The organism is Agrobacterium sp. BT-220-3, assembly GCF_025910175.1.
In the GTDB taxonomy this organism is placed as follows: domain Bacteria; phylum Pseudomonadota; class Alphaproteobacteria; order Rhizobiales; family Rhizobiaceae; genus Agrobacterium; species Agrobacterium oryzihabitans.
Map to the genome: position 1 here is coordinate 113215 of NZ_JAPAIX010000004.1, position 57671 is coordinate 170885.

The 57671-nt window shown below is 59.3% G+C and carries 49 protein-coding genes (2 of these 49 only partly in view); 24 read left to right on the forward strand and 25 right to left on the reverse strand.

The annotated features are described in order from the left end of the window. From proB to OK142_RS13845, 9 genes are all read left to right on the forward strand, one after another. Nucleotides 1-502, forward strand: partial view of a glutamate 5-kinase gene (gene proB, locus OK142_RS13805; protein ID WP_498683367.1) — the end only. 668 nt of this gene lie to the left of the window's left edge; only the last 502 of its 1170 coding nucleotides appear in the window; the start codon falls outside the window, past its left edge; it ends in the stop codon at nt 500-502. After that, nucleotides 495-1781, forward strand: a complete 1287-nt coding sequence (locus OK142_RS13810; RefSeq protein ID WP_498683368.1) for a glutamate-5-semialdehyde dehydrogenase — start codon at nt 495-497, stop codon at nt 1779-1781. Before proB ends, OK142_RS13810 begins: the two co-directional genes overlap by 8 nt. A 3-nt stretch (nt 1782-1784) precedes the next feature. Beyond that, a complete protein-coding gene (locus OK142_RS13815; RefSeq protein WP_003492670.1) occupies nt 1785-2408 on the forward strand; it encodes a nicotinate-nucleotide adenylyltransferase in 624 nt (207 codons plus the stop codon). 81 nt (nt 2409-2489) lie between these two features. Then, the gene (gene rsfS / locus OK142_RS13820; RefSeq protein ID WP_003492666.1) at nt 2490-2966 is read left to right on the forward strand and encodes a ribosome silencing factor; all 477 of its coding nucleotides are present in this window, start codon (nt 2490-2492) and stop codon (nt 2964-2966) included. Between the two features lie 154 nt (nt 2967-3120). Beyond that, the gene (gene rlmH / locus OK142_RS13825; RefSeq protein WP_035221851.1) at nt 3121-3603 is read left to right on the forward strand and encodes a 23S rRNA (pseudouridine(1915)-N(3))-methyltransferase RlmH; all 483 of its coding nucleotides are present in this window, start codon (nt 3121-3123) and stop codon (nt 3601-3603) included. 159 nt (nt 3604-3762) lie between these two features. Next, complete coding sequence (locus tag OK142_RS13830) at nt 3763-5169, forward strand: murein hydrolase activator EnvC family protein (RefSeq protein WP_498683369.1); 1407 nt, start codon at nt 3763-3765, stop codon at nt 5167-5169. Continuing rightward, nucleotides 5159-6487, forward strand: coding sequence for a S41 family peptidase (locus tag OK142_RS13835; RefSeq protein WP_035241275.1), 1329 nt, complete (start codon nt 5159-5161; stop codon nt 6485-6487). Before OK142_RS13830 ends, OK142_RS13835 begins: the two co-directional genes overlap by 11 nt. A gap of 61 nt (nt 6488-6548) precedes the next feature. Beyond that, a complete protein-coding gene (locus OK142_RS13840; protein ID WP_498683370.1) occupies nt 6549-7745 on the forward strand; it encodes a divergent polysaccharide deacetylase family protein in 1197 nt (398 codons plus the stop codon). Nucleotides 7746-7802: 57 nt separating this feature from the next. Next, nucleotides 7803-8315, forward strand: a complete 513-nt coding sequence (locus OK142_RS13845; protein ID WP_498683371.1) for an RNA pyrophosphohydrolase — start codon at nt 7803-7805, stop codon at nt 8313-8315. 45 nt (nt 8316-8360) lie between these two features. Here the strand turns inward: OK142_RS13845 and bfr are convergent, their stop codons facing one another. The 4 genes from bfr to OK142_RS13865 form a co-directional block, all read right to left on the reverse strand. Then, nucleotides 8361-8846, reverse strand: coding sequence for a bacterioferritin (gene bfr, locus OK142_RS13850; RefSeq protein ID WP_035241272.1), 486 nt, complete (start codon nt 8844-8846; stop codon nt 8361-8363). Then, nucleotides 8812-9123: a (2Fe-2S)-binding protein gene (locus OK142_RS13855; RefSeq protein ID WP_080600126.1), complete on the reverse strand. Its 312-nt coding sequence runs from the start codon at nt 9121-9123 to the stop codon at nt 8812-8814. Before OK142_RS13855 ends, bfr begins: the two co-directional genes overlap by 35 nt. A 266-nt stretch (nt 9124-9389) precedes the next feature. Continuing rightward, the gene (gene phbB / locus OK142_RS13860; RefSeq protein ID WP_498683373.1) at nt 9390-10115 is read right to left on the reverse strand and encodes an acetoacetyl-CoA reductase; all 726 of its coding nucleotides are present in this window, start codon (nt 10113-10115) and stop codon (nt 9390-9392) included. A 170-nt stretch (nt 10116-10285) separates the two neighbouring features. Then, on the reverse strand, nt 10286-11467 hold the full coding sequence (locus OK142_RS13865; RefSeq protein ID WP_080836261.1) for an acetyl-CoA C-acetyltransferase: 1182 nt from the start codon (nt 11465-11467) through the stop codon (nt 10286-10288). Nucleotides 11468-11709: 242 nt separating this feature from the next. Between OK142_RS13865 and phaR the strand changes: the two genes are divergently transcribed. Beyond that, nucleotides 11710-12285 (forward strand): polyhydroxyalkanoate synthesis repressor PhaR, encoded by a 576-nt coding sequence (gene phaR, locus OK142_RS13870; RefSeq protein WP_003520279.1) that lies wholly within the window; start codon nt 11710-11712, stop codon nt 12283-12285. 180 nt (nt 12286-12465) lie between these two features. Here the strand turns inward: phaR and OK142_RS13875 are convergent, their stop codons facing one another. Then, nucleotides 12466-13842 (reverse strand): MFS transporter, encoded by a 1377-nt coding sequence (locus tag OK142_RS13875; protein ID WP_498683374.1) that lies wholly within the window; start codon nt 13840-13842, stop codon nt 12466-12468. A 110-nt stretch (nt 13843-13952) separates the two neighbouring features. Beyond that, nucleotides 13953-18713, reverse strand: a complete 4761-nt coding sequence (locus OK142_RS13880; RefSeq protein WP_498683377.1) for an NAD-glutamate dehydrogenase — start codon at nt 18711-18713, stop codon at nt 13953-13955. Nucleotides 18714-19254: 541 nt separating this feature from the next. On the opposite strand from OK142_RS13880, the gene OK142_RS13885 reads away from it, so the two are divergent. Continuing rightward, nucleotides 19255-19824, forward strand: a complete 570-nt coding sequence (locus tag OK142_RS13885) for a CarD family transcriptional regulator (RefSeq protein ID WP_003492641.1) — start codon at nt 19255-19257, stop codon at nt 19822-19824. Nucleotides 19825-19886: 62 nt separating this feature from the next. On the opposite strand, the gene OK142_RS13890 is transcribed toward OK142_RS13885, so the two are convergent. Beyond that, nucleotides 19887-20390, reverse strand: a complete 504-nt coding sequence (locus OK142_RS13890) for a L,D-transpeptidase family protein (protein WP_313610930.1) — start codon at nt 20388-20390, stop codon at nt 19887-19889. A gap of 285 nt (nt 20391-20675) precedes the next feature. Between OK142_RS13890 and OK142_RS13895 the strand changes: the two genes are divergently transcribed. Then, the gene (locus tag OK142_RS13895) at nt 20676-21359 is read left to right on the forward strand and encodes a response regulator transcription factor (RefSeq protein WP_003492637.1); all 684 of its coding nucleotides are present in this window, start codon (nt 20676-20678) and stop codon (nt 21357-21359) included. Nucleotides 21360-21515: 156 nt separating this feature from the next. Then, on the forward strand, nt 21516-21971 hold the full coding sequence (locus OK142_RS13900) for a cyclic nucleotide-binding domain-containing protein (protein ID WP_498683380.1): 456 nt from the start codon (nt 21516-21518) through the stop codon (nt 21969-21971). A gap of 15 nt (nt 21972-21986) precedes the next feature. Here the strand turns inward: OK142_RS13900 and OK142_RS13905 are convergent, their stop codons facing one another. The 6 genes from OK142_RS13905 to tesB form a co-directional block, all read right to left on the reverse strand. Next, nucleotides 21987-22790, reverse strand: a complete 804-nt coding sequence (locus OK142_RS13905; RefSeq protein ID WP_003492631.1) for an exodeoxyribonuclease III — start codon at nt 22788-22790, stop codon at nt 21987-21989. 218 nt (nt 22791-23008) lie between these two features. After that, nucleotides 23009-23734: an outer membrane lipoprotein carrier protein LolA gene (locus OK142_RS13910; RefSeq protein WP_164056391.1), complete on the reverse strand. Its 726-nt coding sequence runs from the start codon at nt 23732-23734 to the stop codon at nt 23009-23011. A 50-nt stretch (nt 23735-23784) separates the two neighbouring features. Continuing rightward, nucleotides 23785-26457 (reverse strand): DNA translocase FtsK, encoded by a 2673-nt coding sequence (locus OK142_RS13915; protein ID WP_498683382.1) that lies wholly within the window; start codon nt 26455-26457, stop codon nt 23785-23787. A 321-nt stretch (nt 26458-26778) separates the two neighbouring features. Continuing rightward, nucleotides 26779-28128, reverse strand: a complete 1350-nt coding sequence (locus OK142_RS13920) for an ammonium transporter (RefSeq protein WP_137038364.1) — start codon at nt 28126-28128, stop codon at nt 26779-26781. Between the two features lie 29 nt (nt 28129-28157). Further along, on the reverse strand, nt 28158-28508 hold the full coding sequence (locus OK142_RS13925; RefSeq protein ID WP_003492620.1) for a P-II family nitrogen regulator: 351 nt from the start codon (nt 28506-28508) through the stop codon (nt 28158-28160). A gap of 213 nt (nt 28509-28721) precedes the next feature. After that, on the reverse strand, nt 28722-29606 hold the full coding sequence (gene tesB / locus OK142_RS13930) for an acyl-CoA thioesterase II (protein ID WP_082183206.1): 885 nt from the start codon (nt 29604-29606) through the stop codon (nt 28722-28724). Here tesB and OK142_RS13935 point away from each other — a divergent pair. The 4 genes from OK142_RS13935 to fdxA all read left to right on the forward strand — a co-directional run bounded on the left by OK142_RS13935 (nt 29582) and on the right by fdxA (nt 35317). Further along, nucleotides 29582-30907 carry a ubiquinone biosynthesis hydroxylase gene (locus tag OK142_RS13935; RefSeq protein ID WP_498683587.1) on the forward strand — a complete coding sequence of 442 codons (1326 nt, stop codon included), beginning with the start codon at nt 29582-29584 and terminating at the stop codon, nt 30905-30907. The two genes, tesB and OK142_RS13935, sit on opposite strands and share 25 nt — an antisense overlap. A 426-nt stretch (nt 30908-31333) precedes the next feature. After that, complete coding sequence (locus OK142_RS13940) at nt 31334-34399, forward strand: helicase-related protein (RefSeq protein ID WP_498683385.1); 3066 nt, start codon at nt 31334-31336, stop codon at nt 34397-34399. Between the two features lie 4 nt (nt 34400-34403). Beyond that, a complete protein-coding gene (locus OK142_RS13945; protein WP_498683386.1) occupies nt 34404-34820 on the forward strand; it encodes an RNA-binding S4 domain-containing protein in 417 nt (138 codons plus the stop codon). 158 nt (nt 34821-34978) lie between these two features. Then, nucleotides 34979-35317 (forward strand): ferredoxin FdxA, encoded by a 339-nt coding sequence (gene fdxA / locus OK142_RS13950; protein ID WP_035222116.1) that lies wholly within the window; start codon nt 34979-34981, stop codon nt 35315-35317. Nucleotides 35318-35395: 78 nt separating this feature from the next. On the opposite strand, the gene holA is transcribed toward fdxA, so the two are convergent. The 3 genes from holA to leuS are packed head-to-tail and all read right to left on the reverse strand — an operon-like array spanning nt 35396 to nt 39613. Further along, the gene (holA, locus tag OK142_RS13955; protein WP_498683388.1) at nt 35396-36433 is read right to left on the reverse strand and encodes a DNA polymerase III subunit delta; all 1038 of its coding nucleotides are present in this window, start codon (nt 36431-36433) and stop codon (nt 35396-35398) included. An 11-nt stretch (nt 36434-36444) separates the two neighbouring features. Then, on the reverse strand, nt 36445-36990 hold the full coding sequence (gene lptE, locus OK142_RS13960; RefSeq protein ID WP_313612448.1) for an LPS assembly lipoprotein LptE: 546 nt from the start codon (nt 36988-36990) through the stop codon (nt 36445-36447). Continuing rightward, the gene (leuS, locus tag OK142_RS13965; RefSeq protein WP_498683390.1) at nt 36983-39613 is read right to left on the reverse strand and encodes a leucine--tRNA ligase; all 2631 of its coding nucleotides are present in this window, start codon (nt 39611-39613) and stop codon (nt 36983-36985) included. The genes lptE and leuS overlap by 8 nt, the downstream gene beginning before the upstream one ends. 192 nt (nt 39614-39805) lie before the next feature. On the opposite strand from leuS, the gene OK142_RS13970 reads away from it, so the two are divergent. After that, nucleotides 39806-40465 (forward strand): YggS family pyridoxal phosphate-dependent enzyme, encoded by a 660-nt coding sequence (locus OK142_RS13970; RefSeq protein ID WP_003492601.1) that lies wholly within the window; start codon nt 39806-39808, stop codon nt 40463-40465. A 59-nt stretch (nt 40466-40524) separates the two neighbouring features. On the opposite strand, the gene OK142_RS13975 is transcribed toward OK142_RS13970, so the two are convergent. Next, nucleotides 40525-41226, reverse strand: a complete 702-nt coding sequence (locus OK142_RS13975) for a DUF1013 domain-containing protein (RefSeq protein WP_035241253.1) — start codon at nt 41224-41226, stop codon at nt 40525-40527. Between the two features lie 235 nt (nt 41227-41461). On the opposite strand from OK142_RS13975, the gene acs reads away from it, so the two are divergent. Beyond that, nucleotides 41462-43417, forward strand: a complete 1956-nt coding sequence (acs, locus tag OK142_RS13980) for an acetate--CoA ligase (RefSeq protein ID WP_137038357.1) — start codon at nt 41462-41464, stop codon at nt 43415-43417. A gap of 109 nt (nt 43418-43526) precedes the next feature. Here the strand turns inward: acs and OK142_RS13985 are convergent, their stop codons facing one another. The 6 genes from OK142_RS13985 to OK142_RS14010 all read right to left on the reverse strand — a co-directional run bounded on the left by OK142_RS13985 (nt 43527) and on the right by OK142_RS14010 (nt 50057). Further along, complete coding sequence (locus OK142_RS13985; protein ID WP_003492596.1) at nt 43527-44534, reverse strand: TRAP transporter substrate-binding protein; 1008 nt, start codon at nt 44532-44534, stop codon at nt 43527-43529. Nucleotides 44535-44574: 40 nt separating this feature from the next. After that, nucleotides 44575-45852 (reverse strand): TRAP transporter large permease, encoded by a 1278-nt coding sequence (locus OK142_RS13990; RefSeq protein WP_313609052.1) that lies wholly within the window; start codon nt 45850-45852, stop codon nt 44575-44577. Nucleotides 45853-45856: 4 nt separating this feature from the next. Beyond that, the gene (locus tag OK142_RS13995; protein WP_003492593.1) at nt 45857-46387 is read right to left on the reverse strand and encodes a TRAP transporter small permease; all 531 of its coding nucleotides are present in this window, start codon (nt 46385-46387) and stop codon (nt 45857-45859) included. Between the two features lie 21 nt (nt 46388-46408). Continuing rightward, complete coding sequence (locus OK142_RS14000; protein WP_035241250.1) at nt 46409-47569, reverse strand: fumarylacetoacetate hydrolase family protein; 1161 nt, start codon at nt 47567-47569, stop codon at nt 46409-46411. A 207-nt stretch (nt 47570-47776) separates the two neighbouring features. Then, nucleotides 47777-48493 (reverse strand): FadR/GntR family transcriptional regulator, encoded by a 717-nt coding sequence (locus OK142_RS14005; RefSeq protein WP_035241247.1) that lies wholly within the window; start codon nt 48491-48493, stop codon nt 47777-47779. 118 nt (nt 48494-48611) lie between these two features. Continuing rightward, nucleotides 48612-50057: an FAD-binding oxidoreductase gene (locus OK142_RS14010; protein WP_498683395.1), complete on the reverse strand. Its 1446-nt coding sequence runs from the start codon at nt 50055-50057 to the stop codon at nt 48612-48614. Nucleotides 50058-50257: 200 nt separating this feature from the next. Between OK142_RS14010 and denD the strand changes: the two genes are divergently transcribed. The 4 genes from denD to OK142_RS14030 all read left to right on the forward strand — a co-directional run bounded on the left by denD (nt 50258) and on the right by OK142_RS14030 (nt 55026). Then, nucleotides 50258-51244 carry a D-erythronate dehydrogenase gene (gene denD / locus OK142_RS14015; RefSeq protein ID WP_003492583.1) on the forward strand — a complete coding sequence of 329 codons (987 nt, stop codon included), beginning with the start codon at nt 50258-50260 and terminating at the stop codon, nt 51242-51244. Continuing rightward, a complete protein-coding gene (locus tag OK142_RS14020) occupies nt 51241-52143 on the forward strand; it encodes an NAD(P)-dependent oxidoreductase (RefSeq protein WP_498683397.1) in 903 nt (300 codons plus the stop codon). The genes denD and OK142_RS14020 overlap by 4 nt, the downstream gene beginning before the upstream one ends. Nucleotides 52144-52152: 9 nt before the next feature. After that, on the forward strand, nt 52153-53937 hold the full coding sequence (locus tag OK142_RS14025) for an IlvD/Edd family dehydratase (protein WP_498683398.1): 1785 nt from the start codon (nt 52153-52155) through the stop codon (nt 53935-53937). 114 nt (nt 53938-54051) lie between these two features. Beyond that, nucleotides 54052-55026 (forward strand): threonine ammonia-lyase, encoded by a 975-nt coding sequence (locus tag OK142_RS14030; RefSeq protein ID WP_313609061.1) that lies wholly within the window; start codon nt 54052-54054, stop codon nt 55024-55026. 2 nt (nt 55027-55028) lie between these two features. Here the strand turns inward: OK142_RS14030 and OK142_RS14035 are convergent, their stop codons facing one another. Further along, nucleotides 55029-56132: an NAD(P)/FAD-dependent oxidoreductase gene (locus tag OK142_RS14035; protein WP_313609062.1), complete on the reverse strand. Its 1104-nt coding sequence runs from the start codon at nt 56130-56132 to the stop codon at nt 55029-55031. Nucleotides 56133-56361: 229 nt separating this feature from the next. Here OK142_RS14035 and OK142_RS14040 point away from each other — a divergent pair, with 229 nt between their 5' ends. Then, nucleotides 56362-56505: a hypothetical protein gene (locus OK142_RS14040; protein ID WP_003492573.1), complete on the forward strand. Its 144-nt coding sequence runs from the start codon at nt 56362-56364 to the stop codon at nt 56503-56505. Nucleotides 56506-56577: 72 nt separating this feature from the next. Here OK142_RS14040 and OK142_RS14045 read toward each other — a convergent pair whose 3' ends face one another. Continuing rightward, on the reverse strand, nt 56578-57671 hold the 3' portion of the coding sequence (locus OK142_RS14045) for a M20 aminoacylase family protein (RefSeq protein WP_498683402.1). It continues 88 nt past the right edge of the window; the window shows 1094 of its 1182 coding nt (coding positions 89-1182); the start codon falls outside the window, past its right edge; the stop codon is at nt 56578-56580.

The following is a 57671-nucleotide window of genomic DNA, read 5'->3' on the forward strand; positions in this document are numbered from 1 at the left end:
CAAGATCGATGCGGGCAAGATCGCGACCGCTGCCGGCTGCGGCATGATCATCGCTTCCGGCAAGACGCTCAATCCGCTGAAGGCGATCGAAAACGGTGCCCGCTCCTCGTGGTTTGCGCCATCAGGCACGCCGGTGACGGCGCGCAAGACCTGGATTGCCGGGCAGTTGCAGCCGGCCGGTGAAATCCACGTGGATGCCGGCGCGGAAAAAGCCCTCTATGCCGGTAAAAGCCTGCTTCCCGCGGGCGTGCGGGTGGTCAAGGGCAATTTCGGCCGCGGTGATGCCATCGCCATCATCGGCGTGGAGGGCCGCGAGGTCGCGCGCGGTCTTGCGGGCTACGATGCGGAAGAGGCGCGCCTCATCATCGGTCACAAGTCCAATGAGATCGAGGCGATCCTCGGTTATGTCGGGCGTGCGGCGATGATCCATCGCGACGATCTTGTGATGACCGGTGCAGCCGTCAAAGTCAAAAATGCGAAGAAGGATGAGGTCCATGCCTGAACAGGCCGTGAAGCAGAGCCATGATATCGATGCGCTGATGATGACCATCGGCGCTCAGGCAAAAGCTGCTTCGCGACCGTTGTCCATTGCAGGGACTGAGCAGAAGAACCGCGCGCTTCTCGCCATGGCCTCCGCGATAGAGGCCTCCAGAGAAACGATCCTTGCGGCCAATGGCAAAGATCTGGCAGCGGCGGATAATGCCGGCCTTGCTGCTTCCTTCATCGACAGGCTCACCCTCAACGATGCGCGGATCGCCGGCATTGCCGAAGGCATCCGCTCGGTTGCGGCGCTGCCCGATCCGGTCGGCGAAGTCATTGCCGCCTGGGATCGTCCGAACGGGCTGAAGATCGAGCGGGTGCGCACGCCGCTTGGCGTCATCGGCGTGATCTACGAAAGCCGCCCGAATGTGACGGCGGATGCCGGTGCGCTCTGCCTTAAAGCGGGCAATGCCGTGATCCTGCGCGGTGGCTCGGATTCGCAACATTCATCGCGTGCTATTCATGCCTGCCTCGTGGAGGGCCTAAAGATTGCCGGTCTTCCCGAGCATGCCATTCAACTGGTGCCGGTCACCGACCGCGCTGCCGTGGGCGCACTTCTTGGCGGCTTGAATGGCACGGTTGACGTGATTGTGCCGCGCGGCGGCAAAAGCCTCGTTGCGCGCGTGCAGTCTGAAGCGCGGGTTCCGGTCTTTGCGCATCTGGAAGGTATTTGCCATATCTATGTCGACGGCTCAGCCGATCTCGACATGGCGAAACGCATCGTCGTGAATGCCAAGATGCGCCGTACCGGCATTTGCGGGGCGGCCGAAACCCTGCTGGTGGATGGGGCTGCCGTTTCCACGCATCTGGGGCAACTCATCAAGGGCCTGATCGAGGCCGGATGTGAAGTGCGCGGCTCTCAGGCCGTTCGCGATGTGGTTGAGGGCCTGAAAGCTGCGACGGAAGAAGACTGGCGCACCGAATATCTCGATGCAATCATTTCGGTTGCTGTCGTGGACGGCATTTCCGGCGCCATCGATCATATCAGCACCTATTCGTCCAATCACACCGAGGCCGTAATCGCTGAGGATCCCGATGTGGTCGAACGTTTCTTCAACGAACTCGATTCGGCCATTCTGCTGCATAACGCCTCGACGCAATTTGCCGATGGCGGTGAATTCGGCATGGGTGCGGAAATCGGCATTGCGACCGGCAAGATGCATGCGCGGGGCCCGGTCGGGGTCGAGCAGCTCACCTCGTTCAAATACCGGGTGCATGGCACCGGCCAGACACGGACCTGATATTTGTCGACTGAGAAACGCCTCGACAGACGTTATCTCACCATGCCGCATGCGGAGCGCGGCATGGTTGTCGGGCTATTCGGCGGCTCCTTCAATCCGCCACATGCCGGCCATGCCCTTGTTGCCGAAATTGCGCTGCGCAGGCTGGGTCTTGATCAGCTCTGGTGGATGGTCACACCTGGCAATCCGCTGAAAAGCCGCTCGGAACTGGCGTCTCTGGAGGATCGCATCGCCGCCTGCGAAAGGCTGGTCAGCGATCCGCGCATCAAGGTGACGGCCTTTGAAAAATCGCTGGGCATCAGCTACACGGCCAATACGCTCGCCAAGGTGAAGGCGAGAAATCCGCATGTCCGGTTTATCTGGATCATGGGCGCCGATAATCTGAAAAGCTTCCATCGCTGGCAGAAATGGCGGGAGATTGCCGAGACCTTTCCGATTGCGGTGATAGATCGGCCGGGCTCCACGCTTTCCTACCTCTCCTCCACCATGGCGCAGGCCTTCAGTCAGGCGCGGATAGATGAGGACGATGCGGGCGTCCTGTGGAAGAAGCGCGCCCCTGCCTGGGTTTTCATCCATGGCCCGCGCTCAACGCTCAGCTCCACGGCATTGCGCAATGGTCACAAATGACACGCATGATCACAAATGATGTATGCGCCAGAAGCCGAAGCCTCCATATCTTGAAAAGTTAATGCTTTGGTGCCACCTTTATTGAGCGACGCAGAGAATCGCGTCGCCAGTACCTGTTTTGTCATTCTTGGAAAGGGAAAACCTCTGACAACAGTACACGCCAAGGGAAGAGCATTTGTTGCTATCCCGAAGGGCCAGGACAGTGGCGCCGATGCCGCCGACCACGCCCTCGAAACCGTCCTCGCGAGCCTCGAGGACTCCAAGGCCGAAGATATCGTATCTCTCAACATTGCCGGAAAATCGGCGCTTGCGGACTACATGGTTGTGGTCTCCGGGCGATCGAACAGGCATGTCTCGGCGATTTGCGAGCATCTTCTTAAAGATATGAAGGGTGAAGGGTTCGGAAACGCCCGCGTCGAAGGTCTCGAGACCGGAGACTGGGTGCTGATCGATACCGGCGATATCATCGTTCATGTGTTCCGTCCGGAAATCCGCGCCTTCTACAACATTGAAAAAATGTGGGCGACGCCGGATATGCCGGAAGAAACGCTGCATTGACACGGTGAGCCTTGTTGCGCATCGAGCTTCCCGACTATCTCGTTTGATGTCGGGCCGGTGCGTCTGGCCGGAAAGCCAACCGGCTGCATAGGAATCCGCAGTCTATGCTGTTAAGAGCGTGACCCTGTTGGGTCACGACGAATGCAGGTTTGCGATGCGGATTTCGATTTTTGCGGTGGGGCGGCTTAAATCCGGCCCGGAGAAGGATCTTGCGACCCGTTATATCGAGCGTCTCGCCAAGACCGGCCCGGCGATCGGGCTGGAGTTTTCGCGGGTGATCGAGGTTGCGGAAAGCCGGGCGTCGAATGCCGAGACACGCAAGCGCGAAGAAGCGGCGATGCTCGAAAAACATCTGGTCGACGGGGCGGTTCTCGTGCTTCTGGACGAGCGCGGCAAAGCGCTGGATAGCCCGGGTTTTGCGACATTTTTTGGTGATTTGCGCGATAGCGGCAAGCGTGACCTCGTGATCGCGATCGGCGGCGCCGATGGTCTTGATCCGGCCCTTTACGACAGGGCGGCGGCCGTTCTCAATCTCGGCAAGCTCACATGGCCGCATCAGATCGTTCGCATTTTGATCGCCGAGCAGCTTTACCGCGCCGTCACTATTCTTTCCGGTCATCCATACCATCGCGTTTGAGCAGGATCCGGACACGGAAAATTGTCTCAATTTCAACATGAAACTTCGCGAGACGGAAAGGCGTGGCGGCTCCGTCGCCAGCCTCTTTTGGGCCTCTTGGAAGATTGCGGCAAAATCCCTAGTATCGGCGCTCCTGCTTCGGCATCAAAGAAAGTTCAAATGGACAAGAGGTTTCAACGAAAACGGCACGCTGCCCTTGCGGGCGCGGTTTTCGCTGTCTTGTCGATCGGGACTTTTCCGGTCGATTTCGCTTTTTCGCGCGACGATGCCGGTGCCGTTCCAGTGGAGAATGGCGATTCATCACCTGAGGCGCTTCAGACGCTGGAAAAGCGTCGTGATCAGAACCGGCAGGATCTGGAGGAGCTGGTCGACAGCATCGGCCTTTCCGAAGACAAGACCCGCACTCTTCAGGAAAGCATCGCTTCGCTTAATCAGGATAGCGCCCGCATCCGGGAGGAGCTGATCGCATCGGCTGCCCGGCGCAAGGCGCTGGAAACCAAGATCAGCGATGGCGAGGATCGTCTGGCGAAGCTTTCGGTTCGCGAGGACGGCGTCAAGGCTTCCTTGCGGGAGAGACGCGGCGTGCTTGCCGAGGTTCTGGCCGCGCTGCAGCGCATGGGACGAAATCCGCCGCCTGCCCTTCTGGTCTCGCCGGAGGATGCGCTTGCTTCGGTGCGCAGCGCCATTCTTCTCGGCGCCGTTGTTCCAGGTATTCGCGGTGAAACTGACAAGCTGATTTCCGCTCTCAAAGAATTGACCGATCTCAGGCAGGCAATCGCTCGCGAAAAGGACGATCTTACGGGTATGATGACGGCAAGTCTGGAAGAGGAAAAACGCCTCGACCTGCTGCTGGCCGAAAACGACCGTAGAAATTCCCAGACGGCGGCGGCGCTGGAGGCGGAACGCAAGCGATCCGAGGAACTTGCAAGCAAGGCCACCAGCCTTGAAGGGCTGGTGAGTTCGCTCGAAGGCGAGATTACTTCGGTACGGGAAGCGATGGAAAAGGCGCGTGCGGAAGAGCAGCGTATTGCCCGTCTTTCCGAGGCGGAACGCGAAAAAGAGCGTGCCGCGGCCGAGGCGGGAATGCCCGATAAAAACCGTATTGCCCCCGCATATCCCTTCGCAAGTTTGAAGGGAAAGCTGGAGGTTCCGGTTGCGGGCGAGGTGCTTCGGCGCTTTGGCGATGCTGATGGTACGGGCCACTTTTCCAAGGGAATTGTCGTCGCGAGCGGACCGGAAGCCATCGTGACGGCGCCTGCAGACGGCTTTGTGGTGTTTGCCGGAGATTTTCGCAGTTACGGCCGAATGATCATCCTCAATACGGGTGATGGATATCATGTGGTGATGACGGGCATGGACAATGTAAGGACGCGGCAGGGAATGTTTGTGTTCTCCGGAGAGCCCATCGCCTCCATGGGTGCAAAAAGAGTAGCGAGTGCAGCAGCATTGGCGCTGGAAACCGACAGGCCAACGCTCTACATTGAGTTCAGGAAAGATGGTGTGCCGGTTGATTCCCAACCGTGGTGGACCGCAAAAAATACCGGAAGGGCGCACAATGATTCGTAAGGTTTCGCTTCTCCTTATCGGTGGGCTTATGGGCGCCACGGCGATGAGCGTGATTTATTCGGCGAGCATGCCGGCACAGGCGGCCGGGCCTTCGACCTATAAGGAGCTGTCGATATTCGGCGACGTGTTCGAGCGTGTGCGTGCACAATATGTGACGCCGCCGGATGACGAGAAGCTGGTGGAAAATGCCATCAACGGCATGCTGAGCTCGCTTGACCCGCATTCGAGCTTCATGAATGCCAAGGATGCCAATGACATGCGCACCCAGACCAAGGGTGAGTTCGGTGGTCTCGGCATTGAAGTGACCATGGAAAACGAGCTGGTCAAGGTCATCACGCCGATCGACGACACGCCGGCTTCCCGCGCGGGCATTCTCTCCGGCGACTTCATTTCCGAAATTGACGGTACGCCGGTTCGCGGCCTGAAGCTGGAGCAGGCGGTCGAAAAGATGCGCGGCGCGGTCAAGACGCCGATCAAGCTGACGATCATCCGTCAGGGCGCCGACAAGCCGCTCGAATTCACCGTCATGCGTGATGTCATTGCCGTTCGTGCGGTGAAGTCTCGCGTCGAGGGCGACAATGTCGGTTATCTGCGCGTCATCTCCTTCACCGAGAAGACCTATGACGATCTCGAAAAGGCGATCAAGAAGATCAAGGCGGATGTGCCGGCCGACAAGCTGAAGGGCTATGTGCTCGACCTGCGTCTCAACCCGGGTGGTCTGCTCGATCAGGCGATCAATGTCTCGGACGCTTTCCTTGAGCGTGGCGAAGTCGTTTCGACCCGTGGCCGCAACCCGGACGAGACCCGTCGCTTCAATGCGACGGCAGGCGATCTGACCGACGGCAAGCCGGTAATCGTGCTTGTCAACGGTGGTTCTGCTTCGGCCTCTGAAATCGTCGCCGGTGCGCTGCAGGATCTGCGACGCGCGACCGTGGTCGGCACCCGCTCCTTCGGCAAGGGTTCTGTCCAGACGATCATTCCGCTCGGCGAGGCCGGTGCGCTGCGCCTGACCACGGCGCTTTATTACACGCCGTCGGGCAAGTCGATCCAGGGTACGGGCATTACGCCTGACATCAAGGTTGAACAGCCGTTGCCGCCGGAATTGCAGGGCCGGGTGACCACCGAGGGTGAATCCAGCCTGACCGGCCACATCAAGGGACAAAGTGAAACGGACGAAGGTTCTGGTTCCTCCGCTTATGTTCCGCCGGAAGCCAAGGACGACATCCAGCTCAACTACGCGCTGGACCTGTTGCGCGGCAGCAAGACGGATCCGTCTTTCCCGCCGAACCCGGACAAGGCTGTGGTCAACAAGCAGTAAGATGGATGCGCCGGCCAGCCGGCGCATTTTCTCGATTGTCTAACCGTTTGGACGGATTTCATTGCCTTCGGACCTGCGAAAACCGCTTCTGGGTCGTCAGAAAAAAAGCGCCGGTATCAACCGGCGCTTTTCCGTCATTATGGTTCTGTCTGTGCTTGCTGTCCTTACACTCGGTGGGCTTTCCGTCTATACGGCCTTGTCTCCGGGCAATCTGCAGAAGACGGCGGCTGGTCCGGACACCCAACCCAAGCTCCCCGACAATAAGCCGGAACCGGCGGCGACCGATGCCGGACCCCGCGATACCGCTGGTCTCCAGCCGGAAAGCGGACGTTCCGGCGCCAATATCAATCGGGCGACGATGCCGGACGGCAATGTCGTGTCGGTCTATTCTCCCCGCCCCCGGGACAGCCACGGACCGGTGTTGATGAGCGGCCAGACCTATGGTCAGGATCCGCGCATGGCCACGCGGCCCAATGATGCGTTGCTGGAAGAGACCGCCTTTGGCCGGCTGCCGGTCGTCGGTGCCGATGGGTTGCGGCCGATGGAGCAGTATGCCCGGCCGTGGTCCGGCGCACGTGGCACCCGGGTGGCGATCGTGGTCGGTGGTCTCGGCCTCAGCCAGACGGGATCGCAAAAGGCGATCCGGGAATTGCCACCGGAGGTGACGCTCGGTTTCGCCGCCAGCGGCAACAGCCTGCAGCGCTGGATGCAGGAGGCGCGCCGTGAGGGTCATGAAATCCTTCTTCAGATACCGCTGGAACCCTTCGGTTATCCCGGCACCAATCCCGGCCCGGATACGCTGCTGGCAGGCGATCCTGCCAAGGTCAACATGGACCGGCTGCACCGCTCCATGGCAAAAATCACCAATTATACCGGCGTCATGAATTATCTCGGCGGGCGCTTCCTTTCCGAACAGGCGGCGCTGGAGCCGGTGATGCGCGACATCGGCAAGCGCGGGCTGCTTTTTCTGGATGACGCCTCATCGGCGCAGTCGCTGAGCGGCGGGATCGCCAAGGCCATCTCCGCGCCGCAGGGTTTTGCCGATGTGCTGCTTGACGGCGAAGTGACCGAGGCCTCCATCCTGCGCAAGCTGGATGAGCTGGAGCGGATCGCGCGCCGCAACGGTCAGGCAATCGGTGTGGCGTCGGCATTCGACGAAAGCATTGCCGCCATCTCGAAATGGTCTCGGGAAGCCGGTGGACGCGGTATCGAGATCGTCGGCGTTTCTGCGCTTGTTTCGCAGCAGGCGGGGCAGTAAACCTTCTGCGCGGCAATTTTCCGCGCCTTTTCGGCGCCCAGACAGTGCGGGTTTCCAATGACAATCAAAGCAGAAGATTTGCCTTACCGTCCCTGCGCGGGGATGATGGTTCTGAACGCCGAAGGCCTCGTCTGGGCCGGCCGGCGCATCAGTGAAGGTAACTCCGAATATGACGGGTCACCGCAATTGTGGCAGATGCCGCAAGGCGGTATCGACGACGGCGAGCGGCCTTTAACAGCTGCCATTCGCGAACTCTATGAAGAGACGGGAATGACATCGGTGACCTTGCTAGCGGAAGCCAGCGACTGGATTCACTATGATCTGCCGCCCGAGCTGATCGGCATCGGCCTCAGAGGCAAATATCGCGGGCAGGCGCAACGCTGGTTTGCGTTTCGTTTCGATGGCGACGAAAGCGAAATCCAGATCGATCCGCCGCCGACCGGGCATGCGGCTGAATTTGACGCCTGGGGCTGGAAACCGATGGAAAGCCTTCCCGAGCTGATCGTGCCGTTCAAGCGTGGGGTCTATGAGAAGGTGGTTGCGGAGTTCCAGCATCTCTCCGGCAAATAAAAAAGGCGGCCATTGGCCGCCTTTTCCTTAGTCCATTGTGAGAGCTTATTCCGCTTCGTTGGCGGAATCGGCGTTGAGTTGGCCGTATTTTTCCTGGCCGATCTTGCCGAGCAGTTCGAGCTGGGTTTCGAGGAAGTCGATATGGCCTTCCTCGTCAATCAGCAGGGTTTCGAACAGCTTCATGGAGACATAGTCTCCGGCCTCGTGACAGATATCACGCGATTTCTTGTAGGAGGTGCGGGCGTCGTATTCGCCGGCGAGATCCGCTTCCAGCACTTCCTTGACGTTCTGGCCGATGCGCAGCGGAGCCAGGGTCTGAAGGTTGGGATGGCCTTCGAGGAAAATGATACGATCGATGATCTTGTCGGCGTGCTGCATCTCTTCGATGGATTCCGCACGCTCTTTCTTCGCGAGCTTGGTGTAACCCCAATCGTTCAGAAGCCGGTAGTGAAGCCAATATTGGTTTACTGCACCGAGTTCGAGGAATAGGGCCTCGTTAAGCCGCTCGATGACTTTTTTGTCGCCTTTCAATGTCCGCTCTCCTGTTCTCTTCATGGAATCGCTTCAAGCGGGACATAAAATCAAAAACATCGGCCTCAGTCGAGTGGCGACGGGCGTGATATTCTTCCGTGGTTTTTATGATCAGGTCGACAACGGTGGGAAAACAGCCGCAGCAGCGGCCGCGCTTTTCCATGGCATGATACACTTTTGCAGGAACGATCAACTGCCAACAGTCTTCATCCAGGAGCTCGTTGATGACGTCCCGGATATCGTGATCGGTAATGTAATTGCAGCTGCAAACCAGCATGATGAACTGCCTGTATGACGCAACACGTTGTTTTCGTTCTTAAACCAAAACAGGACACCTACTGTCAAGAAAAACATCCCGCCTGATGGCCTCCAGTTTTCTAGACTCATTCTAAACTATACAAAAACTATCGTGTTTTCATTGGTTTAGCATTTTCATCATTGAGGTATTTTACATTCAAGTTTTTGTGCTTCGCAAAAACGCGAACGCTATTATCACGAAAAGTTTACTGCATTCGGTCGGTCCTGAGGCCGTGGTAATCCTTATCAGGCGAAATATTGCCCGCCATTTGCGGTCATCGTGGAGCCGGTGATGAAGCCGGCCTCGTCGGACACCAGGAAGAGGACGCAGCGTGCGATTTCCTCCGGTTCGCCCAGTCGCCCAACGGGAATCTGCGGCACAATCCGTTCGGCCAGCACTTTCTCCGGTATCGCTCTCACCATCTCCGTGCCGATATAGCCGGGGCAGATCGCGTTGACGGTGATGTTGCGGCTGGCACCTTCCTGGGCAAGCGCCTTGGTAAAGCCGATATCGCCGGCCTTGGAGGCGGAATAGTTCGCCTGGCCGGCCTGGCCCTTCTGGCCATTGATCGAGGATATATTGACGATGCGTCCGAAGCCGCGGTCGCGCATGCCCGACCAGACGGGATGTGTCATGTTGAAGACGCCGGTGAGATTGGTATCGATCACCTCGCGCCATTGCTGCGGCGACATCTTGTGAAACATGGCATCGCGGGTGATGCCGGCATTGTTGACGAGGACCTCAACGGGACCGAGGGTTTCTTCCACCTTCGCTATGCCGTTCACGCAGGCCTCGTAGTCGCGCACATCCCACTGAAATGCGGGAATCCCGGTTTCCCTCTGGAATGCTTCCGCCCTGTCTGTCGTGAAGGCGTAGTTGACGGCCACCCGGTAGCCGGCAGCTTTCAAGGCGCGGGCGATAGCGGCGCCGATGCCGCTCGTCCCGCCGGAAATCAACGCAACCCGGCTCATATAGGCCTCCATGACCTGTCATTGAAGCGCCTGCATATGTGCGAGGATGCTTCATCCTGCTGAAATTCGTGTCGTGCTCAACGGCCATAGAAATGCGGCCAATGGGAGGCTGCTTCTACCCTATTGTTCGCTGAACCGGAATTGCTTTCTGGAAAGCGGCGTTGCGGCTTTCACAGCGCTTCGATGCACATGGCGACACCCATGCCGCCGCCGATGCAGAGCGTTGCAAGACCCTTGGACACGTTGCGACGGCGCATTTCGTAGATCAACGTGTTGAGGACGCGCGCGCCGGAAGCGCCGATCGGATGGCCGATGGCAATTGCGCCGCCGTTGACGTTGACGATAGCGGGATCGAGGCCGAGTTCGCGCACCACCGCACAGGATTGGGCGGCGAAGGCCTCGTTGGCTTCGACCAGGCCAATATCGCCAATCGACCAGCCGGCCTTGGCCAGAGCCTTGCGAGAGGCGGGGATGGGACCGGTTCCCATGATTTGCGGATCGACGCCGGCCGTCGCCCAGGACGCGATACGCGCCAGCGGCTTGATGCCGCGCCTTGCCGCTTCCTGCTCCGACATCAGGAGCGTGGCGGCTGCGCCATCGTTGAGGCCGGAGGCGTTGCCTGCCGTTACCGTGCCTTCCTTGTCGAAGGCCGGGCGCAGTTTTGCCATTGTTTCGAGAGAGGCGCCAGCGCGGATATGTTCATCCGCATCGATGACGATATCGGCCTTGCGGCCTTTAACCGTGAAGGCCACGATCTCGTCGGCGAAACGGCCGGAGTTCTGTGCGGCTTCGGCCTTGTTTTGCGATGCAACGGCGAACTGGTCCTGTTCATCACGGGAAAGCTGCCACTGGCGGGCGATGTTCTCGGCAGTTATCCCCATGTGGTAACCGTAAAAGGCGTCGGTCAGGCCGTCTTTCAGCATGGTATCGATCATCTTGAAATCGCCCATCTTCACACCGCCGCGCAAATGGGCGCAGTGGGGCGCCATGGACATGGATTCCTGTCCGCCTGCAATAACGATGGCCGCGTCGCCCGTCACGATCTGCTGCATGCCGAGTGCGACGGCGCGCAGGCCGGAGCCGCAGAGCTGATTGACGCCGAAAGCAGTTGCTTCCTGCGGAATGCCGGCCTTCATGGCGGCCTGTCGCGCCGGATTCTGCCCTTCGCCTGCGGTGAGTACCTGACCGAGGATGACTTCATCGATTTCACTCGCCGCAACACCGGCCCGTTCCAGCACGGCCTCGATGACCGTTGCCCCAAGCTCGTGGGCGGGCGTATTGGCGAAGTGGCCATTGAAAGAGCCGACAGCGGTGCGGGCAGCGCTGGCAATCACGATTGAAGGCAATGTCATCTGTTTCTCCTCACATGCGGGCGGAGACTGGCAAAGCTTTCAATACAAGTCAAATGCCGAAAGTTGCTTTAAAAGATGTTGCTAAATCAAGCTGGAATCTTGCGAAAAATTGCTGCGCAAAAAACAAACTGTTGCGATGCACAAAACATTTGTCAGAGGGCTCGTTTTGCGCATACACTTTGCGGTGGGAAGAGCAATAACACCAAAAAACAAAAAAATACCATCATCGCGAGGAGGCGGGCATGGCGAAACACGACGGCGAAACAATCATTAAAAAATATGCCAACCGGCGGCTCTACAATACCGGCACTAGCACTTATGTGACGCTTGACGACCTGGCGCAGATGGTCAAGCGTGGTGAGGACTTCAAGGTTCAGGACGCCAAGTCCTCCGAAGACATTACCCACGCGGTGCTGACGCAGATCATCGTCGAACAGGAAGCCAAAACCGGCAATACGCTGTTGCCGACGGCATTTCTGCGGCAGCTGATCTCCTATTACGGCGACCAGATGCAGATGGTCGTGCCGACATTTCTCGAACATTCAATGAAGACCTTCTCCGATCAGCAGAGCCAGATGCAGGAGCATATGGCCAAGGCCTTCGGCGATGGTTCGCTCGCCCGCAATTTTCAGGCGCCATTGCAGATGATGGAAGAGCAGATCCGCCGCAACACGGAACTCTTCCGGCAGGCGATGCAGGGCTTCACACCTTTCGCAATGCCGCAGGCACCCAAGGAAACCCGCAAGCCGAATGCCTCCGAGATTGATGAGCTGAAGGCGCAGCTGCGCGCATTGCAGCAAAAACTCGACCAGCTGTGATGAAGGCCGTGGAATTCAGAAGCGGTGCGCTTCGCTTGCCTATATCCGCGATGCAGCTTCCAGCTTGTTGACCAAGGTGTTCAGGCCTCTCCGCCGTCATCCTCGGGTCTAGCCCGAGGATGACGTCGAATATGCGGAGCGATTTATCATCACTCGCGCGTCTTATAAGTTTCAGGTTCTTCAGTTTGCGGCCCGTTCCGGCACACGCAGCAACAGCAGAAATCCAGCTCCCAGGAACAGGATGAGCGTGGCCATGCCGATATGGGCAGAGCCGCTTATATAGGTTGCTATGGAAAACGAGAGTGTCGCCATGAAGCTCGTGGCGCGGCCGGAAAGCGCATAGATGCCGAAATAACGGCCTGCTTCCGCCACGGTGATATTGCGGGCGAGATAAGAGCGCGACGAGGCCTGGACGGGGCCGAAGGCGAGGCCGATCAATACGCCATAAAGCAGATAGGCTTTTTCCGCGCCGGTGGCGAAGATGCCGCCATTATCCGCCGTTGATAATTGTACCCAGCCGAACAGGGTCGAGCCCTTTTCCGTGGAGACAATGCCGAGCGTGGCAAGCAGCAGGAGCACCAGACTGATGAGAATGGTGATGCGCGAACCGAGTTTCTGATCGACGCGTCCGGCCGCAAAGCAGCCTGCGATGGCGACGACATTGAGGAGAATGCCGAAGAGGCCGATTTCCATCGTCGCCCAACCGAACATGCCGGCCGCAAAGGCGCCACCCAGAATGAGCACACCATTGACGCCGTCCTGATAAAGCATGCGCGCGATCAAGAATCGCAACAGCACGGGGCGGTAGCGCAATTCGCGCAGGGTTATCTTGAGTTCCCCCAGTCCCGAGCGGATCGCGGCTCCGAAAGGCAGGCCCTTTTCGGCATCCGGGGTCAGCAGAAACATCGGCAGAATGAAGATGAGATACCAGAGTGCCGCGAATGGACCGGTTATTCTGGCGTCCTCGCCGGTTGCCGGATCGAGACCGAAAAGCGGTTTGATGCCGGCAATCGTCAGTCCGGTTTGCGGGTTGGCGGCGAGAAGCGTCACCACGGCGATCAACACCACCATGCCGCCGAGATAACCGAGCCCCCAGGCGAGATTGGAAATGCGCCCGACATTCTGCGGATTGGTCAGTCGCGGCATCATGGAATCGTTGAAGACGATAGAAAATTCCGCCGCGATGGAGGCGAGGATCATGCAGATGATCGGCAGGATGAGCGGTGAGCCCGGTGCTGCGAACCAAAGTAAAAAGAGACTTACGATCTTGATGACCGCAAAAAAGGCGATCCACGGCTTTCTCGCGCCGGACTGGTCAGCGATGGAGCCGAGGATGGGGGAGAACAGGGCGATGATGATCGACGACACCGTCGCCATGTTGCTCCATGTCGCCTGCGCCGAAATCGGATCATCGGTGAGGCGGGCGACGAAATAGGGACCGAAAACGAAGGTCGTGACGACCGTAAAGAAGGGCTGCGCCGCCCAGTCGAACATGACCCAGCCCCAGATGCCGCGTTTCGCAACCACTGTTTCCGCATTCGGGGTGGGGACAGTCATTCATCGTCCTATCGGATATCAGGGGGAGGATAGAAGGTGGGATGCCGGCGCATCGTGCCATCTATCGCCATCCGGGCCAATAACCCGGATGGCGTTTTTCGGATGGTCGATCAGCGCGCCTGAACGATATCGCCAAGCAGCCCTGCCGCCACTGTCAGGCGGGCGAGGTTGGTATCGCCGCTTTCGCTGAGCGCGCCGAGTTCGGAAACGATGCGGTTGACGCGCACGCGGTCTGCTGCATACCAGGCCTGAACCGGATCCTTCTCCTTCGCATGCTCTGTAAGAGCCGAAATGACGATCCGTCGTCTCGACAAGGCAATCTGGTCCTGGCTGCGCAGGAGAGCCAGGCTCTCATAGTGATCGACCGGCGTGATGCGCTGGCTGGCATCCAGCAGACGTGCGACACGGAAGGTCGACGAGACGGTGGCATAGCTTTCGGCGGCTCGGGCAAGCGTTGTGCCTGCACTTTCGGCAATGCGCATGATTTCCGGCACATAAACCAGCAGGGAAAGCGTATCCAGCTCCTCCAGAAGGCCGGAGGGAACACCGTCGATTTCCGTGACACCAAGTTCGCGACGATATTTCGCCGCTGCCGGCGACAGCGTCTTGATGGCGGTTTTCAGGCGCTCGATTTCGGTCGCCATGTCACTCGTTCCCGCACCCGCGCTTCCGGTTTGCAGGTAAAGGCGGCTCGCATCCGAGAAGATGCGGGTGATCGTGGCATAAAGACCGTTCTGGACTTCACCGCCCACCTTGCCGTCAAGTGCGTCGACCTCGCCCCACAGGCGTTTGAGGCCGAAGCCATCCTCGACGATCACCGCCGCCTTGACGACATCGGCCGCCAGGAGGCCGCTTGCGTCAGCGAGTTTCTGCACGAAACCCGGACCTCCGCGGTTCACCACGGCATTGGCGAGTGCAGTCGCGACGATTTCACGATGCAGGCGATGCGCCTTGATATCGTCGGCATAGTTCTTCTGCATCTTGGCCGGGAAATAATCGACCAGAAGATGCTGGAGATAGGGCTCGTCGGGAAGCGGGCTTGCCACCAGTGCATCGAACAGGGTCAGCTTGGCATAGGAAAGAAGTACGCCGATTTCCGGCCGGGTCAGCGGCTTTCCGGTGGCGTATCTTTCGCTGAGTTCGGCATTGTTCGGCAGGGTTTCAACCTTGCGGTTCAGTTGCCCGGTTGCCTCGAGCGCGCTCATGAGGCGGCCGAGCTCTTCGCGGTTTGCGAGCCCAAGCCGTTCCGTGAGCGATATCGCCAGCGATTGCAGATAGTTGTTGCGCAGCACCAGCTGCGCCACTTCCGGTGTCATGGAAGCGAGAAGCTGGTTGCGCTTCGGCATCGTCAGGCGACCGCTATTGACGGCGGAGGCAAGCGCGATCTTGATGTTGACCTCGACGTCGGAGGAGTTCACGCCGGCCGAGTTGTCGATGGCGTCGGAATTGCAACGTCCACCCGCCAGCGCATAAGCGATGCGGCCCTTCTGGGTGATGCCCAGATTGGCGCCTTCGCCGATGACCTTGGCGCGCAACTCCGTGGCGTTGACGCGGATGGGGTCGTTCGCCCTGTCACCCACCTCGGCATTGGTTTCCACCGCCGCCTTGATGTAGGTGCCGATGCCGCCGAACCACAGAAGATCGGTCGGCGCCTTTAAAATGGCGGTCATGATCTCGAAGGGCGTGGCGACGGATTTGTCGATGCCGATGGCAGCGACGGCTTCCGGTGTCAGCGTCACCGATTTTTCGGAACGCGAGATGATCATCGCGCCACCGGAAAGCGTCGAGCGGTCGTAATCCTGCCAGCTGGAACGCGGCAGTTCGAAAAGCCGCTTGCGCTCGGCAAAGGATTTGTCGGTATCAGGATCCGGATCGATGAAGATGTCGCGGTGATCGAAGGCGGCAATCAGCCTGATCTTTTCCGACAGCAGCATGCCGTTGCCGAAAACGTCGCCGGACATGTCGCCCACACCCGCCACCGTGAAGGGCGTGGTCTGGATGTCGGTATTCATTTCGCGGAAATGACGTTTTACCGTTTCCCACGCACCGCGGGCGGTGATGCCCATCTTCTTGTGGTCGTAACCGGCGGAACCGCCCGATGCGAAGGCATCGTCCAGCCAGAAGCCGGCGTCGTGGGCAAGGCCGTTTGCCGTATCGGAGAATGTTGCCGTTCCCTTGTCGGCAGCGACGACGAAATAGGGGTCGTCACCATCCAGCCGCAACGTATCGGCCGGCGGCACGATGGCGTCATCGACGATATTGTCGGTGATGGAAAGCAGGGTCCGGATATAGGTCTTGTAGGCTTCGCGTCCGGCATTGAAGACTTCGTCGCGGGAGCCGCCAACAGGCAGGTTCTTCGGGAAGAAGCCGCCCTTGGCGCCGACCGGTACGATCACCGCGTTCTTGACCTGCTGCGCCTTAACGAGACCGAGCACTTCCGTGCGGTAATCCTGGCCGCGATCCGACCAGCGAAGACCGCCGCGCGCAACCTTGCCGAAGCGCAGGTGCACGCCTTCGACCTCGGTTCCATAAACGAAGATTTCGCGGAAGGGACGCGGATCGGGCAGGCCATCCAGATGTTTGGGATCGAACTTGAACGCCAACAGGTCACGCGGCGTGCCGTCGGGATTTTTCTGGAAGTAGTTGGTGCGAAGCGTCGCGTCGATGGCGTTGACGTAGCGCCTGAGCGTGCGGTCCTCATCGAGATTGGGCACGCCGCTCAATGCAGATTCGATGGCCTTGTGTATTTCAGCGAGTTTCTTCAGCCGCTTCTTCTCTTCGATGGCCGGATCGAAGCCTGCCTTGAACAGCGCGAAAATGTTCCGGGAAATGGCCGGATATTTGAAGAGCGTTTCGGAAATATGCTCCTGCGAATAGACAATGCCGGTCTGGCGCAGATAGCGGGCATAGGCGCGCAGCACGGACACTTCACGCACGGTGAGGCCGCAGGCGAGGATCAGGCGGTTGAAGTTGTCATTATCGACCTTGCCGGAGAAGGCGGCAAGAAAAGCCTCTTCCAGTTTCTGCCCGTAATGCGGCAGATCGAGCGTCGTGCCCTTGGCGACGGATAGCTCCATGTCATGCAGCACGATATCGCGCTTTTCGCCATCCGAAACGACGCCGATGTCGAAGGTGCGCTCGCTGATGACGTTGAAGCCGAGATTTTCGAGCAGGGGCACGCGGCGCGAGAGCGGCAGGTGCCCGTCGCGATGGAATATCTTCAGCGAAAGTGTCTCGGCCGACTGGCCTTCCTGCTGGTAGAATTCAATGCGGACAGGCTCGCCTTTGACGGCGGCCAGAATATCCGTCATGTCGCCGATGGCCTCTTCCGGCGTGAAGGCTTCCTGATAGGCCTGATCCACCTCCAGCACGGGCGCACCCGGTTCGGAAAGCGCGATGAAGTGGTCTATCCAGCGCGCCGCTATATCGCTGACGGCATCTTCCAGCCTGTCCTGCGCAATGCGCGGTGTCTTGCCTTCCGTGCGGCCGACGATGAAGTGAACGCGGGCGACCGCGCCTTCGGGGAAGGCGGGATAATAGGCGGAAATATGCCCATCATAGACCTTGCTCAGATAGTCGCCGATCTTCTCGCGCACATAGGAATTGTATTCCTCGCGCGGCACGAAAATGATGGCGGAAACGAAGCGGTCGAAACGGTCGATACGGGCGAGGACGCGGACGCGCGGACGGTCGCTCAGTTCCATGATCTGCTCGATGAAGCGGATCAGCAGATCCGTCTCGATCTGGAAGAGATCGTCACGGGGATAGGCTTCCAGCGTGTTCTGCAGGATGCGGCCGGAGTGGCTGTTCGGATCAAAACCGAAATGCCGCTCGACATCCGCGACCTTGGCGCGCAGCAGCGGTATCTGCTTGACCGAACGCGTATAGGCGGTGGCGGTGAACAGGCCGACGATACGCAATTCACCGATGACATTGCCGTCCTCGTCGAAGCGCTTGATGCCGATATAGTCCATGTAAGCGCGGCGATGCACGATGGACTTCACATTCGCCTTGGTGACGATGAGGAAATCCGGGCCATCGAGGAAGGCAAGGATTTCAGGGGTCGTCGTCACTGCGTTCTTGCCAAGGCGCAGGACGCGCACATCCGGATCGCTCAAGCTGCCGAGGCCGACGCCGTCACCGCGTTCGATCTTCGCGTTCTTTCCCTTGCCGGAATAGGTGTAGTCGCGCATGCCGAGGAAGGTGAAATTGTCGTTGCGAAGCCAGTTGAGAAACTCGACGGCTTCCGCACGCTCGGTCTTGCGCCGCGAGGAGCCGCGCTTCGACAGTTCGTCGAGCGCCTCGTCAAGCTTCGCCAGCATCGGCCGCCAGTCGCGGTAGGCGGACTGGACCTGCGTCAGCACGAAGCGCAACCTGTCTTCCAGCGCTGTTGCCGCCTGCGTCGCCAAGGGCGCGATGTGCAACTGGATGAGACTGATATTTTCGGAGGGCTCGTCATCGGGCTCTGCAAGGCGATAACCCGCCTGCGCCTTTTCGTCGCGCACCAGAATGGGGTGAACCGCAAGATAAAGGCTGCGATAGCTGCTTGTGACCTCCCCCATGACGGAATCGTAGAGGAAGGGCATGTTGCGGCCGATAATGGTCAGCACCGTTACCGGAATTTCCCGGGGGGTGACGCCTTCGACCTGGGCAATGCTGATGAGGGGCGCATCTCCGGTCCAGCGCGAAAGCGCCTCGAAACTGTGGGCAGCGCTGGCGGCCAGCATTTCTGCGGAATAATATTCTATGTCGTCCGCGCTTGCTCTTCCATAAAGAATACCCGGATCAAGAAATGGCGCATTTTCGGCAATTGCTTGCTGGCGTGCTTTTTCGATCTGTTTTTCGCGTTTTGGATTATTTCTGTAGCCCATTTGACGTGGATTCCTCCAAAAATCACACTTTAATGTAAAAAAGCACCGACAATTTGCGGATTTTGCCTTTTCATTCGAATCGGATACTGGCGTGTAATTACGAAGAGTTTAAGAGGCTTTCGTGTTTCTTCAGTCGGGATATGAAATTTTTTTGCTCTTTGTGCCGTGAAGGCCTGTCACGAAGCATTTGACAGTATTTCGGCAGACAATTTATAGGTGGTTCTTTGGCCGCCATGTGATGTTGCGGCCACGGTCGAAGCAAATTATTGATTTGTGCCTATTTTTGTGGTACACCAACGACACTGATCCACAGCGTGGCATTTGTGTGCCCAAAAACACCACGAAAGCAACACCTCTTTTGCACGCGGTTTCCGTGACATATCGAGCGTTTACGTTATCGAAGCCCGCAACGCGGGAAGGTGTGTTTTTGCGTGCACGGCTGGACCAGTGCGGAGTCACCTGACGGTTCCCCCGTCTCATCAGGGCCTGACCGACCCAACCCCGGCACCTCCGGGTATGTAACAGGGAGTTTTTAGAACGAATGACGACCCAGCAGAAGAAATCTCCAGCACATCACGGTTTCAAGACCGGTGAAGCGATTGTGTATCCCGCTCATGGTGTCGGTACCATTTCTGCCATCGAGGAACAAGAAGTCGCCGGCATGAAGCTTGAGCTTTTTGTCATCGATTTCGAAAAAGACAAGATGCGTCTTAAAGTTCCCGTCGCAAAAGCCGTGAGCATCGGCATGCGCAAGCTTTCCGAAGGCGATTTTGTCGAGCGGGCGCTGAAAGTGGTGCAGGGCAAGGCGCGTGTGAAGCGTACCATGTGGTCGCGCCGCGCCCAGGAATATGATGCGAAAATCAATTCCGGCGATCTTATCGCGATTGCGGAAGTTGTGCGCGATCTTTACCGTGCGGAAAATCAGCCGGAGCAGTCCTATTCCGAGCGTCAGCTTTATGAGGCTGCTCTCGATCGCATGGCGCGTGAAATTGCCGCCGTCAACAAGATGTCTGAAACCGAGGCTGTTCGCCTGGTGGAAGTCAACCTTGCCAAGGGTCCAAAGCGCGGCAAGGCCGTCGAAGAGGACGATTCTCAGGAAGAAGCCGCGTAATCACCGGCTTTCTCCTTTTTTAAAAAAACCCGCCAAGAATGGCGGGTTTTTTTGTGCCTGATCTACAGGATGCGAATTTTCGTACCCTTGCGCATATGGGGCAGAATACGTTTCATGTCGCGGGGGTGGAGAGCGACGCAGCCGGCGGTCGGCTCGTATCCCGGGCGGATCATGTGCATGAAGATTGCCGAACCGCGGTTCCGACTTCTCGATGTGATGTTCCAATCGAGCACCAGGCAGACGTCATAAAGGCCGTCCTTTCGCATCATCTCCTCGTGGCTCTGGGTGAAAGGTCCCTTGACCAGCCTGTTGTAATTGGCGCTGCGGGGTTCGTCGCACCACAGCATGGATTGCCGCGTCCGTTGCATCGGCAATGCCGTGGGGATAGCGGGGTTACGGTCGCCCCGATAAAATCCGTGCAGCAGGCGGGTGAGGGAAATGGGTGACTTTCCGTCTCCCTCGCGTTTCAGCACGGTGCGGCCATTGCGCCCGATCGCTGCGGGAAAGGTGAGATGCCCGAGCTGGACGATGGCCCGGCTTATTTTCAAGGGCGCCGGCCGAACCATGAGCGTCGATGCGCGTTTATGTTGCTTTACGGGCTGTCTGCTCATGTTTTTCACGAGATTTTGCTTTGCAGGTTATCTAACGTGAAGTCATAGCACTTCGTAATATCATGGCAATGGGTTGACCTTTTATCGGCAAACCGCTGAATTGGCTGACAATTAGAGCACCTTGCCGCCTTTTGGAGGCACTGGGATGCTCTAACTCTTTTAAACTACGCATTGTGCTTTCCGAAAATCGAACGCGATTTTTGGGTCGATGCGCTAAAGTAAGAAAGGCTGAGAATCCGAATGACGGCTCGCACTATCCTTCTGGTGGACGACGACGACGATCTTCGGGAGACGCTGACCGAGCAACTGTCTCCTTATGAGGAATTCTCGCTTCTGAGCGGCGCAAACGCCGCCCAGGCAATGCAGACCGCAAAGACCGCCCAGGTCGATCTTCTGATCATGGATGTCGGCCTTCCGGACATGGATGGCCGTGAAGCGGTAAAGCTTTTGCGAAAGGGTGGCTTCAAGGCACCGATCATCATGCTGACGGGGCATGATACCGATTCCGATACGATCCTCGGGCTTGAAGCCGGCGCGAATGACTATGTGACGAAGCCTTTCCGTTTTGCCGTGCTTCTGGCGCGCATCCGGGCGCAGCTGCGTCAATACGAACAGAGTGAGGACGCGGTTTTCACCGTCGGCCCCTATCAGTTCAAACCCAGCCAGAAGCTGCTGACGACGGAAGACGGCAAGAAAATCCGTCTGACGGAAAAGGAAGCGGCGATCATCCGTTACCTCTATCGCGCCGGCAGTGCCGTGGTGACGCGTGATGTCCTGCTGGAGGAGGTGTGGGGTTACAATTCCGGGGTGACGACGCACACGCTTGAAACCCACGTATATCGTCTGCGCCAGAAGATCGAGCGTGACCCTTCCAATGCTGAAATTCTGGTGACCGAGAATGGCGGCTACAAGATCGTTCCCTGAAGCGGGATAGTCCTGTCGCTTGGCATTCATCCGTGTTCTAAAGCTGGCGCCGTGCGTTTGAGAAAACGCACGGCGTTCTAACTGCTTGTATTTTGAAGACCGATATTGGAAAACCGCTATAGTAGCGCAGGCGGCTTTCTGGAGTAGCGATCAAACATGGCCTTGACGGACGATATCATGCTTCTGGGGCAAGTGCCGTTGTTTGCGGGCTTCAGCGATGATCAGCTGCGGCTGATCGCCTTCGGCGCGGAACGCCGCCGCGTCGCGGCAGGCCAGACATTGTTCCGGGAACATTCACCGGCCGAGTGCGCCTTTGCGGTGACATCAGGCCATTTCGAGCTTTTCACGGCAGGAAGGGACGGCAAGCCCGTGCTGCAGGCAACGCCCGGCAAGGGTGCGTTGCTTTCCGAACTTGCGCTTTTCACGCTCTGCGAACGGAAATTCACCGCTGTGGCCGCGGAGGATTCCGAGGTCATCCGCATCACGCGTATTCTTTTTCACCGGCTGGTGGAGGAGTTTCCGGAAGTGGCCGATATCGTATCGGCGCGCATTCGCGACAATATTGCGGCTCTGGCGGCAGGCGCGACCCGTTTGCAGAACCGCTTCGCCTGACGCTAGTCAAAACCGTTAGAATCGGAAATGCGCGGTAACCGGAACATGGTCCGATGGCCGGTTCCAGCCGCGCGCCTCGCGCAATATGTCGATTTTTTCAAGCGAGGGGCCTAGGTCCTGAGACGACCAGATATGGTCGAGACGGCGGCCGCGGTCTGCGGCTTCCCAATCCTTGGCGCGGTAGCTCCACCAGGTATAAATCTTTTCACTGTCAGGCACGTTCAGCCGCATCAGGTCGAGCCAGTTGCCCTTCTTCATGATATCCAGCATGCCGTCGGTTTCGACCGGCGTATGGCTGACGATTTTCAGTAGCTGCTTGTGCGACCACACGTCATTTTCAAGCGGTGCGATGTTGAGATCGCCGACGAGAATGGACGACGTGCCGGGAACGCCATCGGCGCGAAGCGCCTTCATTTCCTCGATGAAATCAAGCTTGTGGCCGAATTTCGGGTTTATTGAACGATCCGGTTCGTCGCCGCCGGCGGGCACGTAAAAATTATGCAGCCGCACGCGGCGCGATCCAACCTGAAAAATCGCGGAAATGTGCCGTGCATCGCCGATGCCGCAATAGTCCTGCCGATGGTCTTCGGTGAGCGGAATTTTCGAGGCGATCGCGACGCCGTGATAGCCCTTCTGGCCGTGGATGATGACGTGTTCGTAACCGAGCGCCTTCAGCGGCTTCATCGGAAATTCGCCATTCGGGCATTTTGTTTCCTGCAGGCAGAGAATGTCGGGTTTGTAACGCACCAGAAACTGCTCAACGATCGGCATTCTGAGTCTGACGGAGTTGATATTCCAGGTGGTTATCGAAAACGACATGCATGAGCTCCGCTTCTAGAATATTTTGGCATTTCCGGATGGAAAGAGGTGATCCCATTTCCTGGAATTGCTGTGTCGCCTCGAAGCCTGTTGTTTCGAGGCATGTTTCCGGGGCGCAGGCTTATAACATCGTGATGAAAACGGGAATGGATTTTAGCGGCAAAATAAAAAAGGCGACCGCAGGGCCGCCTTTCGAAGAGTTTTAAAGGCTCGATGCCTCAGCCGCGTTTGCGGACTTCCTCGTAATTGATGTTGAAGACGCGTTCATCGAGGTTCACGCCCGTCTGAACGTTGAAGATCATGACGGTCGTGTCCTTGTTCTGGGCGTCCGTCGTCGTCCACTGCCTCAGATCGAAGGTCTTCGGGTCGAACATCAGGGTAATAGTGGAATCGCCGAAGATGCTCTTGTCGCCCAGCACGATGGTGGTCAGGTCCGACTCTTCCTTCACATTCCGGACCTTCTGATTGCCGAGGTCGATCTTGTCGGACAGAAGCAGGCTGAGCGGGGTCTTTGACAGAGGGTAGAGATCCCACGTCTTCAGCTTCATATTGCCGATGACGACATTCTTGCCATCGGCGATGACCCGCATGGGCGAGGGGTCCTCATAATTGAAACGAAGCTTGCCTGGCCGTTCGATGTAGAATTTGCCGCCGGTCTGTTCACCGCGAGGGCCGAATTGCACAAATTCCCCCATCATGGTTTTGACCGAGGAGAAGTGATTGGCGATTTTCTGCGCGGTCGCGCCGTTGCCGGCGGCCTGGGCAAATGCGTTGAGCGGCGACAGGCCGGCCATGGCGGCTGCCATGGAAAATGCCGTCAGCACGCCGCGTCGCGTCACGCCGTTTTTCGGTGCGTTTGCGGCTGCAGTTTCGCCGGTGGTGAGGTCGTTCATTCTGTTCTCCTTCATCGCAGCGATTGTCCGCATAAAAGGCGGCGGCTTCATGACGTTGAAAGCGTGTAATAACGCTTCTCAACCCCGCTTGGTTGCGGATGTTATCGCTCGATGATGTCTGATTCCGTCGGTACGAGTATTTCGCGTTTTCCGGCATGGTTGGCAGGGCCGATAATGCCTTCCTGCTCCATGCGCTCGATCAGCGAGGCGGCGCGGTTGTAACCGATGCCGAGACGCCGCTGGACGTAGGAGGTGGAGGCCTTGCCATCCCTCAGAACGACAGCCACGGCCTGATCGTATGGGTCCTCGGAATCGGAGAAATTGCCGGCGCCGGCCGCCCCACCGCCATTGCCTTCCTCGTCGTCTTCCTCGGTGATCGCTTCCAGATATTCCGGCGATCCCTGGGTCTTCAGATAAGCGACGATCTCTTCCACCTCGTTGTCGGAGACGAACGGGCCGTGCACACGCTGGATGCGGCCGCCACCGGCCATATAGAGCATGTCACCCATGCCGAGCAGCTGTTCGGCACCCTGTTCGCCCAGAATGGTGCGGCTGTCGATCTTCGACGTCACCTGGAAGGAGATGCGGGTCGGGAAGTTCGCCTTGATGGTGCCGGTGATGACGTCAACGGACGGGCGCTGGGTCGCCATGATGACATGGATGCCGGCGGCACGCGCCATCTGAGCGAGACGCTGCACGGCGCCTTCGATGTCCTTGCCCGCAACCATCATCAGATCGGCCATTTCGTCGATGATGACGACAATATAGGGCAGGGGCTTCAGGTCGAATTCTTCCGTCTCGTACATGGCCTCGCCGGTCTGGCGGTCGAAGCCGGTCTGCACCGTGCGGGTAAGGATTTCGCCCTTGTCGATCGCCTGCTGCACGCGGCTGTTGAAGCCGTCGATGTTGCGCACGCCGATCTTCGACATCTTCTTGTAGCGCTCCTCCATCTCGCGCACCGTCCATTTCAGCGCCACGACGGCCTTTTTCGGATCGGTGACGACCGGAGAGAGCAGATGCGGAATGCCGTCATAGATCGACAGTTCGAGCATTTTCGGATCGATCATGATCAGGCGGCACTGTTCCGGCGACATGCGGTAAATGAGCGACAGGATCATGGTGTTGATGGCGACGGACTTGCCCGAGCCCGTGGTGCCGGCAACGAGCAGATGCGGCATCTTGGCGAGGTCGGCGATGACAGGTTCGCCGCCAATCGTCTTGCCGAGCGCCATTGCAAGCTTGGCCTTGCTGTTTTCGAAATCGCGGCTGCCAACCAGTTCGCGCAGGAACACGGTTTCGCGGGTCTGGTTCGGAAGTTCGATGCCGATGGCGTTGCGGCCGGGAACGACGGCCACGCGCGCGGCGATGGCGCTCATGGAGCGGGCGATGTCATCCGCAAGGCCGATGACGCGCGAGGATTTGATGCCGGGCGCCGGTTCCAGTTCGTAGAGCGTGACGACAGGGCCGGGGCGCACATGAATGATCTCGCCCTTGACGCCGAAATCCTCGAGGACCCCTTCGAGCAGGCGGGCATTCTGCTCCAGCACTTCCTCGCTCAGGGTATTGTCACGCACGACATTCTTAGGTTCCGCCAGAAGATGGACGCTGGGCAGCTGGAAACCGTCGGCGGCGATAAACGAGGCCTGCGCCTCCCTTGCCACACGCTCGCTCGGCTTGGGACGCGCGGAGGGGGCCGTAATTCTCGGCTGTCCGCGTCCCGGTGCCTGTCTTGCGATAAATTTGGGGTCGGATTGATCGGCGCTGTCGTCATCCGAGAGAATGCCACTGGGCAAGCGCTGCCCGTCTGCAGCGAGACGCGGCTCTCCGTCCATGTCGTCATCATCATCGAGCGCGATGGACGGAGGTGACACCTGCCGGCGGGATGCAGCACGTTCTTCGAAGGACGGCTCCGCGCGCTGGTCGAGGCGGTTGATTGCCGTCTTGAGGCGGGAAGGCTCGTTCAACGTGCCGAATTCATATTCGTTGAAATCGTAAGGATGTTCGAATTCGTCATGCAGGGATTTCGACTTGATGCCGAACAGGCGGCGAAGACGGGCCTGGGTGATGTACCAGTAATGTGCGATTGCGCCGAAGGCGAGGATATTGGCGAAGAAACCCTCGCCGTCGTCATCGTCTTCCTCGGCTTCCCGGGTGGCGCGCGCCTTGCTCGCAACGGGTGCGCGTTCTTCGAGTTCCGGGACATCTTCCGGACCTCCCATGAGACCGGCGGCGAACAGCATCAGCCAGGCGGCGGGTGCTGCGAATATGACGCCCAGTACCGTTGCAATGGTGCCGGTCGGATAAGCACCGATGAAAAGGGCCGGGAAGCGCAGGATCATATCGCCGATGACGCCGCCGATGCCGTTTGGCAGAGGCCACGTGACGGGCGCGGGAAAACAGCCGAGCGAGGCGGCGCAGACGATGGCGCCGGCAACCCAGGCGACGAGGCGGGCGGGTATCCGGTTGAACCTGCGTCCGGCAATCAGCGCGATCGCCCAGGCGATCATCGGCAAAAGCGAGATGATTGCGGAGAGACCGAGGAACTGCATCACGATATCGGCGAAGATCGCCCCGCCGTATCCTAGAAGATTGGTGGGCTGGTTTCCGGTGGCATAGGAGAGGCTCGGATCCGCCACATTCCATGTGGCCAGCGCGGCAATACCCAGCGCAATGGTGGCCAGCAACGCGAAACCGGCCAGAGCCATGATCTGCCGCACGAAAAACGCCGTCAGCACGAAGCGTGTGTGACGACCATCGAATGTCGGAGATTGCATTCTGCCCATGTCCCTGAACCCGTCGTTTTTGTGGTTTCGGCAAGATCCGGCAGGTGACCAGATCCCGGATTGACAGGGAAAACTAACCGCTCGCTGGTTAATGTCGTGTTAACCATGCGGTTTTTTGATGCTGCCAGAGCACTTCCGGTAAAAGTGCGACGCGGTTTTACGTCCGGAAAATGCGTGAAAACAAAGATCTAGAGCGCGTCCAACTATTCCGTTTAAACTGGATGCGCTCTAGCAGATTTGCGACAAAGAAAAAGGCCCGCCGGAGCGGGCCTTCTTTTGGGTAAGGGGATGGAGAACCCCTTTTCCCTGATCTTAAGAGTGGTAAGCGGCTTCGCCGTGGGTTGCGAGGTCGAGACCTTCGCGTTCCGCTTCGACCGGGACCCTCAGACCGACGATAACGTCGACGATCTTGTAGAGGATTGCCGAGACGATTGCGCACCAGACGATGGTGATGGCGACGGCGACGAACTGCGTCCAGACCTGCGAGGCGATGGAGAAGTCTTCCTTGCCCGTGCCGCCAAGCAGCGGCGAGGTGAAGATGCCGGTGCCGAGGGCGCCGATGATGCCGCCGATGCCGTGGACGCCGAAGACGTCAGCCGTATCGTCGTAACCGAACTTGTTCTTCACGACCGAGACGAAGAAGTAGCAGATCGGCGAGACGATGAGGCCGAGAACGATGGCGCCCATCGGGCCGACGGAGCCGGCCGCAGGCGTGACGGCGACGAGGCCGGCAATCATGCCCGAAGCAGCACCCAGCATGGAAGCCTTGCCGCGGGTGAAGCTTTCAACCAGCGACCACGAAACGATGGCAGCGGCAGTTGCGAGGAAGGTGTTCATGGTTGCAAGAACCGCACCGCCCGATGCTTCGAGGTTGGAGCCGGCGTTGAAGCCGAACCAGCCGAACCACAGCATGGCCGCGCCGACCATCGTCAGCGTCATGGAGTGGGGCGCCATCATGTCCTTGCCGAAGCCTGTGCGCTTGCCGACCATGATCGCGCCGATCAGGCCTGCCACACCGGCATTGATGTGAACGACCGTGCCGCCGGCGAAGTCGAGAGCGCCCATGCCGAAGATCAGGCCGTTCGCATCCCATACCATGTGTGCAATCGGGAAATAGACGAAGGTTGCCCACAGGATGGTGAAGAGGATGACGGCGGAGAACTTCACGCGTTCCGCAAAGGCGCCGACGATCAGCGCCGGTGTGATGGCCGCAAAGGTCATCTGAAAGGCGATGAAGGTATATTCGTAGATCACCACGCCTTCCGAGAAGGTCGCCGATGTGCTGTCAAGCGACACGCCGGAGAGGAACAGCTTGCCGAAGCCACCGAAGTACGGGCCGGTGCCGCCGCCAAAGGCGAAGGAGTAACCGTAGATCACCCAGACGAGCATCATCACTGCCGCGACGACCGTGCACTGCATGAGAACGGAGAGCATGTTCTTGGTGCGGACGAGGCCGCCGTAAAACAGGGCGAGGCCCGGAATGATCATGAAAAGCACGAGGATCGTCGCGACATACATGAATGCGGTGTCGGCTTTTTCCGGAACAGGCGCTGCTGCCGCTGCTGCCGGCGCGGCTTCCTGGGCAAAGGCGATGGCCGGGGCCATCAGGGCCGCCACACCGGCGCCCAGCTTGCCGAGCGTTGAAAACTTGTTGAGTTGCATAGCTAGAAAACTCCCCTGTCAGCCGTGCTTCAAAGCGCTTCTGTGTTGGTTTCGCCGGTACGGATGCGCACGGCCTGTTCGATAGAGTAGACGAAGATTTTTCCGTCACCGATCTGCCCGGTCTTTGCCGCAGACGCGATAGCCTCGACAGCCTTGTCGACGAGGTCGGATGGAACTGCGATTTCGATCTTCAGTTTGGGAAGGAAGCTCACCGCATATTCCGTGCCGCGATAAATCTCGGTATGCCCCTTCTGGCGTCCGTAACCCTTTACCTCGGTCACGGTCAGGCCTTGGATGCCGACGCCGGTGAGCGCTTCGCGCACCTCATCCAGCTTGAACGGCTTGATAATGGCCATCACAATTTTCATCTGGTTTCCCATCCTTTGTTTGTCCTCGGCACGGAGCCGACTCTCCTTGCCGCTGGCAGATCAGTAACAGCGACTGCGGACATACATTCAAAGGGCGTGCCAGTTTTTCATCTGGCTTATAAGTTATTGAAATATAAAACTTATATGAATGGCGTCTGAAAAAGGGGCATTTGTCGACGAAGTTTGCGTCTATTAAATGTGCGATTTCTGAGAAAAGCACATTATTTAATCATCTGCCCTTTTGCGGATCAAACCTTCCTGTGCGACGGAGGCGACCAGCTCACCCTGTCTGGTGAAAATATTGCCACGGGTCAAACCGCGGGCACCGGAGGCGCTGGGGCTATCCTGCTTGTAGAGCAGCCAATCATCCAACCGGCAGGGGCGGTGGAACCACATGGCGTGATCGAGGCTGGCCACCTGAATGGAAGGATCGAAGATCGTCGTTCCATGGGCGTAGAGCGATGTGTCGAGCAGGGTCATGTCCGACAGATAAGCCAGAATGGCCGACTGGAAATGCGGATTGTCGGGCACATCACCGACGGCGCGAACCCAGATATCCTGCTGCGGTTCCAGCTTTTCTTTCGAGATGTAATGGGTCAGTGAAACAGGTCTTATCTCGATCGGGCGCTTGTTGCTCCAGTATTTGCGGATCGAAGCGGGTGCCTTGGCGAGAAAGGCCGCCTGCATCTGCTCTTCGCTCATCAGCTTTTCGGGCGGCGTCACATCCGGCATTTTTATCTGATGGTCAAAGCCGTCCTCAAATATCTGAAACGATGCGGACATGGAAAAAATCGCCTTGCCATGCTGGATGGCGACCACGCGGCGGGTGCCGAAGCTGGAACCATCGCGGATGCGTTCCACCTGGTAGAGGATGGGCACCAGCGGATCGCCGGGGAGCATGAAATAGGCATGCAGCGAATGCACGAGGCGGTCGTCGTCTACGGTTCTCTGCGCGGCGATCAGGGCCTGCGCAATGACCTGGCCGCCAAAGACGCGCTGCCAGCCGATTTGCGGGCTTTCGCCCCGGAACAGGTTCTCTTCCAGCTTTTCGAGATCGAGCGTGGTGATGAGATTGGCCATCGGGTCTGACGTTTGCAAAGGATGCGACATTTTTTCGGCCTGCTCCGGCTGTAGGAAGACGTCACATGGTCTATAGTGCGCCGATGATGTGTGCACAAGATTTGAGGAGAAGCGCGATGCTAGACGTGGTGGTTGCAGGCGGCGGATATGTCGGTCTTTCCGTTGCTGTCGCAATTAAGCAGGCGGCCCGGCATCTCAATGTGCAGGTGGTTGAGGCAGCTCCCGAGGATGTCTGGAAGAAGGACGTCCGCGCCTCCGCCATTATTGCGGCGGCCACGCGCATGCTCGACGTTTTCGGCATATGGAACGAGATCGAACCGGAGGCCCAGCCGATCAACAAGATGATCGTCACCGATTCGAAGACCGCAGACCCCGTCCGTCCGGTGTTTCTGACGTTTGATGGTGTGGTCGAGGAGGGCGGGCCGTTCGCCCATATGGTTCCGAACGTTGCGATGGTCGGCGCTTTGCGAGGTCTGTGCGAGCGTCTTGGCGTTGAAATCCGCCATGGTCTCAGTGTTTCCGGCTTTACTACTGGGCCGCAATCGACATCGATCAGCCTTTCTGACGGCTCATCCCTTGAAGCGCGACTGCTCGTCGCCTGCGACGGGGTTCGCTCGGTGCTCAGGGATATGGCAGGCATCAAGACCGTGCAATGGAATTATGATCAGTCCGGGATTGTTACCACCGTCGAACACGAGCGGCCGCATGAGGGCTGCGCGGAGGAACATTTCCTGCCGTCGGGGCCTTTCGCCGTCCTGCCGCTCAAGGGAAACCGCTCCTCGCTTGTCTGGACCGAGCGCACGGCCGACGCCGACAGGCTGGTCGCTGCCGATGATCTGGTGTTCGAGGAAGAACTGGAGCGCCGGTTCGGTCACAAGCTCGGCCCTGTCCACCCCGTCGGCCCTCGCCGTGCCTTTCCGCTGGGGCTGACGCTGGCGCGCTCCTTCGTTGCACCGCGTTTCGCGCTCGCCGGCGATGCGGCCCATGGGATTCATCCAATCTCGGGCCAGGGCCTCAATCTCGGCTTCAAGGATGTTGCAGCCCTGGCCGAAACCGTTGTCGAGGCCGACCGCCTCGGCCTCGATATCGGCTCCCTCAACGTTCTCGAGCGGTACCAGTCCTGGCGGCGTTTCGATACATTGCGGATGGGTGTGACGACGGATGTGCTGAACCGGCTTTTCTCCAACGATGTCGGACCCATCCGCATCATGCGGGATTTCGGGCTGGGTGTTGTCGATCGTTTGCCGGCGCTGAAATCCTATTTCATCGGGCAGGCCGCCGGCACGACAGATGCGAATGCGCCGCGTTTGCTCGCTGGCGAGGCGCTCTGATCCCGCGATTGCGGCTTGACAGCCGATTCCGGTATTTTTGGCGAAAGGCCGGTGCGGAAAGCATGAATCCGGGCAAGGACTTACCCGGATTCACAATCTGGTATGGGAAGCGCATTCGCCAACCAGATGCTGTAGAGAACAAAAGCTGAATCCCGTCGAGTCAGCGATTCGTATTCGATTCGTTCGCAGACTGTTCCGCAACCGAATCGATTCCATTTTCGCCGGATTCTTTTTATTCTCTCAACCGGCTGAATCTGAACGGAAAATTCGGTGCAGCAGGAGCTGCCGCCGACTTTACGGGCAAGGCCTATTGCCTTTGTCTTCGGGCATTGCCATGTGTGGTGCGTGCGGCCTGCATCAGCGATGGTGGGCGGCACGGCAAGCAGTGCAAGTCGATTCGCGGATAGTACGTTGAATTTTCGCCCCATGATCCTGAGCGGCCGCGGTGTCACGGCCGTTCTCGGCCCCACCAATACCGGCAAGACCCATTACGCGATCGAGCGTATGGTGGCGCATGGCAGCGGTGTCATCGGCCTGCCGCTGCGCTTGCTGGCGCGGGAGGTCTATACCCGCCTTGTCGAAAAGGTGGGTGCGCCGAATGTGGCGCTAATTACCGGCGAAGAAAAGATTTCACCTCCCAAAGCCAAATATTCCGTCTGCACGGTGGAAGCCATGCCGCGCGAGACGACGGCCGCATTTGTCGCGATCGACGAGGTGCAGCTGGCCGGCGATCTGGAGCGTGGCCATATCTTCACCGACCGCGTGCTGCATTTGCGCGGGCGGGAGGAAACGCTGCTCCTTGGCGCAGGCACGATGCGCCCGATCCTTGAAAAGCTCTTGCCAGGAATTACCGTGGTGGAGCGGCCGCGCCTGTCGCAGCTTTTTTATGCGGGCCAGAAAAAGATTACCCGCCTGCCGCAACGCACGGCAATTGTCGCCTTTTCCGCCGATGAGGTTTATGCCATCGCCGAACTGGTGCGTCGCCAGCGCGGCGGTGCCGCCGTTGTGCTGGGCGCGCTTTCGCCGCGCACGCGCAATGCGCAGGTCGGTCTTTACCAGTCCGGCGATGTCGAATATCTGGTGGCGACGGACGCCATCGGCATGGGCCTTAACCTCGATGTCGATCATGTCGCCTTCGCGCAGGACCGCAAATTCGACGGTTATCAGTTCCGCAATCTCAACCCCGGCGAGATCGGCCAGATCGCCGGCCGCGCCGGCCGCCACCTTCGCGATGGCACTTTTGGCGTGACGGGGCGCGTCGATCCCTTTGACGACGAATTGGTGGAGCGTATCGAGACCCATCAGTTCGACGCGGTGAAGGTGCTGCAGTGGCGGACGAAGAATTTCGATTTCTCCTCCATCGCCAATCTGCGTTTGAGCCTTGATGCCGCACCGGCGATCCAGGGACTTTCCCGGGCTCTGCCGGCGATCGACCAGCAGGCGCTGGAATATCTGTCGCGTTACCCTGAGATCATCGACGTGACGACGACGGATGCGCGGGTGGAAAAACTGTGGGAGGCATGCGCGCTTCCCGACTATCGCCGTATCGCACCTGCCCAGCATGCCGACCTGATCTCGACGCTCTATTTCGATCTCGTAAAACGCGGTGCTGTGAACGAAGATTTCATGGGTGAGCAGGTGCGCCGCGCCGACCGCACGGACGGAGAGATCGATACACTGTCTGCAAGGATTGCGCAGATCAGAACATGGACTTATGTATCGAACCGCCCAGGATGGCTTGCCGATCCGACACACTGGCAAGAAAAGACGCGGGAAATCGAGGATCGATTGTCCGATGCACTACATGAAAGGTTGACGAAACGCTTTGTTGATCGCAGGACATCTGTGCTCATGAGGCGCCTGAGAGAGAATGCGATGCTTGAAGCTGAAATCAGTGTAAATGGTGATGTCTTCGTAGAAGGACATCACGTCGGCCAGTTGGCCGGGTTCCGGTTCACGCCGGTGCCGGGAATGGAAGGGCCGGATCAGAAGGCCGTGCAGGCTGCGGCGCAAAAGGCGCTCGCGCTCGAATACGAGGCGCGTGCTGCGCGTCTGCATGCCAGTGGAAACGGCGATCTCGCTTTGAGCTCCGATGGTCTGGTTCGCTGGTTGGGCGAGCCGGTGGCCCGCCTTTCGGCAGGCGACAACATCATGAAGCCGCGTATGATCCTGCTTGCCGACGAACAGTTGAGCGGCAATGCCCGCGATCATGCGCTGGCGCGTGTCGAACGTTTCGTCAATCATCAGATTGCGACCGTGCTGAAGCCGCTGGACGATATTTCCCGCGCCGAAGACCTTCAGGGTCTGGCGAAGGGACTGGCGTTCCAGCTGGTCGAAAATCTTGGCGTTCTGTTCCGCCGCGACGTCACCGAAGACGTGAAGTCGCTGGATCAGGATGCGCGCGCCTCCATGCGCCGCTACGGTGTGCGCTTTGGTGCCTATCACGTCTTCCTGCCCGCGCTGCTGAAGCCGGCTCCGGCCGAGCTTGTCACGCTGCTCTGGGCCCTGAAGAATGATGGCCTCGGCAAGCCGGGTTATGGCGATCTCATTCCGGTTCTGGCCGCCGGCCGCACCTCCGTGGTGACGGACCCGACCTTCGAGCGCATGTTCTACAAGCTTGCCGGTTTCCGTTTCCTCGGAAAGCGCGCCGTGCGTATCGACATTCTCGAGCGTCTGGCCGATCTCATCCGTCCGCTGTTGCAGTGGAAGCCCGGCCAGCAGCCGCGTCCGGAAGGCGCCTATGACGGCCGTCGTTTCACGACGACGACTGCGATGCTTTCCATTCTCGGTGCGACGCTCGACGACATGGAAGAGATCCTCAAGGGCCTCGGCTACCGTGCTGACCAGGTGACGGCGGAGGAGGCGCAGGCCTTCCTCGCCAGCCAGACCGGTACTGCGGCTACGGCCGCCGCTGAAGCGGTGACGGAAGAGGAAGGCGCCGAGACCGAGCAGGATGAACCCGCTTCGGAAGAGCAGTCGTCCGAGACGGCCGTTGCTGAAGCCGCCGAGGAAACACCGGTCGTGGAAGCCGTCAGCGAAGAAGCTGCGGTGAGCGAGACCGTGCCTGCGGAAAGCGCTGAGGCTGCCGAGCCGAAGCCTGTTCTTCTGTGGCGTCCGGGTGGTCGCAACGAAAACCAGCGTAGCGAGAATCGTCGTCCGGGCAATCGCGGTCAAGCCCGCGATGGCGCGCGCGAGCAGGGCGAGCGTCGTGGCGAAGGCCGTCGTGACAATCGTGACGGCGCAAATCGTGAAGCTGCCAATCGTGGCGGTGAGGGCGAGCGCAAGCGTGATGGCGGACGCCCTGATCGCGGCAATCGCAACGATCGTCAGGATCGCGGCGAGCGCAAGGACAGGCCGGACCGTAATGACCGCGGCGGAAAACCGCAGGGTCAGCAACGTTTCGAAGCCAAGCCGCCCCGCAAGGAGAAGCCACTAGACCCGGATTCGCCTTTCGCAAAACTCGCTGCTCTCAAGGAGCAGCTGAAGAAGTAAGCCTATGGGGAGCAAAGAACAGCCATTGGAGAGTACGCATCAGCGTCTGGACAAGTGGTTGTTCTTTGCCCGCATGGCTAAATCCCGCTCCCTTGCCCAAGGTTATATCCAGTCTGGCCAGGTTAAGGTCAATGGTGTCACTGTCCGTCAGCCAAGCCATGCCGTGAAGGCGGGTGACAGGCTCGATATCGGTTTCGAGCGGATGGACAAGGTACTCGTCGTCAAGTCCGGCGGCGAGCGGCGTGGGCCCTATGAAGAGGCCAGGCTTCTCTATGACGATCTGACGCCGCCACGGGCGCCTTCCGACGGGCTGAGCCCCCTGGAGCAGGCGATGCGAGAGCCGGGCAGCGGTCGTCCGACCAAAAAAGAGCGCAGAGCGCTCGACAAGTTTCTGTCAGACAGTGACGGAAATACAGATTAGAATAAACCTCCAAGTCGAGCCGGTTTTTCAGAATTGTTTATCCTTGCTATCTGAAGGCAAAGGCATTACGTCACTTGCGAAATTGCCCTGTCTGAATTCCGGGCGACGGCTTGTGTTCCGAAGCCCAAAGACCCGGCCTGCATATTCTGGAGTTCATCATGACATATGTCGTGACCGACAATTGCATTCGCTGCAAATATACCGATTGCGTTGAAGTCTGCCCCGTCGACTGCTTTTACGAGGGTGAGAATTTCCTCGCGATCAATCCTGATGAATGCATCGACTGCGGTGTGTGCGAACCGGAATGTCCCGCCGAGGCAATCAAGCCCGATACGGAGCCGGGTCTCGACAAGTGGCTGAAGCTGAATGCGGAATATGCAGCGATCTGGCCGAACATCACGATAAAGCGCGACCCCATGCCCGAAGCCAAGGAAATGGACGGCGTCGAGGGCAAGCTGGACCTTTATTTTTCCGCCGAACCCGGTCAGGGTGACTGAGTTTTCGACGGCCTATCGTCTTCGTACTATGATTTTGAGAGCCCTCGCAGCGCCAGCGCGAGGGCTTTTTGCTGAAGTTCAGCCACCTCGGCCGGATTGCAGCGTGGTCGAAAGCAGGGTCAGAAGGGCCACGCTTTCTTCCACGCTTTGCCGCTGGCGGCTTTGCAATATGGCCGCCTGCAGGCGGTTCATCTCGCGGGCAATCGCCGCTGGCTGCCATGTGCGCAGTGCCCTTTCGATGATCGGCTTTCTGCGAAAATGGATGTGGCGTCCGAGCGTTTGCATGACCTGACCGGCCTGCTGCTTTTTCTCGTCCATTTCGGCCCGCATCTGGTCGAGCAGCTGGAATTGCTTGAGGCAACCCTGAAGCACCAGAAAAATCGGCGTCTTTGACGAGATGATCTTCTGGGTCGCGTGGAAAAAGGCGTTTCTGTCACCTTTTAGAATGGCGTCGACCGCGTCGTCAGCGGAAACCGTGCTGGCATCGCCGATGATCGCCAGCACGTCGTCTTCCTCGATCACTTCCGCGCCACGGCAATAGAGTGCCAGCTTGCGGATCTCGTTGCGCGACGCGATGCGATCGCCGCCAAGCGATTCAATCAGTCTCTGCCGCGCGACCGGCGCGATGCGCAGATTGTCGGCCGACAGTTCCTGATCGATCAGTGCATTCAACGAGCGAGCATCATCCGCATAACAGGGGATTGCGGCGATCGAGCGCGCGGGTTCTGCGATCTTGCGCAGCCCGGTGCCTTTTTTGAGGTCACCCGCCTCGATGATCAGGAAACTTGCTTCGGGTGGTGTTTCGGCCAGTATCTGGAGCGCATCCACCAGTGCCTTCTCAGCCGACGCACCTTTGATCCAGACGAGTTTTTCACCACCGAAGAGACCAATGGCGTTGACCTCATCGAGGAGGCGGCCGGGATCACCCTGCAGGTCGGATGCGGCCAGTTTCAGTGATGCAAAGGCGTCATCGGGATCGATGCCGGTTTTTTTAGCGATGAGGTTGGCCCGCTCCGATACGAGGCCCCGATCTGGGCCATAGAGCACAAAAACGCGAAAGCGCTCCGCCGGGTTTTCGGCGAAGCGCTCAAACTCATGCGATTTTATCTCCGCCACGGCCGCGGTTCTCAGCGGCCGAGAGTGGCGGCGATATCGGTGCGGATGATTTCAGCCAGTTCGCGGGCCGCCCGGTTTTCAGCATCGCGGGTCGCCCGGATCTTGGCGAATTCCTGCTGCGGCAGATCCACCTGCGCCGTTACGCTGCGGCGTGCGGAGCGTAGGATCTGACCATCGGAAATACGGGTCAGAACGTAGTTGCCGGTCATCACCACACGGCCGGGATAGGGGCCGTCGTAATTGTTGTTCGCGCGGGTCGTCAGGTCGTAATTCTGCACTTCCGTCGTTGAGGAGCTAGAGCTGACGGAAATCTTGACGTTATACTGTGCCGTTGCCGGCTGGCCTGCGCCACCCGCCATCAGAAAGATCAGCTGATTGCGGACTTCCTGCCCAACTCTTCCACCGACGTCGGAAACGCTGACAGCCGCCAGCCTTTCCTTGGTTCCGGAAGCCTCGCCATAAAGCGGGCGCACCTGGCAGCCCGCCAGAAGACCAGCCATCATCACGACGGAAATTGCTGCCGCGACGCGGCTCCATCTCGAAAAAACGTCAGACAACAATGTTCACAATCCTCTGCGGAACCACGATGACTTTCTTGGGCTCGCCACCGGCAAGAATAGATTTCACGGCATCCAGCGCAAGGGCGGCCGTGCGGACCGCATCTTGATCCGCATCGCGCGCGATTGTCAATTCGCCGCGCTTCTTGCCGTTGACCTGAACGGGCATGACCACATCGTTTTCCTCGACCAGTGAGGGCACGAAAGCCGGCCATGGCGTCTGGGCGACGAGACCCGTGTTCCCCAGTGCCGACCAGCATTCTTCGGCCAGATGCGGCGTCATGGGGGCAATGATGCGGATGAGGATTTCGACGGCATCGCGTGCCGCTGCCTTCACATCATCCGGCTTGCCGCCCGCCGCGACATCGGCAAGCGGGCCGGCCAGGGCGTTGACCAGTTCGTAAATGCGGGCAATCGCCTTGTTGAAGGCGAGCTTGTCCAGATCTTCCTGAACGGCTTTCAGCGTCTTGTGGGCGGCCTTGGACGCTGTTAGGCCCTCACCTTCGGTCGCAGGCTGCGGCTGAACTTTCTTCAGTTCCTCGGCTGCTTCGCCGATGATGCGCCAGACGCGCTGGACGAAACGGTTTGCACCCTCCACGCCAGCTTCCGACCAGATGACGTCGCGATCCGGCGGAGAATCCGACAGGACGAAGAAGCGCGCGGTGTCCGCCCCATAGGATGCGATGATATCGTCAGGGTCGACCACGTTCTTCTTCGACTTCGACATCTTCTCGATCGAGCCGATCCTGACTTCGGCGCCGGAGGACAGGAGGAAAGCCCGGCGAGCGCCGTCCGTCTCCTCGATGCGCAGGTCGGCGGGTGCTATCCATTCGCGGCCAGTGCCTTCGCCATGGCTGTAGGTCTCGTGCACCACCATGCCCTGTGTGAACAGGCCCTTGAAGGGCTCCTTGACGCCCACATGGCCGGTCTCGCGCATGGCACGGGTGAAGAAGCGGGAATAGAGCAGATGCAGGATCGCATGCTCGATGCCGCCGATATACTGATCGACGGGCAGCCAGTGGTTGGCCACCTTCGGGTCGGTTGGCTGGTCTTCCCACGGCGCGGTGAAGCGGGTGTAATACCAGCTGGAATCGACGAAAGTATCCATCGTGTCGGTTTCGCGACGCGCGTCATGGCCGCATTGCGGGCAGGCAACGTGACGCCATGTGGGGTGGCGGTCCAGCGGGTTGCCGGGCACGTCGAAGGTCACGTCATCCGGCAGCTTGACCGGCAGGTCCTTCTTCGGAACCGGCACCACGCCGCAGACTTCGCAATGGATGACGGGGATAGGGCAACCCCAGTAGCGCTGGCGGGAAATGCCCCAGTCGCGCAGGCGGAAATTGACCTTGCGCTCGGCCTGCGGCGCATTGCCCAGCATCTCGGCGGAGAGCTTCTGCACGACCGCCTCAAAGGCGTCAGTCGTGTTCATGCCGTTCAGGAAGCCGGAATTGATCATCACGCCGTCATCGGTATAGGCCGTGTCCTCGACGGTGAAGCTTTCTGCATCCGGGCCTTCAGGGGCGACGACAGCCACGACCGGCAGGCCGTATTTGCGGGCGAAGTCCAGATCGCGCTGGTCACCCGATGGGCAGCCGAAAATCGCACCCGTGCCGTAATCCATCAACACGAAATTAGCGACGTAGACGGGCAGTTCCCAGGTGGGATCGAGCGGGTGCACGACCTTGACGCCGGTATCGATGCCCTTCTTTTCTGCCGTTTCCAGCGCTGCGAGCGAGGTGCCATGGCGGCGGCATTCATCGCAGAACTCGGCGATATCGGGGTTGTTCGCCGACAATTCTTTTGCCAGCGGGTGGTCTGCGGCAATCGCCAGGAAAGATGCGCCGAACAGGGTGTCCGGACGCGTCGTATAGACGGTGATGTCGGAAAAACCTTCCGGCACTGTTCCGGCAACTGTCTGCCAGCGCAGCGACAGGCCTTCGGAGCGGCCGATCCAGTTCTTCTGCATCAGGCGCACTTTTTCCGGCCACTGGTCCAGCGTGTCCAGCTCGTCCAGCAGATCCTGGCTGAAATCGGTGATGCGGAAGAACCATTGCGTCAGTTCGCGCTGCTCGACCAGCGCGCCGGAGCGCCAGCCGCGGCCGTCGATCACCTGCTCATTGGCGAGAACGGTATGGTCGACGGGATCCCAGTTGACCTTGGACTGCTTGCGGTAAACCAGCCCCTTTTCCATGAAGTCGACGAACAGCGCCTGCTGGCGGTGGTAATATTCCACGTCGCAGGTCGCGAATTCACGGGTCCAGTCCAGCGACAGGCCCATGGACTTCAGCTGGCCGCGCATGGTTGCGATATTCTGGTAGGTCCAGTCCTTCGGGTGAACCCTGTTCTGCATGGCCGCGTTTTCCGCAGGCATGCCGAAGGCGTCCCAGCCCATCGGGTGCAGAACGTTGAAGCCGCGTGCACGCTTGTAGCGGGCGACGACGTCGCCCATGGCATAGTTGCGGACGTGGCCCATGTGAATGCGCCCCGACGGGTAGGGAAACATCTCTAGAACGTAATACTTCTCACGCGGATCGCTGTTGTCGGTGACGAAAACCTTGTCTTCGTTCCATTTCTGCTGCCAGCGCGGCTCGGCGTCGCGAGGATTGTAACGTTCGATGGCCATTGTTCTGAATTCCGGGTATCGAGGGGAAAAATTTGCGCTGACCTTCACCATGAAACGACCGGGGCGTCAAGTTTGGCGGGGCGTCCGGGCGTTCAATCTTGGCCAGCGTGCCTCAAATGGTGCTAAACCCGCTTGGCATCAAGGCAATCGGCGTCTAGTTAGCTTGCGAATGGTTCAAATAAAGGTTCTGTGATGGAAATCGAAGCACGTCTTGAGGATGTCAGGCAGCGTATCGCGGAAGCTGCGGAAAAATCCGGTCGCAAGGCTGAAGAGGTTACGCTCGTCGCCGTCTCGAAGACATTCGATGCGGAGACCATCCAGCCGGTCATCGACAGTGGCCAGCGCGTGTTCGGTGAGAATCGTGTTCAGGAAGCGCAGGGCAAGTGGCCTGGCCTGAAAGAGAAGACACCTGACATCGAACTGCATCTGATCGGTCCGCTGCAATCCAACAAGGCGTCGGATGCCGTCGCGCTGTTTGACGTCATACAGAGCATCGACCGGGAGAAAATCGCCCGTGCGCTGTCCGAAGAATGTGCCAAACAGGGCCGCAGCCTTCGTTTTTATGTGCAGGTCAATACGGGGCTTGAGCCGCAGAAGGCTGGCATCGATCCGCGCGAGACGGTCGCCTTCGTTGCTCTTTGCCGGGACGAGCTGAAATTGCCGGTGGAGGGACTGATGTGCATTCCGCCGGCGGAGGAAAATCCCGGCCCGCATTTCGCGCTTCTGGCAAAGCTTGCAAAACAATGCGGCCTCGAGAAGCTTTCCATGGGCATGTCAGGCGATTTCGAGACTGCCGTTGAATTCGGCGCCACCAGCGTGCGGGTCGGCTCGGCGATCTTCGGCGCGCGATAAACCATTCAACAAAAAACCCGGCACTGCGGCCGGGTTTTAAATGAATGCAAGACGTCCGATCAGTAGTGATCGTCCTCGTCTTCGTCCTTCGGTGTCGACTTCAGCGAGCTGAGCTTCTTGAAGACGGCGTCGGCATCGATCTGTTCGTCTTCCTCGCGCTGGAAGTTATAGTCCAGACCTTCCGTCACCGTTGCCGGCTGCAGCGTGTTGCCGAGTTCTTCGGCAGTCGGCAGCGGGCGGCCGCGCGAGGCGCGTTCAACCTCGAGGTCGAGATCGATCTGGCTGCAGAGGCCAAGCGTCACCGGGTCCATCGGCGTCAGGTTGGCCGAATTCCAGTGGGTGCGGTCGCGAATCTGCTCGATGGTGGATTTGGTGGTGCCGACGAGGCGCGAAATCTGCGCATCCTTCAGTTCCGGGTGGTTACGAACCAGCCAGAGAATGGCGTTTGGACGATCTTGGCGCTTGGAAACTGGCGTATAACGCGGGCCGCGGCGCTTGGATTCCGGCACACGGACCTTCGGCTCGGAAAGCTTGAGCTTGTGGTTGGGGTTGCCTTCAGCGCGGGCGATCTCGTCGCGGGAAAGCTGTCCGGTCGCGATCGGGTCGAGGCCCTTGATGCCCTGCGCGGCTTCACCGTCGGCAATCGCCTTGACTTCGAGCGGGTGCAGTTTGCAGAACGTGGCGATCTGATCGAACGACAGCGCGGTGTTGTCAACCAGCCATACAGCCGTAGCTTTTGGCATGAGCAATTGTTGAGCCATAGATACAGTCCTTCTGTCCGTCCGCGCCGGTGTCGCGGGCGTGGTATCAACCACTGATTTCCGGGATATTGGCGCTCTATAACCGGATTGCATCATAATTGCAATTCTTTGCAAAACAAATGCCTTTGTCTAATTGCCGTCGGTCATCGACCTGCTATGAATTCACCACATGCCTGAGGATGGGAGTCTCTCGGCGCGCGCTAAAACAAGACATACTTGGTTTCAGGAGGAGTTCATGTCTGCCAAAATCTATCCGGTGCTCAAATCGGCGAAGGCCCGTACGCTCATCGACAATGAGCGTTACCAGAAATGGTATCAGGAGAGCGTCGAGGATCCAGAAAAGTTCTGGGACAAGCACGGCCGGCGGATCGACTGGTTCAAGCCCTATACCAAGGTCAAGAACACGTCCTTCAAGGGACGGGTGCCGATCAAGTGGTTCGAGGACGGTCTGACCAACGTCTCCTATAACTGTATCGACCGGCATCTGAAGACGCATGGCGAGCGCACGGCGATCATCTGGGAAGGTGACAATCCCTATATCGACAAGAAGATCACCTACAACCAGCTTTACGACTATGTCTGCCGACTGGCGAACGTGCTGAAGAAGCACGGTGTGAAGAAGGGTGACCGCGTCACCATCTACATGCCGATGATTCCCGAAGCGGCCTATGCCATGCTCGCCTGCGCGCGCATCGGCGCCGTCCATTCCGTCGTGTTCGGCGGGTTCTCGCCAGAGGCGCTGGCGGGCCGTATCGTCGACTGCGAATCGACCTTCGTCATCACCTGCGATGAGGGCGTGCGCGGCGGCAAGCCGATCCCGCTGAAGGAAAACACCGACAAGGCGATCGATATTGCCGCCAAGCAATATGTCATCGTCAACAAGGTTCTGGTCGTGCGCCGCACCGGCGGCAAGACCGGCTGGGCACCGGGCCGCGACATCTGGTACCATCAGGAAATCGCCACCGTGAAACCGGATTGCCCGCCGGTGAAGATGCGGGCGGAAGATCCGCTGTTCATCCTTTATACGTCGGGCTCCACCGGCAAGCCGAAGGGCGTGCTGCACACCACGGGTGGTTACCTCGTCTATACGTCGATGACGCATGAATATGTGTTCGATTACAAGGATGGTGAGGTCTATTGGTGTACCGCCGATGTCGGCTGGGTCACCGGCCATTCCTACATCGTCTATGGGCCGCTTGCGAACTGCGCGACGACGCTGATGTTCGAGGGCGTGCCCAACTTCCCGGATCAGGGCCGCTTCTGGGAAGTCATCGACAAGCACAAGGTCAATATCTTCTACACCGCACCGACAGCGCTCCGATCGCTGATGGGGGCGGGTGACCAGTTCGTGACGCGTTCGTCGCGCTCCAGCCTCCGGCTTCTCGGCACGGTGGGCGAGCCAATCAATCCGGAAGCCTGGGAGTGGTATTACCATGTGGTCGGTGAGGACAAGAGCCCCATCGTCGACACATGGTGGCAGACGGAAACCGGCGGCATTCTCATCTCGCCGCTGCCGGGCGCGACCGATCTGAAACCCGGCTCGGCGACGAGGCCGTTCTTCGGCGTGCAGCCGCAGCTTGTCGATGCCGAAGGCAAGGTGCTGGAGGGCCCGGCGGACGGCAACCTCTGCATCATTGACAGCTGGCCGGGCCAGTCGCGGTCTGTTTATGGCGATCACCAGCGCTTTATCGATACCTATTTCTCGACCTACAAGGGCAAGTACTTCACCGGTGACGGCTGCCGGCGTGATGAGGACGGCTATTACTGGATCACCGGCCGCGTCGATGATGTCCTGAACGTTTCCGGCCACCGCCTCGGCACCGCCGAGGTGGAGTCCGCACTGGTGTCGCATCACCAGGTTTCGGAAGCGGCTGTGGTCGGTTATCCGCATCCCATCAAGGGGCAGGGCATCTATTGTTATGTCACGCTGATGGCCGGCCAGAACGGTGATTATGCGCTGCGCGAAGAGCTGGTAAAGCACGTGCGCAATGAGATCGGTCCGGTCGCAACACCCGACAAGATCCAGTTCGCGCCGGGCCTGCCGAAGACCCGTTCCGGCAAGATCATGCGGCGTATCCTGCGCAAGATCGCCGAGGACGATTTCGGCGCGCTGGGGGATACGTCGACGCTCGCCGATCCGGCGGTGGTGGAAGATCTCATCGCCAACCGGCAGAACCGCACGGCGTCCTGATTTTCATAAAAAGGCTGCTTCGGCAGCCTTTTTTCTGGTCTGAGTTTTCCGCAAATAAAAACACCCGGAGGCGGAACCTCCGGGTGTTTTTCATTTCAGTCAAATGGGCTTACTGGCCGCGGATCTTCTTGAGGTCGGCCAGAACGGCGTCAACGACATCAGCGCCGATTTCAGCCTTGTGCTTTTCGTAGACGACCATCGACTTCTCGCGGATACGGGCCTGCTCTTCCGGAGACAGCGAGTTCACCTCAAGACCGGCAGCCTTGATCTTTTCCAGCGACTTCTGGTTCAGATCGCGGATGACCTTGCGCTCTTCGTCGCGGCCGACGACTGCGCATTCACGCAGGGCGGTCTGTTCTTCGGGCGTGTAGCTGTCGAAGATCGGCTTGGAGAAGAGGAAAAGGAACGGCGTGTAGGCGTGGTTCGTCTCGGTGATGTACTTCTGCACCTCGTAGAACTTGGAGGTGTCGATCGTCACATAGGGGTTTTCCTGCGCGTCGATCGCGTTGGTTTCAAGCGCCGAGAAAACTTCGCCGAAAGCCATTGGCGTCGCATTGGCGCCGAGGTTCTGGAAGGTGTCGAGGAAGATGTTGTTCTGCATCACGCGAACCTTGAGGCCGGAGAAGTCTTCCCACTTCGTAACGGCATGCTTGGAGTTCGAGAGGTTGCGGAAACCGTTTTCCCAGTAAGCAAGGTTTACGAGGCCCTGCTCTTCCAGCTTCTTGTTCATCATGTCGCCGAATGCGCCGTCCATAACGGCATCGGCTTCCTTGTCATTGGCGAAGAGGAACGGCAGGTCGAACACGCCAAGCGACGGGATGAGGCCGACGAGGGGCGAAGAGGACGTCACGACGGCTTCCTGAACGCCGGAACGCAGGGCCTGAGTTGCCTGAAGGTCACCGCCGAGAGCGCCACCCCAGAATGCCGTCAGCTTCAGCTTGCCGCCCGACTTGTCGTCGAGGCAGGCCTGCATGGCCTTGATGCCGTTGCCGACCGGGTGGTCCTGGTTGATGCCGTTCGAAACGCGGATGTTGCGGCTGTTGAATTCGGCCATTGCCGGCGCTGCGGCGCCAACGGCGAAAGCGATGGCCGTGGTGGTCAGAAGAAGCTTTCTCATAATATCCTCCCTTGGATTGTGTTCGAGAAGCGGTTGCGGATTAGCGGAGATATTGCAGCGGTACGAGAACGATGTCCGGGAAAATCACGAGCAGCGCCAGGACGATGGTTTCGGCAACGAGGAACGGCCAGACGCCGACCGTAACCTTGCCGAGCGGGATGCGGCCGACGCCGCTGACAACGTTCAGAACGACGCCAACCGGAGGGGTAATCAGGCCGATGGCGTTGTTGATGATGAAGAGGACGCCGAAATAGACCGGGTCGATACCCGCCTGTTTGACGATCGGCATCAGAACAGGCGTCAGGATCAGGATGGTCGGCGTCAGGTCGAGTGCGGTTCCGACAATGAAGACCAGTACCATCATGGCGGCCATCAGAAGCATCGGGCGGTCGATCAGCGGCTCGATATAACCCGCGACTTCGTTCGGAATGTTCGCTGCCGTGATGAGCCATGCGGAGACGAGTGCGGCGCAAACCAGGAACATGATGATGGACGTGCTCTTGGCGGCGCGCAGAAGCACGTGGAACAGATCCGCCGGTTTCAGTTCGCGGTAGATCACCATGCCGACGAAAAGCGCGTAGGCAGCCGCGACGACCGCAGCTTCCGTCGGCGTCATGATGCCCGCCTTGATGCCGCCGAGAATGATGACCGGCATGCCAAGCGCCCAGCCGGCGCGCGCGGTGGCGGTCAGACGTTCCTTGGCGGAGGTCTTCGGCAGCGGCTTGACGTCATCCTTACGCACCACGATCAGCCAGGCGATGATGAGCGATGCGCCCATCATGATGCCGGGGACGATACCGGCGAGGAAAAGCTGGGTGATTGACACGTTGGCGGCAACACCGAAGACGATGAAGGCCATGGACGGCGGAATGACCGGGGCGATGATGCCGCCTGCGGCGATGAGGCCACCGGAGCGCGGAATGTTGTAACCGGCCTTCGCCATCATCGGGATCAGGATTGCGGCAAGGGCTGCGGTATCAGCTGCCGCAGAACCGGAGATGCTGGCCATGATGATGGCCGCGACGATCGCCACGATGCCGAGGCCGCCACGGATATGGCCGACGAGCGCGATCGCAAAGTCGATGATACGGCGGGAAAGACCGCCGGAATTCATCAGTTCGCCAGCCAGAATGAAGAAGGGGATGGCAAGCAGCGTGAAGGTGTCGGCACCCGAGATCATGTTCTGGGCTATGATCGCGGTGTTGAACATGCCCATGTACCACATGAGCACGACGCCACAGAACATCAGCGAGAAAGCGACGGGAACGCCAATCGCCATGGCTCCCAGAAGAGAGCCGACAAAAACGAAAAGTGTCATGGTATCAGCGCTCCGAAAGCTGTTCGATCGTGAGGTTCTCGCCCGCGAACTGGGCGATCTCGTCCTCTGTCACGCGACCGGTCACATAGCGGTACAGGCGTTCCAGTGCGATGATGAACATCAGGCCGCCGGTGAACATGCCAATGCCATAGACCCAGATCATCGAAAGCTTGGTGACGGGCGCATGCATGCTGGCATTGATGGCGGACTGCTTCCACGTTCCCCAGAAGAAGATGGCGGAACAGGCCAGAATGATGATGTTCGACGCAATCATGCAGACGATACGGGCGCGGCGCGACAGGAACATCACGAGCGTTTCAATGCCCATGTGGCTGTTTTCGCGGAAGGTCAGCACGGCGCCGATAAAGGTCAGCCATACGAAGAAGTATCGCGACAGTTCTTCCGAGATGTTGATGCCGGAGTTCATCGTATAACGCATGACGACGTTGACGAAGACCATGATCGACATGCCGGCGAGCAGCAGGACGAGAATGATTTCGAGAATCCGGTAAAAGAGATTGATGGTCTTTTGCATTTTCCCCTCCCGAAGAAATATCTAGAGTAGCCCTCGTTTCGCCAGATTGCGCATCAGGGCCGTCGTGCCGAATGTCCATTCCGGGCATTCGTCGGTCGTCGTGACCCAATTGATCAGCTTGCCAAGCTTGGGCGTGGAGATTTCGACACGGTCACCCTTGGAGTGGGTGAAACCGAGACCCGGTCCATGGCGATCCTTCACCGGCGCGAACATCGTGCCAAGGAAAAATACGGCGCCGTCAGGATATTGATGGTTGCGGTTCAAGAGCTGCGAAGCGAGGTTTTCCGGTGTGCGGCTGATCGCTTCCATGGGGCTGACGCCCGTCATGGTGAAGCCGTCTTCGCCTTCGACCAGAAGCGATATCTGCGACTTCTTCACGTCTTCGATGGTGAAGTTGCCATCGAACAGGCGGATGAAAGGACCGATGGCGCAGGAAGCGTTGTTGTCCTTCGCCTTGCTGAGAAGCAGGGCGGAACGGCCTTCGAAATCGCGAAGATTGACGTCGTTGCCAAGCGTCGCGCCGACGATGCGGCCGTCGGAAGCGATGGCCAGCACCACTTCCGGTTCCGGGTTGTTCCATTGCGATTTCGGGTGAACGCCGATCAGCGCACCGCAGCCGACGGAAGCCATGGCCTGCGCCTTGGAGAAAATTTCCGCATCCGGGCCAATGCCCACTTCCAGATATTGCGACCAGAGGCCCATTTCCTGGAGCAGTTTCTTCACTTCGGCGGCTTTTTCGGAGCCGGCCTCAAGTCCCTTCAGATTGTCGCCGAGAACCGGCGCCAGCCTTCCGCGGATTTCCTGCGCGCGAAGCGGGTCACCCTTGGCCTGTTCTTCGATCACGCGTTCCAGCATGCTGTCGGCGAAGGTGACGCCTGCGGCCTTGACGGCCTGAATGTCATTGGGGGCAAGAAGTTCGCCGGCGGAGCCGTCCAGAAAGGCTTCAAGCGAGCCGAGGGCGACGAAAGTGCCGGTGTCGGCGAGCCGCTCCACCAGATCCGTCTTTTCCAGAAGTTCCGACATGGTGGGCGAGATAGAGGTGAGGTCGTAAAGGACGCCGTCCTTGAGCAGGACCGGGCAGGGACCGCCTTCGCTTTTCGACCAGACGCGGCCGACGAGCAGCGCGTTCTGGAAATCTTCAGGCAAAATTGCGGTAGCGTCGATGGACCTTGTGCCGGTCATGTAGTCCTCCCCTTCAGCCTCCGGACAATCCGCCTCCTGCGGTCTTATTGTCTGGATGTCTGACAACCTAATCCCATTCTTCTTAGTATGACTTTTCTGACGAGTCTAGCGGTCTCGCGGACAAAATTATCGTCTTTCGCCTCTGGATTACCGGAAAGCCGTGAAACCTGTCCTATAGCTTTGCGGTTCGGTCCTTTATTCCACCCTCTAGAAAATATCCAGTTCGAGGTTGACCCGGCTTGCTGCGCCGATCAGGTGCTTGCGCATGGCGTTCTTTGCCGCAGTTGCATCGGCGCGTTCGACGGCCTCGTAGATGGCCACATGTTCAGCGATCGTCACCTCGAGAATTTCTCCGAAAACGGCGCGCGAGAAAGCGATGTTGATGGCGGAGCTGATGCGTTCCGCAATAAAGCCGAGGAACATCAGGAAATATTCGTTCTCGGTCGCTTCCGCCAAAATGCGGTGGAAGTCGAGATCGGCCGCAACGCCTTCCGTCGACCAGTCGTCGGCGGTTTTCATCTTTTCGAGCGCTGCCGCCAGGCGCGCCAATTGCTGTGGGCTGCGGTGAAGTGCGGCCAAGCCCGCGGCCTCGATTTCCAGCGGCATGCGAAGCTGGAAAAGATCGCGGAAATTTTCCGGGTCGTTCAGGCGGGACCGCTCGATGCGGATGGACAGTCTCTGCCGGGGATCGGTGACGAATGCGCCCACGCCTTGGCGCGTTTCGACAAAGCCCTCGTTACGCAGTTGCGCGATCGCCTCGCGAATGACCGAGCGGCTGACGCCGAAGGTTTTCGCCAGAACATGTTCCGTCGGCAGCCTGTCGCCCGGCCCGAGTTTCGAATCATTGATCTCGCGGGCGATCTCCGCGGCGATACGGCCGGGAAGATGGTCGTTGCGATGTATCTGATTGAACTCCAGCGTCATGGTTGCTCCCGTTCCACAGAAACGATTGGTTCGTTTTCTCCCGCGGCAGCGACTTCCTCCTTCGCCGCCAGCGGGGTTTTCAAAGGCGGCGTACCCGGCCGCCTCTGCCATTCTTCGATTAGCTATCCGGTTGCAGGCTGATCTGGCAACCGGGATTCATCCGCAAGTCGGGGTCGAAGGCGTTTTTCAGCCCCGTGATCATCCGGCGCTGCACATCAGATAGCCGGCTTTCGAAATCGGAGCGCTTCAGACGGCCGATGCCGTGCTCGGCGCTGATGCTGCCGACGTAGCGGTCGAGGACCTCGTTAACAAGTGTCTTCGACTTGTAGATGAAGGCGTCGCGCTCCTCCGGCGTCGAACCGTTGGGCGGCAGGACGTTGAGGTGGACGTTACCGTCTCCGACATGGCCGTAGGAAACCGCAAGGCACTCCGGCAGCCTTTCCGCCAGTTCCGCTTCCGCCTCGGCCACGAAAGCCGCGAGTTTGGACAGCGGCACCGAAATGTCGGTGCGCATATGGCTACCGCGCAGCGCCTGGCCTTCGTTCATCCCCTCGCGGAAAAGCCACAGCGACTGCGCCTGCGCGCGCGAGGAGGCGATGACGCCGTCCAACACCAGGCCGTCTTCCATGACGCCCTCGAGGAAGCGTCCCATCAGGTCCGCGGTATCGACCAGACCGGAGCCTGAAATTTCCATCAGAACATAGGCCGGATAATCGCCGGCGATCGGCATTTTGAGATCGGGTATGGCCTCGATCGCCAGCGTGAAGGCGACGGGCGGCATGAATTCGAAGGCGGACATCAGGTCACAGCATTCGCGGCGGGCGCGACGGTAAAGCTTGATGGCGTCATCCAGCGAGTTGAGGCCGAGCAGTGCGGTCTCGACATGTTCGGGATTGGGGTAAAGCTTGACGGCAACCGCCGTGATGATGCCGAGCGTTCCTTCGGCGCCGATGAAAAGCTGCTTGAGATCGATGCCGCGATTGTCCTTGCGCAGCGTCGACAGGCCATTCCAGATGGTGCCATCAGGCAATACCACTTCGAGACCCAACACCAGTTCGCGGGTCATGCCGTAGCGCAGGACATTGATGCCGCCGGCATTGGTGGAGACGTTGCCGCCAATGCGGCAGCTGCCCTGTGCGCCAAGCGACAACGGGAAGAACATTCCCTCATCCTGAACAGCATCCTTGAATTCCGACAGAATGCAGCCGGCTTCGACGACGGCCGAAAAATCGTCGCTGTCTATGGTGCGGATGGCGTTCATCCGCTCGAGGCTCAGCACGACCTGCCGCTTCGGCGCATCGGGAATACCGCCCAGAACAAGACCGGTATTGCCGCCCTGGGGAATGATCGAGAGGCCGAGCTCGGCGCAGGCGCGAACCGTGTCGGAGACTTCCTTGGTTGACCGGGGGCGGATGACGGCCACGGCAGAACTGGTGACGTCGCCGTGCCAGTCGCGGCAATAGCGCAGCATGTCTTCCTGCGATGTCAGCAGCAAAGCCTCGCCGAGCCTGTTTTTCAACGAGAACCGCAATTCCTCGATATCGTGTTCGCTCACGATCGTCATTCCACCCTCTCCGTCCAATCCGCCCTAAAATACCCGGACAAGGGTCTTTCGCCCTTGCTTTTGCCGGTTTGTGAAAAAATACTATTTTCAATCCGATCATATAAGGTTATCAGACAACCTTACAAGCTAATTTATCGGTCGACTGGCCGATGATGTTTTTTCGGTCTCGGGAGAATGACCGGGACAAAGAGGAGGAAGACATGCATATCGCAATCATCGGCGCCGCAGGTATGGTTGGCCGCAAGCTGACGCAGCGTCTCGTCAAGGATGGATCGCTTGGTGGCAAGCCGATCGACAAGTTCACGCTTATCGACGTTTTCCAGCCTGAAGCGCCCGCCGGTTTTTCGGGGGTGGTCGATGCGCGCGCGGCGGATCTGTCTGCGCCGGGCGAAGCCGAAAAGCTGGTTGAGACCCGTCCAGACGCCATCTTTCACCTTGCTGCCATTGTGTCCGGCGAAGCCGAGCTCGATTTCGACAAGGGCTACCGCATCAATCTCGATGGCACGCGTTATCTCTTCGACGCAATCCGCATTGCCAACGGTAAGGATGGTTACAAGCCGCGCGTGGTCTTCACCTCGTCGATCGCCGTCTTCGGTGCGCCGCTTCCCTATCCGATCCCGGATGAATTCCACACCACGCCGCTGACCAGCTACGGTACGCAGAAGGCGATCTGCGAACTGCTGCTTTCCGATTACAGCCGTCGCGGTTTCTTCGACGGTATCGGCATTCGCCTGCCGACCATCTGCATCCGCCCCGGCAAGCCGAATGCGGCCGCTTCCGGCTTCTTCTCCAATATCCTGCGCGAGCCGCTGGTCGGCCAGGAAGCGGTTCTGCCGGTGCCGGAAAGCATTCGCCACTGGCACGCTTCGCCGCGTTCCGCCGTTGGCTTCCTGATCCACGGCGCAACGATCGACGTGGATAAGGTCGGTCCGCGCCGCAACCTGTCCATGCCCGGCCTCAGCGCCACCGTTGGCGAACAGATCGAAGCGCTGCGCAAGGTTGCCGGCGAAAAGGCCGTTGCCCTCATCCGCCGCGAGCCCAATGAGATGATCATGCGCATGTGCGAAGGCTGGGCGCCCGGTTTCGAAGCAAAGCGCGCCCGCGAACTTGGCTTTACGGCCGAAAGCTCCTTCGAAGAGATCATTCAGGTTCATATCGAGGACGAACTGGGAGGTTCGCTGAAATGAGTATCAGTGGGGAGGAGAAGAAGCGATCGGTTGCCTTTATCGGCACCGGCCTGATGGGCGGGCCGATGGCCAGGCGTCTGCTGGGTGCCGGTTTTTCGGTTTCGGTCTGGAACCGCAGCGTCGAAAAGGCTGAGGCGCTGGTTGCCGATGGCGCGGTTCTCGCGGCATCGCCGGCCGAGGCCGCCAATGGTGCCGATATCGTCATCACCATGCTGAGCGATGGCAAAGCCGTGGGCGAGGTGCTGTTCGAGGCCGGAGTGGCCGAAGCGCTGGAAAAAGGCGCGGTCGTGATCGACAGCAGCTCGATTGCACCGCCTATTGCGCGCGACCACTCCTCCCGGCTGAAGGCTCTCGGCATTCATCATATCGATGCACCGGTCTCCGGCGGTGTGCCGGGCGCAACCGCGGGCACGCTGGCCATCATGGCCGGCGGGGACGAAGCGCTGGTATCCGGTCTGTCCGACGTATTTGCGCCGATGGGCAGGCTTACCTATGTCGGTCCCTCGGGTGCGGGCCAGCTCTGCAAGCTCGCCAATCAGCAGATCGTCGCCATCACCATCGGCGCGGTAGCAGAAGCGATGATGCTGGTGGAAGCGGGCGGTGCATCCCGCGAAGGGTTCCGCAACGCCATTCGCGGCGGTTTTGCCGAAAGCCGGATCCTGGAATTACATGGCGACCGCATGGTGAAGCGCAATTTCGTGCCGGGTGGTCCCTCCAAGTTCCAGCTCAAGGATCTGAACGGCGTGCTGGCGACGGCGAAGGATCTGTCTCTCAACCTGCCGCTTACCCAGCAGGTGACGCGGGAATTCGATGACTTCGTCGGTGACGGCGGTGCCGATATCGACCATAGCGGCATCCTGCTTTACCTCGAAAAACTCAACAACCGGGAACAGGGCTGAGGCAGGTTCATGAGCGACGAGAAGACACCGATGCCCCGCCTGCGGTCGCAGGACTGGTTCGACAATCCCGACCATCTCGACATGACGGCGCTCTATCTGGAACGTTTCATGAATTATGGCGTGACGCCGGAGGAGCTGCGTTCTGGCAAGCCGGTCATCGGCATCGCCCAGAGCGGCAGCGACCTGACACCGTGCAACCGCGTCCATGTGGAACTGGTCAAGAGGGTGCGCGATGGCATCCGTGATGCGGGCGGCATCCCCATCGAGTTTCCGACCCATCCGATGTTCGAAAACTGCAAGCGCCCGACAGCGGCGCTTGACCGCAATCTTGCCTATCTCAGCCTTGTGGAAGTGCTTTACGGCTATCCGCTCGATGGCGTCGTTTTGACCACGGGTTGCGACAAGACCACGCCTTCAGCATTGATGGCGGCAAGCACGGTGGATATTCCGGCCATCGTTCTATCCGGCGGGCCGATGCTCGACGGTTACCATGATGGTGATCTGGTCGGTTCCGGCACGGTCATCTGGCGCATGCGCCGCAAATACGGCGCTGGCGAAATCACCCGCGAGGAATTCTTGCAGGCGGCGCTCGAATCCGCGCCTTCCGTCGGTCACTGCAATACCATGGGTACGGCATCGACCATGAATGCCATGGCGGAAGCGCTCGGCATGTCGCTGACCGGCTGCGGCGCGATCCCTGCCGCTTACCGCGAACGCGGTCAGATGGCCTATCGCACCGGCCGCCGCGCCGTCGAACTTGTTGTCGAAAACATCAAGCCTTCCGACATCATGACGCGCGAGGCGTTTTTGAATGCTATCCGCGTCAATTCGGCAATCGGCGGCTCCACCAATGCCCAGCCTCATCTGGCGGCGATGGCCAAACATGCGGGCGTCGAGCTTCGCGAGGAGGACTGGCAGGTCCACGGTTACGACATTCCGCTCATCGCCAATGTCCAGCCAGCCGGTAAATGGCTGGGTGAGAAATATCACCGCGCCGGCGGCACGCCCGCCATCATGTGGGAGCTTCTGAAGGCTGGTAAGCTCAATGGGGGCTGTCCGACCGTGACTGGCAAGACCATGGCGGAAAATCTGGAAGGCCGGGAATCGACTGACCGCGACGTGATCCTGCCTTACGACAAGCCGCTGAAAGAGCGGGCCGGTTTCCTCGTTCTCAAGGGCAATCTGTTCGATTTCGCCATCATGAAGACGAGCGTGATTTCGGCGGAATTCCGCCAGCGTTATCTGAGCGAGCCGGGACGCGAGGGAATTTTCGAGGGTAAATGCGTGGTGTTCGATGGTTCGGAAGACTATCACGCCCGCATCAACGATCCAGCGCTGGATATCGATGAGCGCACCATTCTCGTCATTCGCGGGGCGGGGCCGCTCGGCTGGCCGGGTTCGGCCGAGGTCGTGAACATGCAGCCGCCGGACGCGCTGTTGAAAAAAGGTATCACCAGCCTGCCGACGATTGGCGATGGCCGGCAATCGGGAACAGCGGACAGCCCGTCGATCCTTAACGCATCGCCGGAAAGTGCTGCCGGTGGCGGACTGGCATGGCTTCGCACCGGCGATGTGATCCGCATCGATTTCAATCAGGGCCAATGCAATGTGCTGGTGGCGGAGGCGGAGCTTGCAGCCCGCAAGGCCGATGGCATTCCCGCCGTTCCTGCGGATGCAACGCCCTGGCAGCGCATCTACCGCCAGTCGGTGACGCAGCTTTCGGATGGTGCGGTTCTGGAAGGGGCCGCGGATTTCCGCCGGATTGCCGAGAAGATGCCCCGGCACAATCACTGAACGAAGATGACGAGAAATCCCCGGCCAAGACCGGGGATTTTTCTTTTCCGGACGGTTTCGCATTTGATCGCGACCTCCTAATGTACTGCCAAATCCGCATTACAGGGGCAGGGCATGACAGATATTTCGATGATCGAGGCGGCGCGCGAGCGCATCGGCAACCATGCGGTACGGACACCGCTTCTGTCGTCGCATTTTCTGGACGATATTGCCGGGCGGAGGCTTTTCGTGAAAGCCGAATGCCTGCAGAGGACGGGTTCCTTCAAATTTCGCGGCGGCTGGTCGGCGGTATCAGGTCTGCCGGCTGCGGTGCGGGCCAAAGGCGTGATCGCCTTTTCCTCCGGCAACCATGCGCAGGGCGTGGCGCTTGCCGCCCGGCTGCACGGCGTACCTGCCGTCATCATCATGCCGTCCGATGCGCCGAAAATCAAAATCGACAATACCCGTGCCTATGGTGCGGAGGTGGTTCTCTATGACCGGGCGAACGAAGATCGCGACGCCATCGGAGATCGCATTTCTCGCGAGCGTGGGCTGACGCTGATCAGGCCCTATGACGAACCGCTGGTCATTGCCGGGCAGGGCACGGTGGGGCTGGAGATTGGCGAACAGGGCGCGGAGCTGGGCATCGATGCGGCCGAGGTTCTGGTGCCCTGCGGTGGTGGCGGCCTCACCTCCGGCATTTCCCTGGCACTTGCAGCGAAAGCGCCGAACTACAAGGTCAGGACGTCGGAACCGGAGCGGTTCGACGATGTGGCGCGCTCCCTTGCCTCGGGCAGGATCGAGCGTAACGCCACGACATCCGGTTCGATCTGCGACGCGATCGTCACGCCGCAACCCGGTAACATCACCTTCCCGATCATGGCCGGGCTTTGCGGAAAAGGCATCGCCGTGACCGAGGAGGAAGCGTTGCGGGCCATGGTTCTCGCCTTCAACCGGATGAAGGTCGTCGTCGAGCCGGGTGGCGCGGTAGCGCTGGCAGCGGCGCTGTTTCACGGCGACGAGCTGGAGAGCGAAACGGTAATTGCGGTCGCCTCCGGCGGCAATGTCGATCCGGGCATCATGGCGGACGCGCTATCCCGATTTGGCTGAGATCAGGCCTCGAGCCGCATCACGACCTCATTGGCGATCGCCAGCGATGCGGTCAGGCCGGGGCTTTCAATGCCAAAAAGATTGGCGAGGCCGGCAAGGCCGTGTTTTTCCGGTCCGTCGATGCGGAAGTCCATGGCCGGTTCGTCGGGACCTGAAATTTTCGGGCGGATGCCGGAATAGGCCGGGGTGAGTGCATGTTCGGGAAGGCCCGGCCAATAGCGGCGTATGGCGTCGCCGAAACCCTCCATGCGGCGGGGATCGACGGCATAATCCACGGTATCCACCCACTCCACATCCGGCCCGAAACGCGCCTGACCGGCAAGATCAAGCGTCAGATGCACGCCAAGGCCGTGTGTGTGCGGTGCCGGGTAGATGAGCCGTGAAAAAGGTGACTTACCGGCCAGCGAAAAATAGCTGCCCTTGGCGAAACGCGCTTGCGGTATCGCATGCTCCGGCAATCCCTCGATCTTTTTGGCCACCATCGGCGCCAGAAGGCCGGCGGAATTGACGAGCAGCCGGCATGTCAGGCTGAGAGGTTCTTTCCCGCCCACATCAACACGGAAACCCTCTCCGGTCGCTTCCGCCCTTTCGAAGGGGGCATTGAGCGCAAGGGCCGCGCCATGGTCTTCCGCGTCGCCGAGCAGCGCCAGCATATAGCCATGGCTGTCGATGATGCCGGTCGAGGGCGAGTGCAGGGCGGCTGCGCAGGTGAGGGCGGGTTCGAGCGAGAGCGCGTGTTCCGCGTCGATCAGTTCGAGGTCGTCGCAGCCATTGGCGTAACCCTTGTCCTTCAGTCCGGCCAGCAGGGCCGTTTCCGCCTCGTCTGCCGCCACGATGAGCTTGCCGCAGCGGCGATGTGAAACGCCGTGGCTTTGGCAGAAGGCATAGAGCTGCTTCTTGCCTTCCACGCAGAGGCGGGCCTTCAGGGTTCCGGCCGGATAATAAAGCCCGGCGTGAATGACTTCGCTGTTACGCGAAGAGGTGGCGGAGCCGAATTCCTTTTCGCTTTCGAGGATGATGACGGAGAGGCCGCGCATTGCCAGTTCACGACCAGTCGCCAGTCCTATCACCCCGGCACCGATGATGATCGCGTCGATATCCGTCATGGTCCTTTTCCGAGCCTGCCGATGATTTGAACGGAAATGCCATCCGCCGCGTTGATCCTGCGCAATGGGTAGATTGATGCTTGCCGGTGGGCAAGTCGCGATCCGTATTTTTCCCGATGCACCGATCTTATGGAATTTTATCTCTACTGAAACGGTGGGGAATAAAGCTATTCTCTGGTGGAAATGAGCAGTGCCCGCTTCGAAGGGCCGATCAGGAAGGGAGTGTACAATGTCTTATTCCAAGGCAGGAAAAGTAAAAGACTTTGTCTCGCAGCCCCAGTCGCCGCGCAACTGGCGGGATTCTGTTCATGCGGCTCTTGTCGGCGTGTGTGTGGCTTTTGTCGCCGCCGTTATCTTCGGTCTCGTTCCCTGATCCTCCCGACTTTTCCCATCAGGAAGCTTGAGAATAAAAGGCCGGTCGCTCCTCCGACCGGCCTTTTCATGTTTATCGCGCCTTGAGATAGTCCTCTGCCAGATCGACCCAGAAAGCGGTTCCGATCGGCAGGATATCGTCGTTGAAATCGAATTTCGGATGGTGCAGCGGCGGGTCGTTGTCGGTGCGCGCGGTGCCAAGGAAGAAATAGCAGCCCGGCCGCTTTTCCAGCATGTAGGCGAAGTCTTCCGCGCCCATCGACGGGCGCTGCATTTCAGCTACCTTTTCGGCCCCGGCAAAACGACGGGCCAGATTGGCGACATAATCCGTTTCCGCCTTGTGGTTGACCGTCGCGTTGTAACCGCGCTCGTAGTCGATGGTGACGCTCATGCCGTAGCTGGCCGCCTGGCCTTCGGCGATCGCCCGGATGCGCTTTTCCAGCTCGTCGCGCACGCCTGCGTCGAAGGAGCGGATGGTGAGCAGCATCTCCGCCTTTTCGGGAATGACATTGCTGGCAGCACCGGCATGGAATGCGCCGACGGTGACGACGGCCGAGAGTTGCGGATGGATGTTGCGGGACACCACGGTCTGCAAAGCCATGATGATGCTCGCGCCGGCAACGATGGGGTCGGCCGCGTCCTGTGGTTCTGCGCCGTGGCCGCCATAACCGTTGACGGTGATCCTGCATTCATCGACTGCGGCAAGGACGGGCCCGTCACGCAGCACGAATTGCCCGAAGGGCACGCCGGGATCGTTATGAAGGGCAAAAACCGCATCGCAGGGGAAACGGTCGAACAGCCCGTCCTCGATCATGATGCGGGCGCCGCCGAAGTTTTCCTCAGCGGGCTGGAAGATCAGATGCAGGGTTCCGTCGAAATTCTTGCGCTCGGCGATGATCTTCGCCGCGCCTAGAAGCATGGCCGTATGTCCATCATGGCCGCAGGCATGCATAACGCCTTCGTTGGCGCTCGCATAATCCGCTCCGGTCTCCTCATGGATCGGCAGGGCGTCAATATCGGCGCGGATGCCGAGAGTTCGCGGGCTGTCGCCATGGCGCAGCGTGGCGACGATACCCGTTCCGGCAAGCCCGCGCGTGACTTCGTAGCCCATCTCCACCAGCTGTTCGGCAATGAAGTCCGAGGTTTTGAACTCCGAAAGGCCGATTT

What these genes read in the sequence shown, in the direction of transcription:
- OK142_RS13855 (WP_080600126.1), bottom strand. Translation starts at nt 9,123, where the DNA reads ATGCTGGTTTGCAGCTGCAATTACATTACCGATCACGATATCCGGGAC.
- OK142_RS14020 (WP_498683397.1), top strand. Translation starts at nt 51,241, where the DNA reads ATGAGTATCAGTGGGGAGGAGAAGAAGCGATCGGTTGCCTTTATCGGC.
- OK142_RS13830 (WP_498683369.1), top strand. Translation starts at nt 3,763, where the DNA reads ATGGACAAGAGGTTTCAACGAAAACGGCACGCTGCCCTTGCGGGCGCG.
- OK142_RS13875 (WP_498683374.1), bottom strand. Translation starts at nt 13,842, where the DNA reads ATGACTGTCCCCACCCCGAATGCGGAAACAGTGGTTGCGAAACGCGGC.
- rlmH (WP_035221851.1), top strand. Translation starts at nt 3,121, where the DNA reads ATGCGGATTTCGATTTTTGCGGTGGGGCGGCTTAAATCCGGCCCGGAG.
- OK142_RS13810 (WP_498683368.1), top strand. Translation starts at nt 495, where the DNA reads ATGCCTGAACAGGCCGTGAAGCAGAGCCATGATATCGATGCGCTGATG.
- OK142_RS14035 (WP_313609062.1), bottom strand. Translation starts at nt 56,132, where the DNA reads ATGACGGATATCGACGCGATCATCATCGGTGCCGGGGTGATAGGACTG.
- denD (WP_003492583.1), top strand. Translation starts at nt 50,258, where the DNA reads ATGCATATCGCAATCATCGGCGCCGCAGGTATGGTTGGCCGCAAGCTG.
- OK142_RS13895 (WP_003492637.1), top strand. Translation starts at nt 20,676, where the DNA reads ATGACGGCTCGCACTATCCTTCTGGTGGACGACGACGACGATCTTCGG.
- tesB (WP_082183206.1), bottom strand. Translation starts at nt 29,606, where the DNA reads ATGTCGCATCCTTTGCAAACGTCAGACCCGATGGCCAATCTCATCACC.
- OK142_RS13900 (WP_498683380.1), top strand. Translation starts at nt 21,516, where the DNA reads ATGGCCTTGACGGACGATATCATGCTTCTGGGGCAAGTGCCGTTGTTT.
- OK142_RS13925 (WP_003492620.1), bottom strand. Translation starts at nt 28,508, where the DNA reads ATGGGAAACCAGATGAAAATTGTGATGGCCATTATCAAGCCGTTCAAG.
- OK142_RS13945 (WP_498683386.1), top strand. Translation starts at nt 34,404, where the DNA reads ATGGGGAGCAAAGAACAGCCATTGGAGAGTACGCATCAGCGTCTGGAC.
- OK142_RS13940 (WP_498683385.1), top strand. Translation starts at nt 31,334, where the DNA reads ATGATCCTGAGCGGCCGCGGTGTCACGGCCGTTCTCGGCCCCACCAAT.
- leuS (WP_498683390.1), bottom strand. Translation starts at nt 39,613, where the DNA reads ATGGCCATCGAACGTTACAATCCTCGCGACGCCGAGCCGCGCTGGCAG.
- OK142_RS14040 (WP_003492573.1), top strand. Translation starts at nt 56,362, where the DNA reads ATGTCTTATTCCAAGGCAGGAAAAGTAAAAGACTTTGTCTCGCAGCCC.
- acs (WP_137038357.1), top strand. Translation starts at nt 41,462, where the DNA reads ATGTCTGCCAAAATCTATCCGGTGCTCAAATCGGCGAAGGCCCGTACG.
- OK142_RS14010 (WP_498683395.1), bottom strand. Translation starts at nt 50,057, where the DNA reads ATGACGATCGTGAGCGAACACGATATCGAGGAATTGCGGTTCTCGTTG.
- OK142_RS13970 (WP_003492601.1), top strand. Translation starts at nt 39,806, where the DNA reads ATGGAAATCGAAGCACGTCTTGAGGATGTCAGGCAGCGTATCGCGGAA.
- OK142_RS13865 (WP_080836261.1), bottom strand. Translation starts at nt 11,467, where the DNA reads ATGACATTGCCTTCAATCGTGATTGCCAGCGCTGCCCGCACCGCTGTC.
- OK142_RS13910 (WP_164056391.1), bottom strand. Translation starts at nt 23,734, where the DNA reads ATGAAGCCGCCGCCTTTTATGCGGACAATCGCTGCGATGAAGGAGAAC.
- phbB (WP_498683373.1), bottom strand. Translation starts at nt 10,115, where the DNA reads ATGAGCCGGGTTGCGTTGATTTCCGGCGGGACGAGCGGCATCGGCGCC.
- OK142_RS13990 (WP_313609052.1), bottom strand. Translation starts at nt 45,852, where the DNA reads ATGACACTTTTCGTTTTTGTCGGCTCTCTTCTGGGAGCCATGGCGATT.
- OK142_RS13915 (WP_498683382.1), bottom strand. Translation starts at nt 26,457, where the DNA reads ATGCAATCTCCGACATTCGATGGTCGTCACACACGCTTCGTGCTGACG.
- OK142_RS14005 (WP_035241247.1), bottom strand. Translation starts at nt 48,493, where the DNA reads ATGACGCTGGAGTTCAATCAGATACATCGCAACGACCATCTTCCCGGC.
- OK142_RS13905 (WP_003492631.1), bottom strand. Translation starts at nt 22,790, where the DNA reads ATGTCGTTTTCGATAACCACCTGGAATATCAACTCCGTCAGACTCAGA.
- OK142_RS13880 (WP_498683377.1), bottom strand. Translation starts at nt 18,713, where the DNA reads ATGGGCTACAGAAATAATCCAAAACGCGAAAAACAGATCGAAAAAGCA.
- OK142_RS13920 (WP_137038364.1), bottom strand. Translation starts at nt 28,128, where the DNA reads ATGCAACTCAACAAGTTTTCAACGCTCGGCAAGCTGGGCGCCGGTGTG.
- OK142_RS14025 (WP_498683398.1), top strand. Translation starts at nt 52,153, where the DNA reads ATGAGCGACGAGAAGACACCGATGCCCCGCCTGCGGTCGCAGGACTGG.
- OK142_RS13975 (WP_035241253.1), bottom strand. Translation starts at nt 41,226, where the DNA reads ATGGCTCAACAATTGCTCATGCCAAAAGCTACGGCTGTATGGCTGGTT.
- OK142_RS13885 (WP_003492641.1), top strand. Translation starts at nt 19,255, where the DNA reads ATGACGACCCAGCAGAAGAAATCTCCAGCACATCACGGTTTCAAGACC.
- phaR (WP_003520279.1), top strand. Translation starts at nt 11,710, where the DNA reads ATGGCGAAACACGACGGCGAAACAATCATTAAAAAATATGCCAACCGG.
- OK142_RS13985 (WP_003492596.1), bottom strand. Translation starts at nt 44,534, where the DNA reads ATGAGAAAGCTTCTTCTGACCACCACGGCCATCGCTTTCGCCGTTGGC.
- OK142_RS13890 (WP_313610930.1), bottom strand. Translation starts at nt 20,390, where the DNA reads ATGGTTCGGCCGGCGCCCTTGAAAATAAGCCGGGCCATCGTCCAGCTC.
- OK142_RS13845 (WP_498683371.1), top strand. Translation starts at nt 7,803, where the DNA reads ATGACAATCAAAGCAGAAGATTTGCCTTACCGTCCCTGCGCGGGGATG.
- OK142_RS14000 (WP_035241250.1), bottom strand. Translation starts at nt 47,569, where the DNA reads ATGACCGGCACAAGGTCCATCGACGCTACCGCAATTTTGCCTGAAGAT.
- fdxA (WP_035222116.1), top strand. Translation starts at nt 34,979, where the DNA reads ATGACATATGTCGTGACCGACAATTGCATTCGCTGCAAATATACCGAT.
- OK142_RS13995 (WP_003492593.1), bottom strand. Translation starts at nt 46,387, where the DNA reads ATGCAAAAGACCATCAATCTCTTTTACCGGATTCTCGAAATCATTCTC.
- OK142_RS13835 (WP_035241275.1), top strand. Translation starts at nt 5,159, where the DNA reads ATGATTCGTAAGGTTTCGCTTCTCCTTATCGGTGGGCTTATGGGCGCC.
- OK142_RS14030 (WP_313609061.1), top strand. Translation starts at nt 54,052, where the DNA reads ATGACAGATATTTCGATGATCGAGGCGGCGCGCGAGCGCATCGGCAAC.